General features: G+C 68.1%; 56 protein-coding genes and 2 pseudogenes (1 of these 58 running past the window's edge). 23 read left to right on the top strand and 35 right to left on the bottom strand.

All coding sequences use genetic code 11. The annotated features are described in order from the left end of the window. On the bottom strand, positions 1-655 hold the 5' portion of the coding sequence (locus JWS14_RS13380; protein ID WP_206013470.1) for an RNA-guided endonuclease InsQ/TnpB family protein. 506 nt of this gene lie to the left of the window's left edge; 655 of the gene's 1161 nt are visible here — the first part of the coding sequence; it begins with the start codon at positions 653-655; the stop codon falls past the left edge of the window. 233 nt (positions 656-888) lie between these two features. On the opposite strand from JWS14_RS13380, the gene JWS14_RS13375 reads away from it, so the two are divergent. Both JWS14_RS13375 and JWS14_RS13370 read left to right on the top strand, forming a co-directional pair. Continuing rightward, positions 889-1629, top strand: a complete 741-nt coding sequence (locus JWS14_RS13375; RefSeq protein ID WP_241031333.1) for an alpha/beta hydrolase — start codon at positions 889-891, stop codon at positions 1627-1629. 43 nt (positions 1630-1672) lie between these two features. Next, a complete protein-coding gene (locus tag JWS14_RS13370; protein ID WP_095862716.1) occupies positions 1673-2092 on the top strand; it encodes a carboxymuconolactone decarboxylase family protein in 420 nt (139 codons plus the stop codon). 9 nt (positions 2093-2101) lie between these two features. On the opposite strand, the gene aztD is transcribed toward JWS14_RS13370, so the two are convergent. The 4 genes from aztD to aztB all read right to left on the bottom strand — a co-directional run bounded on the left by aztD (position 2102) and on the right by aztB (position 6412). Next, complete coding sequence (gene aztD, locus JWS14_RS13365; protein ID WP_206013469.1) at positions 2102-3289, bottom strand: zinc metallochaperone AztD; 1188 nt, start codon at positions 3287-3289, stop codon at positions 2102-2104. Positions 3290-3365: 76 nt separating this feature from the next. After that, on the bottom strand, positions 3366-4277 hold the full coding sequence (gene aztC, locus JWS14_RS13360) for a zinc ABC transporter substrate-binding protein AztC (RefSeq protein WP_206016006.1): 912 nt from the start codon (positions 4275-4277) through the stop codon (positions 3366-3368). Positions 4278-4282: 5 nt separating this feature from the next. Then, positions 4283-5545 (bottom strand): ABC transporter, encoded by a 1263-nt coding sequence (locus JWS14_RS13355; RefSeq protein ID WP_206013468.1) that lies wholly within the window; start codon positions 5543-5545, stop codon positions 4283-4285. A 12-nt stretch (positions 5546-5557) separates the two neighbouring features. After that, a complete protein-coding gene (gene aztB, locus JWS14_RS13350; RefSeq protein ID WP_206013467.1) occupies positions 5558-6412 on the bottom strand; it encodes a zinc ABC transporter permease AztB in 855 nt (284 codons plus the stop codon). 18 nt (positions 6413-6430) lie between these two features. Between aztB and aztA the strand changes: the two genes are divergently transcribed. Then, a complete protein-coding gene (gene aztA / locus JWS14_RS13345; RefSeq protein ID WP_206013466.1) occupies positions 6431-7066 on the top strand; it encodes a zinc ABC transporter ATP-binding protein AztA in 636 nt (211 codons plus the stop codon). Here the strand turns inward: aztA and JWS14_RS13340 are convergent. The 3 genes from JWS14_RS13340 to JWS14_RS13330 form a co-directional block, all read right to left on the bottom strand. Beyond that, entirely contained in the window at positions 7047-7439 is a 393-nt protein-coding gene (locus JWS14_RS13340; protein ID WP_095862717.1) for a VOC family protein, read from the bottom strand. The genes aztA and JWS14_RS13340 overlap by 20 nt on opposite strands. 25 nt (positions 7440-7464) lie before the next feature. Beyond that, on the bottom strand, positions 7465-7938 hold the full coding sequence (locus JWS14_RS13335; protein WP_095862280.1) for a VOC family protein: 474 nt from the start codon (positions 7936-7938) through the stop codon (positions 7465-7467). 90 nt (positions 7939-8028) lie between these two features. Then, on the bottom strand, positions 8029-9306 hold the full coding sequence (locus tag JWS14_RS13330) for an MFS transporter (RefSeq protein ID WP_206013465.1): 1278 nt from the start codon (positions 9304-9306) through the stop codon (positions 8029-8031). 230 nt (positions 9307-9536) lie between these two features. On the opposite strand from JWS14_RS13330, the gene JWS14_RS13325 reads away from it, so the two are divergent. The 3 genes from JWS14_RS13325 (at position 9537) to JWS14_RS13315 (ending at position 13627) form a co-directional block, all read left to right on the top strand. After that, positions 9537-11603, top strand: coding sequence for an acyltransferase family protein (locus tag JWS14_RS13325; protein WP_206013464.1), 2067 nt, complete (start codon positions 9537-9539; stop codon positions 11601-11603). Between the two features lie 16 nt (positions 11604-11619). After that, positions 11620-12357 carry an IclR family transcriptional regulator gene (locus JWS14_RS13320; protein WP_095862281.1) on the top strand — a complete coding sequence of 246 codons (738 nt, stop codon included), beginning with the start codon at positions 11620-11622 and terminating at the stop codon, positions 12355-12357. Between the two features lie 91 nt (positions 12358-12448). Next, positions 12449-13627 (top strand): 4-hydroxybenzoate 3-monooxygenase, encoded by a 1179-nt coding sequence (locus JWS14_RS13315; RefSeq protein ID WP_206013463.1) that lies wholly within the window; start codon positions 12449-12451, stop codon positions 13625-13627. A 32-nt stretch (positions 13628-13659) separates the two neighbouring features. On the opposite strand, the pseudogene JWS14_RS13310 reads toward JWS14_RS13315, so the two are convergent. The 7 genes and pseudogenes from JWS14_RS13310 to JWS14_RS13280 all read right to left on the bottom strand — a co-directional run bounded on the left by JWS14_RS13310 (position 13660) and on the right by JWS14_RS13280 (position 18734). Next, a pseudogene (locus JWS14_RS13310) lies at positions 13660-14285 on the bottom strand (TetR/AcrR family transcriptional regulator). 10 nt (positions 14286-14295) lie between these two features. Next, on the bottom strand, positions 14296-15558 hold the full coding sequence (locus JWS14_RS13305; RefSeq protein WP_206013461.1) for an NAD(P)/FAD-dependent oxidoreductase: 1263 nt from the start codon (positions 15556-15558) through the stop codon (positions 14296-14298). Continuing rightward, the gene (locus JWS14_RS13300; protein ID WP_012689462.1) at positions 15555-15740 is read right to left on the bottom strand and encodes a rubredoxin; all 186 of its coding nucleotides are present in this window, start codon (positions 15738-15740) and stop codon (positions 15555-15557) included. The genes JWS14_RS13305 and JWS14_RS13300 overlap by 4 nt, the downstream gene beginning before the upstream one ends. Position 15741: 1 nt before the next feature. Continuing rightward, positions 15742-15909, bottom strand: coding sequence for a rubredoxin (locus JWS14_RS13295; RefSeq protein ID WP_072948026.1), 168 nt, complete (start codon positions 15907-15909; stop codon positions 15742-15744). Continuing rightward, a complete protein-coding gene (locus tag JWS14_RS13290) occupies positions 15909-17141 on the bottom strand; it encodes an alkane 1-monooxygenase (RefSeq protein WP_072948129.1) in 1233 nt (410 codons plus the stop codon). Before JWS14_RS13290 ends, JWS14_RS13295 begins: the two co-directional genes overlap by 1 nt. 268 nt (positions 17142-17409) lie before the next feature. Next, positions 17410-17760 carry a YrdB family protein gene (locus JWS14_RS13285; protein ID WP_206013460.1) on the bottom strand — a complete coding sequence of 117 codons (351 nt, stop codon included), beginning with the start codon at positions 17758-17760 and terminating at the stop codon, positions 17410-17412. Positions 17761-17849: 89 nt separating this feature from the next. Then, entirely contained in the window at positions 17850-18734 is an 885-nt protein-coding gene (locus tag JWS14_RS13280; RefSeq protein WP_206013459.1) for an aminoglycoside phosphotransferase family protein, read from the bottom strand. A 107-nt stretch (positions 18735-18841) separates the two neighbouring features. Here JWS14_RS13280 and JWS14_RS13275 point away from each other — a divergent pair, with 107 nt between their 5' ends. After that, positions 18842-19915 carry an NAD(P)H-dependent amine dehydrogenase family protein gene (locus tag JWS14_RS13275; protein WP_072948030.1) on the top strand — a complete coding sequence of 358 codons (1074 nt, stop codon included), beginning with the start codon at positions 18842-18844 and terminating at the stop codon, positions 19913-19915. Positions 19916-19947: 32 nt separating this feature from the next. Here the strand turns inward: JWS14_RS13275 and JWS14_RS13270 are convergent, their stop codons facing one another. From JWS14_RS13270 to JWS14_RS13240, 7 genes and pseudogenes are all read right to left on the bottom strand, one after another. Then, positions 19948-20646 carry an HAD family hydrolase gene (locus tag JWS14_RS13270; RefSeq protein WP_072948032.1) on the bottom strand — a complete coding sequence of 233 codons (699 nt, stop codon included), beginning with the start codon at positions 20644-20646 and terminating at the stop codon, positions 19948-19950. A 52-nt stretch (positions 20647-20698) separates the two neighbouring features. Further along, positions 20699-21020 (bottom strand): annotated as a pseudogene (locus JWS14_RS13265) (putative quinol monooxygenase). Between the two features lie 41 nt (positions 21021-21061). Then, a complete protein-coding gene (locus JWS14_RS13260) occupies positions 21062-21634 on the bottom strand; it encodes a TetR/AcrR family transcriptional regulator (RefSeq protein ID WP_206013458.1) in 573 nt (190 codons plus the stop codon). A 20-nt stretch (positions 21635-21654) separates the two neighbouring features. Further along, positions 21655-22125: a nuclear transport factor 2 family protein gene (locus JWS14_RS13255; protein ID WP_206013457.1), complete on the bottom strand. Its 471-nt coding sequence runs from the start codon at positions 22123-22125 to the stop codon at positions 21655-21657. A 142-nt stretch (positions 22126-22267) separates the two neighbouring features. Beyond that, the gene (locus JWS14_RS13250; RefSeq protein ID WP_095862288.1) at positions 22268-23872 is read right to left on the bottom strand and encodes a solute symporter family protein; all 1605 of its coding nucleotides are present in this window, start codon (positions 23870-23872) and stop codon (positions 22268-22270) included. After that, positions 23869-24216 carry a DUF485 domain-containing protein gene (locus tag JWS14_RS13245; protein WP_072948045.1) on the bottom strand — a complete coding sequence of 116 codons (348 nt, stop codon included), beginning with the start codon at positions 24214-24216 and terminating at the stop codon, positions 23869-23871. The genes JWS14_RS13250 and JWS14_RS13245 overlap by 4 nt, the downstream gene beginning before the upstream one ends. Then, positions 24213-24692 (bottom strand): nuclear transport factor 2 family protein, encoded by a 480-nt coding sequence (locus JWS14_RS13240; RefSeq protein WP_206013456.1) that lies wholly within the window; start codon positions 24690-24692, stop codon positions 24213-24215. Before JWS14_RS13240 ends, JWS14_RS13245 begins: the two co-directional genes overlap by 4 nt. 203 nt (positions 24693-24895) lie before the next feature. Here JWS14_RS13240 and JWS14_RS13235 point away from each other — a divergent pair, with 203 nt between their 5' ends. The 6 genes from JWS14_RS13235 (at position 24896) to JWS14_RS13210 (ending at position 31403) form a co-directional block, all read left to right on the top strand. After that, the gene (locus JWS14_RS13235) at positions 24896-25501 is read left to right on the top strand and encodes a TetR/AcrR family transcriptional regulator (protein ID WP_072948050.1); all 606 of its coding nucleotides are present in this window, start codon (positions 24896-24898) and stop codon (positions 25499-25501) included. A 132-nt stretch (positions 25502-25633) separates the two neighbouring features. Continuing rightward, the gene (locus JWS14_RS13230; RefSeq protein WP_206013455.1) at positions 25634-26827 is read left to right on the top strand and encodes an acyl-CoA dehydrogenase family protein; all 1194 of its coding nucleotides are present in this window, start codon (positions 25634-25636) and stop codon (positions 26825-26827) included. Next, entirely contained in the window at positions 26824-27627 is an 804-nt protein-coding gene (locus tag JWS14_RS13225) for a hypothetical protein (RefSeq protein ID WP_206013454.1), read from the top strand. Before JWS14_RS13230 ends, JWS14_RS13225 begins: the two co-directional genes overlap by 4 nt. Continuing rightward, on the top strand, positions 27624-28472 hold the full coding sequence (locus JWS14_RS13220; RefSeq protein ID WP_206013453.1) for an alpha/beta fold hydrolase: 849 nt from the start codon (positions 27624-27626) through the stop codon (positions 28470-28472). Before JWS14_RS13225 ends, JWS14_RS13220 begins: the two co-directional genes overlap by 4 nt. Continuing rightward, positions 28469-30175 (top strand): AMP-binding protein, encoded by a 1707-nt coding sequence (locus tag JWS14_RS13215; protein ID WP_206013452.1) that lies wholly within the window; start codon positions 28469-28471, stop codon positions 30173-30175. The genes JWS14_RS13220 and JWS14_RS13215 overlap by 4 nt, the downstream gene beginning before the upstream one ends. Further along, on the top strand, positions 30168-31403 hold the full coding sequence (locus JWS14_RS13210) for an acetyl-CoA C-acetyltransferase (RefSeq protein ID WP_206013451.1): 1236 nt from the start codon (positions 30168-30170) through the stop codon (positions 31401-31403). Before JWS14_RS13215 ends, JWS14_RS13210 begins: the two co-directional genes overlap by 8 nt. A gap of 4 nt (positions 31404-31407) precedes the next feature. Here JWS14_RS13210 and JWS14_RS13205 read toward each other — a convergent pair whose 3' ends face one another. From JWS14_RS13205 to JWS14_RS13190, 4 genes are all read right to left on the bottom strand, one after another. Next, positions 31408-32202 (bottom strand): alpha/beta fold hydrolase, encoded by a 795-nt coding sequence (locus JWS14_RS13205; RefSeq protein WP_206013450.1) that lies wholly within the window; start codon positions 32200-32202, stop codon positions 31408-31410. Between the two features lie 73 nt (positions 32203-32275). After that, the gene (gene catA, locus JWS14_RS13200; protein WP_072948068.1) at positions 32276-33124 is read right to left on the bottom strand and encodes a catechol 1,2-dioxygenase; all 849 of its coding nucleotides are present in this window, start codon (positions 33122-33124) and stop codon (positions 32276-32278) included. Between the two features lie 22 nt (positions 33125-33146). Further along, entirely contained in the window at positions 33147-34763 is a 1617-nt protein-coding gene (locus tag JWS14_RS13195) for a 4-hydroxyphenylacetate 3-hydroxylase family protein (RefSeq protein WP_206013449.1), read from the bottom strand. Positions 34764-34784: 21 nt separating this feature from the next. Further along, positions 34785-35357 carry a flavin reductase family protein gene (locus JWS14_RS13190; RefSeq protein WP_206013448.1) on the bottom strand — a complete coding sequence of 191 codons (573 nt, stop codon included), beginning with the start codon at positions 35355-35357 and terminating at the stop codon, positions 34785-34787. Positions 35358-35598: 241 nt separating this feature from the next. On the opposite strand from JWS14_RS13190, the gene JWS14_RS13185 reads away from it, so the two are divergent. Both JWS14_RS13185 and JWS14_RS13180 read left to right on the top strand, forming a co-directional pair. Continuing rightward, positions 35599-36546, top strand: coding sequence for an AraC family transcriptional regulator (locus tag JWS14_RS13185; protein ID WP_095862298.1), 948 nt, complete (start codon positions 35599-35601; stop codon positions 36544-36546). 32 nt (positions 36547-36578) lie between these two features. Continuing rightward, positions 36579-38120 (top strand): HNH endonuclease signature motif containing protein, encoded by a 1542-nt coding sequence (locus JWS14_RS13180; protein WP_241031332.1) that lies wholly within the window; start codon positions 36579-36581, stop codon positions 38118-38120. On the opposite strand, the gene JWS14_RS13175 is transcribed toward JWS14_RS13180, so the two are convergent. The 4 genes from JWS14_RS13175 to JWS14_RS13160 all read right to left on the bottom strand — a co-directional run bounded on the left by JWS14_RS13175 (position 38017) and on the right by JWS14_RS13160 (position 41457). Next, positions 38017-39228: a cytochrome P450 gene (locus JWS14_RS13175; RefSeq protein WP_206013447.1), complete on the bottom strand. Its 1212-nt coding sequence runs from the start codon at positions 39226-39228 to the stop codon at positions 38017-38019. The genes JWS14_RS13180 and JWS14_RS13175 overlap by 104 nt on opposite strands. A 14-nt stretch (positions 39229-39242) precedes the next feature. Next, complete coding sequence (locus JWS14_RS13170; RefSeq protein ID WP_206013446.1) at positions 39243-40607, bottom strand: NAD(P)/FAD-dependent oxidoreductase; 1365 nt, start codon at positions 40605-40607, stop codon at positions 39243-39245. Then, positions 40597-40815 carry a ferredoxin gene (locus JWS14_RS13165; protein WP_206013445.1) on the bottom strand — a complete coding sequence of 73 codons (219 nt, stop codon included), beginning with the start codon at positions 40813-40815 and terminating at the stop codon, positions 40597-40599. Before JWS14_RS13165 ends, JWS14_RS13170 begins: the two co-directional genes overlap by 11 nt. A 159-nt stretch (positions 40816-40974) precedes the next feature. Further along, on the bottom strand, positions 40975-41457 hold the full coding sequence (locus JWS14_RS13160) for a YybH family protein (protein ID WP_206013444.1): 483 nt from the start codon (positions 41455-41457) through the stop codon (positions 40975-40977). 217 nt (positions 41458-41674) lie between these two features. On the opposite strand from JWS14_RS13160, the gene JWS14_RS13155 reads away from it, so the two are divergent. Beyond that, the gene (locus JWS14_RS13155) at positions 41675-41947 is read left to right on the top strand and encodes an ANTAR domain-containing protein (RefSeq protein ID WP_072948135.1); all 273 of its coding nucleotides are present in this window, start codon (positions 41675-41677) and stop codon (positions 41945-41947) included. Here JWS14_RS13155 and JWS14_RS13150 read toward each other — a convergent pair. Next, positions 41944-42285, bottom strand: a complete 342-nt coding sequence (locus JWS14_RS13150) for a TraR/DksA family transcriptional regulator (protein ID WP_206013443.1) — start codon at positions 42283-42285, stop codon at positions 41944-41946. The genes JWS14_RS13155 and JWS14_RS13150 overlap by 4 nt on opposite strands. Before the next feature lie 84 nt (positions 42286-42369). On the opposite strand from JWS14_RS13150, the gene JWS14_RS13145 reads away from it, so the two are divergent. Next, a complete protein-coding gene (locus JWS14_RS13145) occupies positions 42370-43131 on the top strand; it encodes a class I SAM-dependent methyltransferase (RefSeq protein ID WP_095862303.1) in 762 nt (253 codons plus the stop codon). A 1-nt stretch (position 43132) separates the two neighbouring features. Here JWS14_RS13145 and JWS14_RS13140 read toward each other — a convergent pair whose 3' ends face one another. Together JWS14_RS13140 and JWS14_RS13135 are read right to left on the bottom strand one after the other, a co-directional pair. After that, entirely contained in the window at positions 43133-43663 is a 531-nt protein-coding gene (locus JWS14_RS13140) for a DinB family protein (RefSeq protein ID WP_206013442.1), read from the bottom strand. Positions 43664-43715: 52 nt separating this feature from the next. After that, positions 43716-44735 carry an Lrp/AsnC family transcriptional regulator gene (locus JWS14_RS13135; RefSeq protein ID WP_206013441.1) on the bottom strand — a complete coding sequence of 340 codons (1020 nt, stop codon included), beginning with the start codon at positions 44733-44735 and terminating at the stop codon, positions 43716-43718. A gap of 128 nt (positions 44736-44863) precedes the next feature. Between JWS14_RS13135 and JWS14_RS13130 the strand changes: the two genes are divergently transcribed. The 6 genes from JWS14_RS13130 (at position 44864) to JWS14_RS13105 (ending at position 53241) form a co-directional block, all read left to right on the top strand. Then, on the top strand, positions 44864-46117 hold the full coding sequence (locus tag JWS14_RS13130) for a M20 metallopeptidase family protein (RefSeq protein WP_206013440.1): 1254 nt from the start codon (positions 44864-44866) through the stop codon (positions 46115-46117). Next, complete coding sequence (locus tag JWS14_RS13125) at positions 46114-47442, top strand: MFS transporter (RefSeq protein WP_206013439.1); 1329 nt, start codon at positions 46114-46116, stop codon at positions 47440-47442. Before JWS14_RS13130 ends, JWS14_RS13125 begins: the two co-directional genes overlap by 4 nt. A gap of 84 nt (positions 47443-47526) precedes the next feature. Next, positions 47527-48669 (top strand): alpha/beta hydrolase, encoded by a 1143-nt coding sequence (locus JWS14_RS13120; RefSeq protein WP_206013438.1) that lies wholly within the window; start codon positions 47527-47529, stop codon positions 48667-48669. Positions 48670-48844: 175 nt separating this feature from the next. Then, entirely contained in the window at positions 48845-50482 is a 1638-nt protein-coding gene (locus JWS14_RS13115; protein WP_206016002.1) for a sigma-54-dependent Fis family transcriptional regulator, read from the top strand. A gap of 116 nt (positions 50483-50598) precedes the next feature. Next, complete coding sequence (locus JWS14_RS13110) at positions 50599-52107, top strand: aldehyde dehydrogenase family protein (RefSeq protein WP_072948104.1); 1509 nt, start codon at positions 50599-50601, stop codon at positions 52105-52107. Positions 52108-52131: 24 nt separating this feature from the next. Beyond that, positions 52132-53241, top strand: coding sequence for an NDMA-dependent alcohol dehydrogenase (locus JWS14_RS13105; RefSeq protein WP_206013437.1), 1110 nt, complete (start codon positions 52132-52134; stop codon positions 53239-53241). Between the two features lie 43 nt (positions 53242-53284). On the opposite strand, the gene JWS14_RS13100 is transcribed toward JWS14_RS13105, so the two are convergent. Both JWS14_RS13100 and JWS14_RS13095 read right to left on the bottom strand, forming a co-directional pair. Then, complete coding sequence (locus tag JWS14_RS13100; RefSeq protein WP_095862723.1) at positions 53285-54280, bottom strand: LLM class flavin-dependent oxidoreductase; 996 nt, start codon at positions 54278-54280, stop codon at positions 53285-53287. 98 nt (positions 54281-54378) lie between these two features. Next, positions 54379-55362: an LLM class F420-dependent oxidoreductase gene (locus JWS14_RS13095; RefSeq protein ID WP_072948110.1), complete on the bottom strand. Its 984-nt coding sequence runs from the start codon at positions 55360-55362 to the stop codon at positions 54379-54381. Positions 55363-55533: the final 171 nt, after the last annotated feature.

Here is a 55533-nt window from a genome sequence, read left to right as displayed (position 1 = left end):
GCGCCGTGACCGCCCCACCGGACCAGTCCGCCGACGCCGCAGTGTCATCGGAGGTCACCGCGAGATTTACGATCCCCAGATCGACGCCGAGGAACTCCTGGACCACCACCGGTTCGGGTGTCGGGACGTCGACAGCCGCGTAGAGGAACCACATGTTGTCGCGGAACACGAGATCTGTTTCACCGCAACGGTGCTCCAGCAGTTCGCGCTGCCACGGCGCGCACACGTACCGCACCGCCTTGAGTCGGCCTTCGCTCGTCCAGATACTGATCGTCGAATCCTGCTGTTGCCAGGAGAGGCACCGATCATCGAACGGTTGCGCCGCCAACGCGCGGAACCCGATCGCCGTGGCGGCGATATCCGTGGCGCGCTTGCCGCCACGCGGGCCGTAATTCCCGGCTGCGAGGTTCGCGGCTCGCGTCGCGTAGGCGTCCGCGACCTTCTTGATCGTGCGGACCGCTGGTTGCGCCGACAGCCCCAACGCCTTCAACTGGTGGTAGACGGTCTTCTGCAGGGCGAACGCACGGCGATCCTCGACCGCCTGCGCGACTCGCGACACCACGTCGGCGGCGGTGTTACACAACACCAGAGTCTCGTGCAGGGCACGCGCCTGCGTGTCGGTGGGTGCGAGTTTGATCTTCACCACCCGTTTCACACCCGCACCCCCCTTCACCGCGCGCCGGGTCGAATATTTTGTGGTCCAAAGAGTATCGGCGAGGCGCTCTGATCCGATGCTCACTCACTGTGAGGAGATCATGGCAGAGGGGTGTGACAAGTTCGGTGTGACCGCTGAGCGAGTGCAACGGCGACGCCGATCACGTACATCTGCTGATCCACCACCAACCAGCCAGTCAACGGTGTCTCTGCGATATCTACTCCGGACAGTGGGTGACGGCGGGCGAGACCGTCGTCGATTCGACGCGCCTCACCGAGGCGACCGGCTGGGCGCCGACGCTGACTGCCCGGGAGTCGGCGGCCGTCATGATCCTGCTGCAGGGGAAACCCCTGTTGCGCAGAGAGGATGCCCTGGAACGCCGCATCGCCTGCGAGGCCGCGCTGGAGCCGGCGTCCGAATTCGTCGGAGTCGACGGCCGCGGCCTCGAACACGTCCAGATTCCCGCGGCCACCGGAGCCGTGCACGCCGAGGTCCACGCGGCACGGTCGGGCGGCGCAGCCACCGTGGTGTCGAGCGGCGCAGCCACCGTGGTGCTGCCCGCGCCGCCCGGACTCCACGCGCGGTATCTCACTCCGCTCGCCGTGGAGTTGGCGGAGAACGGCGTGAACGTCGTCGTCGCGGATCTCCCCGGGCACGGGCTGAGCACCGGGAAGCGCGGTCTTGCGACGGCGGCCGGGGTGCACGACGCCCTGGCAGTCGCGCTCGGCTATGCGCGGATCCGGTTCGGCGGCACGCCGCACGTGGTCAGGGTGGGTGACGCGACCGCGCCCGTGTCGCGGCCCGGACGCCGGCGGTCGTGGGTCGCCGGATCGCGGACTCGCGCGACCGTCAACCCCGCCGACGGACTCCTGCCGCGCAGACTGCGGTACGAGGGTGGGCTCGAGCACCTCCCGCACGCGTACTCCGCCCGCGGCGTCACCTCGGTCGTCCACTCCGATCGAGTCGACTCGTAGAGTGACCCCTGAATACGCGGACGCCGTGAACAGGAGTGAACCCATGACCAGTGAAGAAACCGGCAAGCGGAGCCCGGCCGTCGAGGCGGGTCTGACGGTGCGGCGTGAGGTGATGGGTCACGACTTCGTCGAGCGGGCGCTCACCCGGACCGCGGGGACCGACAGTGAGCAGTTGCAGGAATTCGTCACCGAGCACGTCTGGGACGCCGTGTGGAATCGGCCGGGGCTGGACCGTCGCAGCCGCAGCCTCCTCAACCTCGGCATGCTCATCGCGCTGCGGGCGCACGGTGAGCTGAAGGGCCACGTGCGGGGTGCACTGCGCAACGGTCTGACCCGCACCGAGATCGTCGAAGCGGTGATCCACGCGAGCGCCTACTGCGGGGCCCCCGCCGGTCTGTCGGCGATGGCCGTAGTGCAGGAGGCGCTCGACGCGGAACTGGGACCGCTCGAATCCCAGGACTGACGACCCGACTCAGCCTGTCACACCGGTGATCTCGTTCGGGGTCTCCGGCAGATCGGCGTGTCCGGACACGGACCAGGTGTCGAGGTCGATCGTGTGGATCTTCTTGTTCGCGGGATCGGTCACGTAGGCCGTGTGGTCCTGCACGTACAGCGCGGGACGCGGCGACTGCCACTGGTCTGGCTCGGTCCACGGCTCGAGGATGTCGACGGTGCGGCTCACGGCCTTGGTGTTCGGGTCGATCACGTGCAGGGCGCCGTCGGTGCCGAGGACGAGGGCCTCACCGTGCGGGGCGCGCCCGAGCGACCGGAACGTGTAGCTGGTGCCCAGGTCGACGAGGGTGAGCTGTCCCGTGGCGGTGTCGGTGAGGGAGACCCGTTCGGGGCGTTCGAGTTCGGCGTCCGGGTCGGTCTTGTAGTCGCCCAGCATGATCGGGGAGTTCTCGTCGCCGGCCTGGTTGCCGATGCGCCCGTAGGGGTCGGGGCTCGTCACCTTGGTGATGACGCCGTCCCGGTAGATCAGCAGGCCGTTCTGGCATCCCACGACCACCGTCTCGTCGGCGGCAACGGCCTCCCCGTGCACGCCGGGGCAGTCCTCGTTGCGCGCGATCTCCTTGCGGTCGCGGTCGAGTACGACGATGCCGGTGCGCTCGTCCTCGTTGCCCACGGTGGTGAGCAGGCTGCCGTCGGAGAGTTCCACGGCCACACCGTGATGCGCTTCCGGGGTCGTGAACTCGGTGGTGTCCGGGGTGCCCTGGGAGAGTGCGGCCGGGTCGAACACGCGCACCAGTCCGGTGCCGTCGTCGAACAGCACGGTCTTGCCGTCGTGCCGGACCACGTGCCCGGGCGTCTTCGCCTCGAACGCGACGTCGGTGAGTGCGGGTGCGGTGGTGTAGTGGCTGCCGCCGTCGGTCCAGGTTCCGGTGTCGAGGGCGGTGAAGCTGTTGCCGGTGCTGATCAGCACGTGCCGGTCGTCGCCCGCGGGGTTGAGCCGGGTGAAGCCGTCCACCTCGGCCGAGCCGACCACGTCGAGGCTCTGCGCGTCGAGGACGAGCACCCCGCCGTCGTAGCTCAGTGTCAGTCGTGGCGTGGCCGCGTCGGTGGTGGTCGCTTCGGCGGTGCCGGAGTCGGTGGAGCAGGACGTGAGAAGTGCCGCCGAGAGTGCCACGGCGGCAACGGCGGTGGGTCGGGGTCTACGCATAAGGGTCACCCAGGAGAAGTAACCCTTTTTGCAAACGGTTGTCAAAGTCGTAAGTGTGCATGTGGCGATGCATCGACTACGACAACCCCTGCGCGATCGCCAGGGAATTGGAATCCATCATCTCGATGTACGTGCCGGCCCCCGAGCCGGGTTCACCCAGTGATTCCGTGAACAGCGAGACCACGTCAACCGGAACGCGTGCTTCCGACGCCAGCACCTGTGCGAGTCGATCGGGCTGGGAGGAGTCGACGAAGATCGCGGGCACCCTCGCCGCCGTGACGGTCGCGGCCAGGTCCGACAGATCCGACGCGCTGGGCGACGCCAGGGTGGTACCGCTGGGAATCACCGCCCCGATCGTGTCGAAGCCGAAACGCTGTGCCAGATAGCCGAACACGTGATGGTTGGTCACCAGTTTGCGTCGATCGGGCGGGACGGTCGCGAACCTGTCCGTCATTCGGGCGGTGAGTTCCGCGAGTTTCCGGGCGTAGCCGTCCGCGTTCGTGCGGACAGCATCCGCGTCGATGTCCGGCACGTGTTCGATCACCGCGTCGCGGATCAGGGCGACCGCGTCCCGCATGCGGTCCGGATCGGTCCAGACGTGCGGATCCATGGTGCCCGAGGACTTTCCGGAGCGATATTCGATCGGTCGCACGGCCTCACCGATCTGCAGGATCGGGACTCCCTCCGCGCGCGCGGTGTCGACGGTCTTGCCGATTCCTTCCTCGAGGCCGAGCCCGTTCGATACGAGGAGGTCGGCGCGTTCCACCCGCGCGGCGTCCGAGGCGGAGATCTCGAACGAATGGGGATCGGCGCCCCTCGGCATCAGCACCGTGACGTCGGCCCGGTCGCCGACGACGTTCTGCACCAGGTCGCCCAGAATGTTCGTCGTCACGACCACGACGGGACCGTCGGGCGAGCCCGGCGTGCACGCGGTCACCGGCAGCACCGCGAGTGCGGTCAGGAGGGCCAGCGGCAGCAGGCGCCGCATCCTCGTCACAGCCCGACCACGCCGAGGGTGGACGCAGAGACGCCGATGTCGAGGATTCGCGCGACCCGGGCGTTGTCCCGGAAGTCGATCTCGGCCACCGACTTCGACGCGGGATCCGACACGTACGCGCGGGTGCCGCCGACGACGATCACCGGTGGGGTCGAGGATGCCTGGCTCGGGTTGTGAGGGCGTGCCAGGACGCGGGACGACGCGGTCTCCGCGCCGGACTGCGCGTCGTACACGCGGAAGGTGCCGTCGGCGAGGACGGCGAACACCGAGCGTCCGTCGCCCGCCAGCGCGACGTCCAGCGCCCGGTCCGGGGTCCGGACGTGCGTCCACCCGCGGGTGCGCGCATCGAAGACCAGCAGCCCGTCGTTGGTGGCGGCGGGTCCCGCGGAGGCGACGTGAAGCGGCAGGCCGTCGTGTCCGCGGAGCGCGGTGGGACGGGTGGCGGCGCCGATGCCCGCCGGGTACGCAACCTTCTCCGACGTCCAGGTGCCGTCGCCGGCGGTCGCGAGGAACAGTCCGTCCTCGCACGCGCCCAGCACATGCGTGTCGGATACGGCCGCGCCGTTCAGGTTCGGGCAGGCGGTGTCGAAGCGCTGCGGGACCGCACCGTCTGTGGTGTGGAGTTCGAGCGTGCCGGTTCCGGTCGCGGCCGAGTGCGAGACCACGAATCCGTCGGCGATCGGCAGGGCGACCCCGTGGTGCGGGGCGTCGGCCCGCACGACCGTGTCGACGTCGATGCTGTCCTTGCGGAGGGCGGCGAAGTCGATCACGCGGGCGACGCCGTCGCCGTCGAAGAACGTCGCGACCTTGTCATCGCCCTCGATCACGCGCGCCGGCCCGGCGCCGTCGAGGGTGCCGAGTTCGACCGGGTCCTTGGTGTACGAGTGGGTGTGGTCCCCGTGGTCGATGGTCCAGGTGCCGGCGTCCACGACGTGCACGGCGCCGCCGGTGCCGTCGACGGCGAACGCGTAGCGGTCCTTGACCGTCGTCAACTGTGCCGGGTTGTCGTACTCGAACGAATGGAGGGTCTCGGCGGTCGCGAGGTCGAGGACGGTCACGCGGCCGGAGTCGGCGTCCGACACGACGAGCCGGGGTTCCGGCCCCTCCACCTCGGTGGATCCCGCCTCGGCGGCGAGGTCGCTACCCGGCTGGGTCAGGCCGCCGGGGGAGGCCGCCTCCTCCGGTGGGGACGCGCAGGCGCCGACGGTCAGCGCGGCGACCGCGGCAATCGCTGCGCGGGCGAGGGTCGTGTTCGGCATTCGGGGCTCCATCTATCGAACGGGTATCGGAGTGGGTGACACGGCAGGTCGGAGTCGTCGCGATGCCGACCGGATGACGGCGGCGACGAAGAATTGGAGAACGGCGAGCCCGGTGATCGTCGCGCCCGCGGCGGTGTCGGCGTTCCACGACACGATCAGTCCTGTGAGCGTCGCGGACCAGCCGAGCAGTACGGCAATGGCCATCGTGGCGCCGATCGACCTGCCGAACAGCGCCGCGGTGGCCGACGGAGCGACGAGAAGTCCGAACACGAGCAGGGTGCCGACGATGCGGAACGACGCGACCACGGCGAGGACCACGAGCGCGAGCAGGGCGAGGTGCGCCCACCGGGGCCGCAGCCCCAGGGTGTGGGCCTTGCGTTCGTCGAAGACGAGGGCGACGAACGGGCGGTACGCGATCACCGAGACGATCCCGGCTACCGCGGCCGCCGCGGCGAGCCAGATCAGGTCGCCGCGCGTCGCGGACAGGACGTCACCGAAGAGGAAGGCGGTGAGATCGACCGCGAACGATCGTGCGCGCGAGACGATCACGACACCCAGTGCGAGCATGCCGACGAACAGCAGGCCGATCCCGGTGTCCTCGGACAGTCGCGAGTTCTTCGACACCCACGCGACGCCGAGAATCATGACGACCGCGCTGGCGGCCGCGCCGACGAGGAGATTGGCGCCCGCGAGATAGGCAACTGCCACGCCGGGCAGCATGCCGTGCGAGATGGCCTCGCTCATGAAGGCCATGCCCCGCAACACGACCCACGTGCCGACGAGTCCGCAGAGGACGGACACCAGCATGCCCGCGAACAGGGCGCGCTGGACGAAGGACACCGTCAGGGGGTCGAGTAGCCATTCCACTCTGCTAATCTAACGATAATGATTGTCGTAAGCGAAATCGCGGTCCGATACGGTTCGACCCCGGCGTTGAACGGTGTGAGTGTGTGCCTCACACCGGGCACCGTCACGGCCGTGGTGGGACACAACGGTTCGGGGAAGTCGACACTCCTGCAGTGCCTCGCCGGCATCGCGCGTGTCACGTCGGGGCGGATCGACGGCACGGACGGGCTGCGCACGGCGTATGTGCCGCAACGACATGCGGTGAGCGAACAGCTACCGCTGACCGTGCGTGAGGTGGTGGCCATGGGCGCCTGGCAACGGCGCGGAGTGTGGCGGCGGCTCACCCCCGGCGACCGCGACGCCGTCGACGGGGCGCTGAGCAGGCTGGGTCTCGCGGATCTCGGCGCGCGGCCGATCGGCGCGCTCTCGGGCGGGCAGCGTCAACGCGCCCTGCTCGCGCAGGCACTCGTGCAACGCGGCGACCTGCTGCTCCTCGACGAGCCGACCACCGGACTCGACGCGCACGCCCGCGCGGTGATCGGCGACGTCGTCGGCGAAGAGGCCGCGCGGGGTGCGATCGTCGTGACGGCCACGCACGACTCCGGCGACGCGGAACGCGCCGATCAGGTGCTGACCCTGTCGGCGGGGATGCCGCTCACCCCACTTCGACGATGACGAGTTTGTTGCCGTCCGGATCGCGGAAGTAGAACATGGGCGGCACGTAGTCGCCCATCCGCAGGACCTCCGCATCCACGTCGACGCCGCTCGCCGACAGGGTGGCATGGTCGGCGTCGGCGTCCGAGGTGGTGAGCCGGATGCCGGTCTCGACGCCCACCGGGACACCGTCACGGGTGGGCACGAGCGCGATCGACGTGGCCGAACCCGGCGGCGCCACCTCCACCCACCGCTGACCGGGGCTGAACTCCGCATCCATGCGACGCTCGAAACCGAGTGTGCCCACATAAAATTCGAGCGACCGATCCTGATCGGTCACGGGAACCGCCACCGTGTGCACCCCGTTGATGTGGGTCTTGCCGTCTTCGGTCATGCCGTCCACCTCCCGTCGGTAGGCGTCACGCCTGCTCGGCTGCCTTCTCGAGTTCGGCGACGTCGAGTTTGCGCATCTTCAGCATCGCCTGCATGGCACGCTGCACCTTCGCGTCGTCCGGGTCGCGCATGAGTTCGTACAGCCGCTCTGGGACCACCTGCCAGGACACGCCGAAACGGTCCTTGACCCAACCGCATTGGCTCTCCTCGCCGCCGTCGGTGAAGGCGTCCCAGTACCGGTCCACTTCTTCCTGGTCGGCACACAGGATCTCGAAGGAGATGGCCTCGTCGAACGTGAACTGCGGGCCGCCGTTGAGCGCGATGAACGGTTGTCCGTTGATCTCGAAGGACACGGTCAGCACCTGTCCCTCCGGGCCGGGAGTGTTCGGACCGTAGTGGGTGACCTCCGTGATCCGCGAGTTCGGGAACAGGGAGGTGTAGAACTTCGCGGCCTCTTCGCCTCGAGTGTCGAACCAGAGACAGGGGGTGATGGGTTTCATGGCGCATTCCTCTCGCGGGTCCTCGTCGGTTCATCCTCGCCGATATAGACCGCGCCTGCGCCCGAAACTCATCGGACCGCTGTCAGGAGTTCAGTGCACCGTCCGGGTGGACGAGATGGCGATCGCTCCGAGCAGCCCGACCAGGGCGAAGGCATAGAACCCCCACGGGACCGCGTAGCCGGCGCCCAGCAGGACACCGCCGAGGATCGGGCCGCAGATCGCGCCGACCCGGCCGACACCCGCCGACCAGCCGAGGGCGGTCGCGCGGATCTGCGGCGGGTGGTTGGCGCTCGTGAACGCGTAGACGAGAACCTGTGCGCTGAACACGAAGCAACCGGCGAGGAACACCAGGGCGTAGATGCCGAACGACACCTTGACGCTGAGCAGGGCGAGGAACACCGCGGCGCCCGCGAACCAGATGATGGCCGCGGTGCGCGGACCGATCTTGTTGGCGACGCCGCCCGCGATCAGCAGTCCGACCACCGCGCCGGCGTTGAGGATCAGCAGGAACGTCAGTGACGCGCCGAGGTCGTAACCCGCCTCGCGCATGATCGTCGGCAGCCACGTGTTGAGGCCGTAGACGAGCAGAAGTCCCATGAAGGAGGTGACCCAGATGGCGATGCTGTTGCGCAGGAACGGCCGCGAGAACAGGGCGCGCACCGGGTTCGCCGACGGCGCGACGGGAGCGTCGGCGGCGGGGGCCGCTTCCAGTTCAAGGCCGTACTGCTTCGCGATGGCCTCCGCCTCGGCGCGCTTGCCGTGCGACAGCAGGTACGAGGGGGACTCGGGGAGGTGGCGGAGCATCAGCGGGATCAGGACCACCGCGGGAAGGGCGCCGACGACGAACATCGAACGCCAGCCGAACGGTTCGATCAGGACGATCGCCAGCGCCGCCGTCGCGACGGCACCCACGTGGTATCCGGTCATCAGCAGCGTCGACGCGGATCCGCCGCCCTGCTTCTTCGAGAATTCGTTGACGAGGGCGAGCGCGGTCGGCAGCGCGCCGCCGAGGCCGACACCGGCGAGGAAGCGGAACAGTCCGAACAGGAACGGGTTAGGTGCGACCGCGCAGAGGAGAGTGAGGATCGAGAACGCCGCCACCGCGTACAGCAGGGCGCGCCTGCGTCCGATGACGTCGGTGAGCGTGCCGATGACGAGCGCGCCGATGGTCATGCCGACCAGGCCGAACGTCGAGATGAACGTGATCGCGCCCGTCGACAGATTCCAGTCGCTGTACTCGCGGAGCGAGGGGATGACGGCACCGAGGACGACCAGGTCGAACCCGTCGAGTAGCACGGCCACCCAGCAGAGGGGCGCGACCCAGAGGGCGGTGGAGGCGCGGGCGGCGCTTCGTTGGGAAGTGGTCATGATGTCCTCGACATTCGGTGATCTCCGCAGGGCGTTCGCGATGCGAACCCTAGTTCTGTAGGCGCACTCATTGTGTGGCGCGCCATAGTTGCCTGTCAAACATGGCCACTCCACATGTGGGCGGTCCGCCGACCCTGGGCGTGCGCCCAAAATCACCGCCGGTTGGTCAAGGCTTGGTAAACCCCGTGTGGATAATCGACCGGGTACGAGTCGATGAGCCAGGACGGACTGTGAGAACCAACCACCAGGTGGCTACCAGCCGTCCGCGCGCCGCCGCGTCACCGTCGACGGCCGGCGGCTACCGGTACGACCTCGACGGACTGCGCGGCATCGCGATCGCCCTGGTCGTTGTCTATCACGTGTGGTTCGGGCGGGTGTCCGGCGGCGTCGACATCTTCCTGGTGCTCTCCGGCTTCTTCTTCACCGGCATGCTCGTGCGCCGGGTGGGTGCGAACTCCGGTGTGTCCATCGCGGCCGTCCTGCGGCGCACGGCCCGGCGGCTGCTGCCTGCACTGGTGGTGGTGACGGCCGCGACGGCCGTCGTCACCGTCGTGCAGCGGCCCTTCACACAATGGTCCGGGATCGCCGATCAACTCCTCGCGTCGCTGCTGTACGTGCAGAACTGGCAACTGGCCCGGACCGCATCCGACTACGCCGCCGCCGACGCGTCCGTCAGTCCGCTGCAGCACCTGTGGTCGATGTCCGTGCAGGGGCAGTTCTACGTGCTCGCGCTCGCGGTGGTCGCGGGAGTGGCCTGGACGTGCCGGCGCCGGACCGGTCTCGTGCGTCCCCTGCTCGGCGGCATCCTCGGTGCGGGGTTCCTGGTGTCGTTCGGCTACGCCGCGACGCTGTCGCAGGACCGCCAGTCGTGGGCGTACTTCGACACGTTCGCGCGACTGTGGGAGTTGCTCGCGGGCGCACTGCTCGCGCTCGTCGTGCACCGGGTCGACCTGCCCCGCGGGTGGCGGGTGGCACTCGCGGTGTCGGGGTTCGCCGTCGTGCTCGGGTGCGGATTCCTCGTCGACGGCGCCGCCCTGTTCCCCGGCCCGGCGGCCCTGATTCCGGTCGGCGCGGCGGTGGCGCTGATCCTCGCGGGTGCCGGACCGTCCGAGCAGCCGGGGGTCGTGACGATGATGGCGTCGCGGCCGTTCGTCGAACTCGGTGGCCTGGCCTATTCGCTGTACCTGTGGCACTGGCCGATCCTCATCTTCTACCTCACGTGGCGGGAGCGGCCCGCGGTCGGAGCGCTCGGCGGACTCGCGGTGATCCTCGTGTCGCTGGTGCTGGCGTGGCTCACCCAGCGGCTGATCGAAACGCGGTTCCAGACGGGGTCGGCCCGTCCGGGTCGGGCGCTCACCGCGCTGATCGCGATCCTCGGCGTCGCCGTGGTCGGTTCGGCGTCCGGCTGGCACGCGTACCTCGCCCGCAACCCGGAGACCACCGCGCGGGTCGGCGAGCTGGACCCGTGGCTGTACCCGGGCGCGGCGTCGCTGACCGACGGCGCGTTCGCGCCGCGCACCGACATGCGGCCCACCCTGCTCGAGGCGCCGGGAGATCTTCCGCCGCCGACCGTCGACGGCTGTATCTCCGATCTGAGCACCCGCGACGTCGTGACCTGCGTGTACGGCGACGTCACCGCCGATCGGACGATCGCCGTGGTGGGCAGTTCCCACGCCGAGCACTGGATGCCCGCGCTCGACCGCATCGGGCAGCAGCGCGGCATCCGTGTCGAGACGTATCTCAAGATGGGGTGCCCGCTGACCGTCGCGGACGTCCCGCTGCTCGCCGGCGAGCCGTATCCCGACTGCGGCGACTGGTCCCGCGACGTCCTGGACCGGCTGCGTGACCACCGGCCGGACTGGGTGTTCTCGACGTCCTCGCGTCCCAACGAGGAGGGGGCCGGCGACGTCACCCCCACCGACTACGTGGGCCTGTGGGAGCGGCTCGCCGATTTCGGGCTCCCGTTCCTCGGCATTCGCGACACCCCGTGGCTGCACCACGACGGCGTCCCGTATTCGGCGGTCGACTGCCTGGCCGACGGCGGCGACGCCGACAGTTGCGGACTGCCCCGCGACGACGTGCTGGCCCCGGACAACCCGACGGTCGAGGCGGCCCGCGACCTGCCGTCGGTGCATCCGCTCGACCTCACCGACGCCGTCTGTGACGTGGCGATCTGCCGTGCGGTGCAGGGAAACATCCTCGTCTACCACGATTCGCACCACCTCTCGGCGACGTATGTCCGGAGCCTCGCCCCCGAACTGGACCGGCAGGTCGGCATGGCCACCCGCTGGTGGTGACCGGGATACTGACGGCATGTCCGAAGACGACCGCAGCATGCTGGGACGGGCCTTCCTGGTGCTGGGGTCGTTCACGTCGGAACGTCCGCGGCTGTCGCAGTCGGAGCTGAGCCGTCGCACCGGGCTGCCGCTGCCCACCGTGCACCGGCTGTGCCGTCAGCTCGTCGCCAACGGCGCGCTCGAACGCGTCGACGACGGGCACTACGAGATCGGGGTGCGGCTGTGGGAGTTGGGTGCGCTCGCGCCCCGCGCCCACGGGCTGCGGCAGGTGGCGTTGCCGTATCTCGAGGACCTGTACGAGGCGACACGCGAGAACGTGCAGCTCGTGGTCCGGGAAGATCTCGAGGCGCTGTACATCGAGCGGTTGTCGGCGCGCGGGGCCGTGACCGTCGTCGGCAGGGCCGGTGGCCGGCTGCCGCTGCACGCGTCGAGCGGCGGTCTCGTGCTGCTGGCGTTCGGCGGCAAGGACCTGCTCGACGGGGTCCTCGCGGCGGGCCTCGAACGCTTCACCCCGTCGACCATCACCACCGAACATCGGCTGCGCAGCACCCTCGACGACATCCGCCGGACCGGGTGGGTCACGTGCCGTGAACACCTCAACATCGGAACGCTCGCCGTGGCCGCGCCGGTGTCGCGGTCGACGGGGGAGGTGGTGGCCGCGGTGTCCGTCGTGGTTCCGGCGGAGAAGGATCCCGCGCCCCTGATCCCGGCCGTGCGGGCGGCGGCGCGGGGCATTTCCCGTGGCGTCGCGTAGCTCGTCTTTCACTCAGTGAAAGCAGGGGTGTTGCGGGCCGCTTCTTCGAAGGACAGTGACTGGTGTCACGAACTACGCGAGGAGTCTGCTCATGAACACACAGGTCGGGATCGTCGGCGGGGGCCCAGCAGGACTGATGCTCTCCCATCTCCTGCACCTGAAGGGCATCGATTCCGTCGTGCTCGAAAGCCGCACCCGCGAGGATGTGGAGGGCACCATCCGGGCCGGTGTGCTCGAGCAGAACACCGTCGACCTCATGGTCGACACCGGACTCGGCGACCGCGTCAAGCGTGAAGGACTCACCCACCACGGCATCGAACTGCGCTTCGGCGGCCGCGGCCACCGCATCGACTTCGACGAACTGACGGGCGGCCGCGCCGTCACCGTCTACCCGCAGCACGAGGTCCTGAAGGACCTCATCGCCCGGCGTCTCGAAGACGACGGCGACATCCGCTTCGGCGTCTCCGACGTACAGGTGCACGGCCACACCACCGACAACCCGAAGATCACGTACGTCGACGCCGCCGGCAACGAGCAAACCCTGACGTGCGCACTCGTCGCCGGCTGCGACGGCTCGCGGACCACGACCCGCGGCCTCATCCCCGAAACCACCGTGCGCACCGACCACTTCCGGCAGTACCCGTTCGCCTGGTTCGGCATCCTCGCCGAGGCTCCGCCGTCCTCCGAGGAACTGATCTACGCCAACCACCCGCGAGGCTTCGCGCTCATCAGCACCCGCACCCCCGACGTCCAGCGGCACTACCTGCAGGTCGACCCCGATGACTCCGTCGACAACTGGTCCGACGACCGCATCTGGTCCGAACTGCACGCCCGCGTCGACGGCGAAGGCGCAGAGATCAAGGACGGCAAGATCTTCCAGAAGTCGATCCTCCAGTTCCGCAGCTTCGTGTGCGAACCCATGCAGCACGGCAACCTCTTCCTCGCCGGCGACGCCGCCCACACCGTGCCCCCCACCGGCGCGAAGGGCATGAACCTCGCCATCGCAGACGTCTACTTCCTGTCCGAGGCGATGTCCGAGTACTTCGCCACCCGCAGCCGCGCCGGGCTCGAGGGCTACACCGACAGCGTCCTCCCGCGCGTGTGGCGGACCCAGCACTTCTCCTGGTGGATGTCCTCGATGCTGCACCGCCTCCCCGACGACACCGGCTTCGGCCACAAGCGGCAGGTCGCCGAACTCGACATGGTCACCCGCTCCGCCGCCGGTCGCACCCTCATCGCGGAGAACTACGTCGGCACTCCTTTGCGCTGACGCGCCCGTGAGTACTTATTAACGTGGGGCGGTTAATAAGTACTCACGGGTGGCGGAGCCGCAAGAAGGGGGCAAAGAGCCGGGCCGTGTTCGCCGATGCCGTCGCGGTGTCTTCCGGCGGGTTGGCTATGAAACTCAAGGCAAGCCGGACGATGGCGTGCGCGAGGATGTCCGCGTCTTCGGGGGAGGCGTTCACCCACGACCGCTGCAACGTCTCGGCGAGCCGCTCGGCCGCGGGCCGGATGATGATGTCGCTGTCCGTGGTGATCAGGCGCAGCAGATCCTCGGGCGCCTGCCCCTGGTGCAGCGACAACACCAGGGGATCGGCGCCGCTGAGTGCGAAGAACGTCGCATAGCCTTGCCGCAGAGCGGTTGTCACGTCGTCGGGGTTGTCGTACAGCGCGGACTCGATGACGGTGACGAGGCTGTCGGTCAGCCGAAGGGCGTATCCCTCCGCCAGGCCGCGCCGCGAGCGGAACTCCTTGTAGATCGTCTGCCTGCTCATGCCGGCGGCGACCGCGACGTCGGTCATGGTGATCGTCGGCCACGGACGTTCGAGGAGAAGTTCCCGCAGCGCATCGAGGGTCGTCTCCCGCATCAGCGACGTCGCGGCGAGCCGGTACCGGCTCTGTCGTTCGGCGCGGTCGTGTGCGGACATGAGGTCGATGCTAGCGGGCGGGTGTTGCCAAGCCTTCCCGGTCGCCGGCGAGCACGTCCGTCAGGGCGACCGACTCGTCAGCCAACGCGAGGCGGTCGACCGTGCCGCCCCGGGCGATCATCGTGCGCACGGTCCGGAGGTCTTTCGGACGGCCGACGGCGATGGCCCCGACCGGGGTGTCCTCGCGCACCGCGACCGCCGTGAAATCGCGATCCGCGATCGAACCGCGGACCACGTAGTCGTCGTCGACACGGGTTGCGCCTGCGAATTGCACGGTGTGGCCGTACTGCGTGGACCACCCCCAAGGAACGTCCGTGAACGGTGTGGGATTGCCGAGGATGGAGTGCGCGGCGGCAATCCCTTGTGCCTGAGCGCCGTTCCAGTGTTCGGAGCGATACCGCTCGTCGCCGCGCGCCCCGGGAATGTTGGCGGCGTCGCCGGCGGCGAACACGCCGTCGGCCGACGTGCGGAACAGCTCGTCGACGGTGATGCCGTTGTGGACCCGCAGGCCCGCCGCGACGGCCAGCGACACCTCGGGGACGGTGCCGACCGACACGAGGACGGTCCCGGCACTCCAGGTGCGACCATCGGCCGCGGTGGCCAGGGCGGCGCCGTCGTCGCCCACGTCCAGCGAGGCGAGCGTGACGTTCGTGCAGACGTCGACGTCGTTCTCGGAGTGCAGCGAGGCGATTATCGTCGAGACGTCCGGGGGCACGATGCGACTGAGGAGCGACGCGTCCCGTTCGAGAACGGTGACGTCCGCGCCCAGCGACCGCGCCGTCGCGGCGACCTCGCATCCGATGAGACCCCCGCCGATCACGAGGAGCGAACCTGTGCGCCGAATCGACTCCCGAAGCGAATCCGCATCGACCATCGACCGAAGGGTGAAGACGTCCGCACCGGAGACGCCGTCGAGTCGGCGCGCCCGGCCGCCCGTCGCGAGCAGCAGTGCACTGAAGTGCAGTGTCTCGCCGGACGAGAGTGTCAGCACCTTCCGTCGTGCGTCGAGTTCGACTGCCGTTGCACCGGTGACCAATTCGATGTCTTGTTCTTTCCAGAACGAGTCGGGCCTCAGTGCCGTCTTCTCCGCCGCCGTGGCACCCGACAGGAGATCCTTCGACACCGTCGGACGTCGGTACGGCGGCGCGGGTTCGTCGCCGATCAGGACGACGCGCCCGGTGAAACCTTCAGAGCGGAGCGTCTGCGCGGCGCTCGCCCCGGCGATGCCGGACCCGACGATGACGACCGTCGACAGTTCCGTGGAAGGACTCATGCCCGGCTGACCTCGACCATGTCGAAATCGGCCTTGGCGGCCCCGCAGTCGGGGCACGACCAGTCGTCGGGGATGTCGTCCCACCGGGTGCCTGGCTCGATGCCGTCCTCCGGCCAGCCCTCGGCCTCGTCGTACTCGAATCCGCACTGGGCGCAGCGAAAAAGCTTGAAATCGGTACTCATGTCATGCCACCTTCGTTTCGAAATCGATCTTCTCGCGGACCCCGCAATCGGGGCAGCACCAGTCGTCGGGCACATCGGCCCATGGGGTGCCGGCGGGGAATCCTTCACGGGGTGCGCCGGACGCTTCGTCGTAGACGTAGTCGCAGACCGGGCACCGGTAGGCGGCCATCACCGAACCCCGCCGTCGTACTTGGCCAGAACCTTCTCGCGCTTACCGGGTTGGATGTTCACGCGGGTGATGTCGCCGTCGTAGTGGTCGAGCACCCGGTGGTCCATCACCTTGCGCCACAGCGGCGGGAAGTACGCGAGCGTGATCATGCTGGCGTATCCGCTGGGCAGGTTGGGGGCGCCGTCCATGCTCCGCAGCGTCTGGTACCGCCGCGTCGGGTTCGCGTGGTGGTCACTGTGGCGCTGCAGGTGGTACAGGAAGATGTTGGTCACGATGTGGTCGGAGTTCCAGCTGTGCGCGGGTGCGCAGCGCTCGTAGCGGCCGCTGGCCGTCTTCTGACGCATCAGGCCGTAGTGCTCGAGGTAGTTGACCGTTTCGAGGAGCGAGAAACCGTAGACGGCCTGGATGATCAGGAACGGGATGACGACCGGACCGAATATCGCGGTGAGCGCGCCGAACAGCACCACCGACATGAGCCACGCATTGAGAACGTCGTTGTGAATGCTCCACGTGCTCTTGCCGAGTCGTTGCATTCGAGTCTTCTCGAGCTCCCACGACGACTTCAGGCTTCCCCACACGCTGCGGGGCAGGAACGCCCAGAAGCTTTCTCCGAAACGTGAACTCGCCGGGTCCTCGGGTGTCGCGACCCGGACGTGGTGGCCGCGGTTGTGCTCGATGTAGAAATGGCCGTAGAAGGTCTGCGCGAGAGTGATCTTGGCCAGCCAGCGTTCGAGGTCGGTCTTCTTGTGGCCCATCTCGTGGGCGGTGTTGATGCCGATGCCGCCCATGACGGCGACGCTGAACGCGACACCGATCTTCGACCACAGCCCGAGGCCGCCGTCGATGCCGAGCCAGGACAGGCTGTCCGCCGACCAGAGGTAGCACGCGAACACCAGGCTCGCCAGCTGGAACGGGATGAACACGTACGTGCAGTACCGGTAGTATCTGTCGTTCTCGAGCTGTTCCATCACTTCCTCGGGCGGGTTCTGGCCGTCGGGTCCGAAGAACCTGTCGAGGACCGGGAGCACGATGAACAGCAACAGCGCGCCGATCCACCACCACACCGGAGCCGCCGCCGACCATCCGAGTTGGTTGAAGGCCCACACGAGCCCTGCGGCGAGGAACAGCGCGGTCGGGGGTATCAACCCCATCAGCCACAGGTAGCGCTTGCGGTCGCGCCAAGCGTCCGGGGGTGCTTCCTCTGTCGTCCTGCCGATATCCGACGTCGTCACGGTCCGAACCTCCTCGTCCAGTAGCTGTCGCGGTATGAACCAGCTCACTCTCAGTTGGACAGTACACGGACTTCGATCCAGGGTCTAGACAAAACTAGCTATTTGTAAATCCCGACATGGGCAGCGCTCTAACACCGGGGTCACCCCGGCCGATAGAAAGTGCGACACTGTTTCGCCGTGCGGAGGAGGCACTCGATGTTCCGCGACCCGGGACTGCCCGACTGGCTCGAATTCGTTCTCGGCCTGCTCGGGTACCGCTGGTAGTCCTCTACTCCGGCGTGCGCGAGCGCGCCGCGAACGTCGCCGTCGCCACGACGGCGAAGGCCAGCCCCCACCATTGGTGACCGGCGAATGCGACGAGCACGCCGGTCGCCGCGAACAGTACGGTCTGGGCGACCAGTCGCGCTGGGTTGGGTAGTCGTCGGGTCGATTTCGGGGCCATCGCGACACCCCAGATCACGGCCGCTGCCACCGGGAGGAGCACCGCGAGTGCCACCTGCACGACCGTCGAGTTCGCGAGCGACCACCCCGCGACGGCGAGCAGGACCAGCATCGCGATCTCACAGGCGAACGCCACGACGTCGAGAGCGCCCACTCGTTGCGCGCCGGCTTCGCTCATCGATCCAGCTTAGATGCGTGCGGTGGAAGCGAGGCTGGTGCAGATCGGGGCCCGTGAGTAGTTATTAACCACGGGCGGTTAACAAGTACTCACGGGCGAAGCATGACGGCGACGCGGGAGAGCCGGGGCTCGTCGATCGAACCCTCCACGCAGCGTGCGAATATCCACAGGCGTAGCCGCTCGCAGTCGAGGTCGAGCAGGCCGGCCATCCGGTTCGAGAATCCGACGGGGTCGGCGGCGAGGCGGTCGACATGGTCGAGCATGTGCTGCAGCACGTCGTACGTCGGATCCCCGACATGCGGTTTGGGATCGATCATCAGCCACGGCTCACGCGCGGCGGACAGCACGTTGTCGGGGTGAAGGTCCGTGCACAGCAGCCGCGACTGCGTTGCCGTCCGCGGTAGTTCGCGGAACAGTTCCATGCCGGTTCGCGCGAGGCCCGGATCCAGGCGTGGTGCGCGGGCGAGTTTCTCCTCGAACTCGTCGGCCCACACGTCGCACATGCCGGCAAGCGGGCGGAACGGGTTGTCGGCGGCTGGTTCGATCCACAGCCTGCGCAGCAACCCGGCAATCACGACGTCCTGTGCCTCGGGCGGCCGGACGTCGGACAGCGGGGTGCCGGGTTCGCAGGATTCGAGGAGCAAGGCCGTGGTGTGGTCGAGCACGCGGTAGTCGAGCAGTCGGACGGCGCCGCCACCGTTCCATGCCGCGAGTCCGTCCGCCTCGTGCAGTGCCTCGTCGTGTCGCCAGCCGATCTTCAGCACCACGCGTTCGCCGGCGATTGTGCGTGCGGGCGCCGTCCAGGACGTCACGCCGCCGGGTTGGAACGGGCGACCGACGTCCAGTGACCACTCCCGACTCACCGTTTCGACGACGGCAGGGAGGTCGGCCAGCCACGTTCGGCGCGGCGCGTCGGGGGAGTCGAACTCGGCCATCTCTCGCACGAGGTTCGTCGGCAGTTCCAGATCTGGCACACCCGCATTGTGCCTCGCGAACTGTTCTGCAATCGCGCACCGGCGCAAACTAGAACCTGTTACATTCGCGGGAGGGGTACTACTTCTGAAACTCGGAGAGAGAACTCATGAGCTACCGCGTCGTCGAATGGTCCACCGGTACGGTCGGGCGTCACGCCATCGCAGGCATCGACGCCCGCGACGACCTCGAACTGGTCGGCGTGTGGGTGTCCAACCCCGAGAAGGTCGGGAAGGACGCCGGGGAACTGGCGGGCCTCGGAAGAGAACTCGGCGTCAAGGCGACCGAAGACAGGGCGGCACTTCTCGCACTGAAACCGGACTGCATCGTGCACACCGCGATGACGGACGACCGCATCTTCGACGCCATCGAGGACCTGATCGCGTTCCTCGAGGCGGGCATCAACGTCGTGTCTTCGGGACCCGTTCTGTTGCAGTACCCGATCGGGGTGGTGCCGGACGAACTCGTCGACCGCATCCGCCGCGCCGGCGAACAGGGAGGCGCGAGCCTCCACGTGAACGGTATCGACCCCGGGTTCGCGAACGACGTTCTCCCGCTGGCCATGACCAGCCTGTCGCAGCGGATCGACGAGGTGCGGTGCTCCGAGATCGCCGATTACTCCACCTACTACCAGCCGGTGGTGATGAGCGAGATCTTCGGCTTCGGCAAACCCGTCGAGGAGACGCCGATGCTGTTCCAGCCGGGCGTGCTGTCGCTGGCGTGGGGGAGCGTCGTCCGCCAGATCGCCGCGGGACTGGGCCTCACACTCGACGAACCGCTGGTGGAGAAATTCGAACGCATCCCCGCCGACGACGACCTCGACATTCTGTCGTGCCACATCGCGAAGGGAACTGCGGCGGCGGTGCGGTTCGAAGTCGTCGGCACGGTCGACGGGGTGCCGCGCGTGGTCCTCGAGCACGTCACCCGCACCCACCCCGAACAGAAACCCGACTGGCCGAAGCCCACTCGCGGCGACGGGTGCTACCGCATCGACATCACGGGCGAGCCCGTGATGTCCGTCGAGTTCAACCACCACGGCGAGCACGGCGACCACAACGTGTCGGGGATGATCGTCACCGCGATGCGGCTGGTGAATTCGGTGCCCGCAGTGGTCGAGGCGAAGCCCGGGCTGGTGACCGCACTCGACCTGCCCCTCGTCACCGGTCGCGCTTCGCACCCGTGAGTACTTGTTAACCGCCCGTGGTTAACAAGTACTCACAGGCCGAAGGCACTGAGGGCAGTTCGGAGACCGTCCGGGCGCTCGGCGATGGAAACGGGTTCGACGAGTGCGAACGCGCAGCCCACCTTTCGCGCGGCACCGTCGGCTTCCTCGCTGTCGCCGATCATCAGAGTCCGTTCGGGTGCGGAACCGAGTGCGGCGAGGGCGTGCTCGAAGATCTTCGGGTCCGGTTTGATCGCACCCACCTCGAACGACAGCACGAACTCGTCGACGAGATGCTCGACTCCCAGATCTGCGAACGCGGGCCGGATGTCGAATGCGATGTTGCTCAGCACCGCGATCTTGATTCCGCGGTCCTTCAGTGACGCAAGGACTTCCGCGGTATCGGGGTATGCGCTCCAGCATCCCGGGTCGATCAGCCGTTCGTACAGCCCGACCGCCTGGACCTCGTGCGCGACCCCGGACTTGCGCAGAACGTCGAGGTACGCCTGCCGGTGGAACCGAGGGTCGAGGTCCCGGTTGGTCCACGCGTGGTGCTCGGCGGCGTCCATCTCGACGGTCTGACCGACCGGCGCCGTCATGCGCCGCATCAACTCGGCCTGCTGGTGGAGGTCGAACGGTTCACCTTCGTGGTCGGTGAGGTCGGCCATCCAGCTGTCGTCCTCCTCCAGCCGGAACAGCGTGCCGGAGAAGTCGAAGATCACTGCGTCGAGTTCGGTGAGATCGGAAGCCACGTGTTCAGGCTAACGCGCGGTGCACGCGACTTCAGGGTGAAGCCGGACGGGGTCAGTCGACTTCGAGTTCACCCATCAGCGACCACTCGGTGCCGTCGATCGTGGTGTTGATGATCCGCGGCGTCTGTGCGAGGGCGGGCTTCAGTTCGCGCAGCGCGTTCCGGAAATGCTCGCTCTGCACGTGGGCGACGGCGGCGTCGTCGTCGCGGAACGCTTCGACGAGGACGTACAGGTTCGGATCCTCCACCGCGCGACCAGTAGAACCACAGGTTGCCCGGTTCGTTCCGGGTCGCGTCGGTGAACGGCTGCACCAGGTCGAGCCAGCCGTCGGCGTGGTCCGGTTTCACGGTGAAGTTGACGACGATGAAGATCACGGCTGCCTCACTTCTCGAGTTTCCGTATTCCGGGTCGAATCCTACGCGCGCGATTGCGTCGAATCCGCGACCGCGCGGCGAAGCCGGGTGAGGATGCGCGTGAAGCTGTCGGGGTCGTCCAGGGCACGCGCCAGGACCAGCGCGCCCTGGATCCCCGCGACGACCTCCTCGGCAAGTGGCCGCGACTGCCTGCCGTGGCCGGCGTCGGAGAGGGCACCCGCGAGCGAATCGACCCAGTCGGTGAAGTAGGCGCGGACCCGGTCGGCGAAGCGGTCGCGTTCGAGGCCGAGCGCGAACGCGCCGAACAGGCAGATTCGGCGACCCGACCGGAAGTACGTCTCGACCTCGTCGAACATCCGATCGAGACGGGCGGCGGCGGGCTCGGACCCACGCAGCGGCCGGTAGACGGCGGCCTGGAACCAAGCGTCGACCTCGTCGAGGACGGCCTCGGCCATCTCGTCCTTTCCGCGGGGGAAGAAGTTGTACAGGCTGCCTTTGCCGAGTCCGGTGTGTTCGGTGATGACGGCCAGACTCGCGCCGTCGAACCCATGGGATCGGAACACCTCCGCCAGCACGGGGACGACGTCGCCGCGCTCGGCTACTGCTCGTGGCATGACTACTCCTCGTGTGCCGGTCAGAGGCCGAGATCGCTCAGCCCGGGATGATCCGACGGTCGCACGCCGGACATGTCCCAGAAGAACTTGCGGTCGGATTCGTCGATCGGCACGTCGTTGATGCTGGCGTGGCGCCACCGCATCAGCCCGTTGTCGTCGAACTGCCAGTTCTCGTTGCCGTACGCGCGGAACCACTGCCCGTCGGTGTCGTGGAACTCGTACGCGAACCGGACCGCGATCCGATTCCCGTCGTGCGCCCACAGCTCCTTGATCAGACGGTATTCCAGCTCGCGGTCCCATTTCCCGGCGAGGAAGTCGACGATCTCGCGGCGTCCCTGCAGAAAGGTGGACCGATTGCGCCACCAACTGTCCTCGGTGTAAGCCTGCGCGACCTTCTCGGGATCGCGGGAATTCCAGCCGTCCTCGGCGGCGCGAACCTTCGCGATCGCGGTGTCGAGTGTGAACGGTGGGACGGGTGGGCGAATTGACATGGGGTGCGCTCCTTCGAGGAGGTCCTGTACCTTTCGGTACATACTGTACCGATAGGTACAAGCGCTGTCCAGGGTCGTGACGGGCACGCTTCACGGCAGATGCCCCCGCCGGCTTGGCGAGGGCATCGGCCGAGCGTGAAACCTAGTGCTTCTCGGCGAGTTCCGCGCCGATACCGGTTTCGGCACGCACCAGCATTTCGGCGAACTTCTCGTCCCGGTCCGCCGACCGTCCGTGACGGCGTTCGGCGGCGAGCGAGCCGATCACGGCCGTGGCCAGCCCGAGCGGCATTGTGATGATCACCGGCAACTGAATGGTCAGCGGTGCCGGTCCACTACCCAGCCAGAGCGCCTCCGTGAACATCAGGCTGACCACGGTGGAGGTCAATCCCACCGAGATGCCCCACACTGCGCCCGTGCTGTTGAACCGGCGCCAGCCCAGGCTGAGCAGCAGGCTCGGCAGGTGCGCACTGCCCGCGACCATGAAGGCCATTCCCATGAAGTAGGTGATGTTCGTGGTGTCGCCGATTGCCATCGTCAGTCCGATTGCGAGGACGCTGAACGCGACCGCCGCGTACCGGGCGACCTTCGCCTCGCGAGCATCCGCCGTCTCCGTGCCGGCGTCGGAGGACTTCCGGCGGGTGAGGGTGGGCCACACGTCGTGGGCGAACGTTCCCGCCGCCGAGATCACCACGCCCGCGACGACGGCGACGATGCTCGCGAATGCCACGGCCGCCACCATGGCCAGTGCGATGGAACCGCCGATGGTGCCGACGCCGCCGCCGAGTTCCGTGACCAGTGTGGGTGCGGCGAGGTTGCCGCCTGCGCCGACGCGATCCGCCCCGTCGGGACCGAGGAGTGCTGCGGTGCCGAAGCCCATCACGATGACGATCAGGTAGAAGACGCTACACAGCGCGACGGTCCAGCCGAGCGACTTCCGCGCCGTCGCGGCCTCGGGGACGGTGAAGAAGCGAATGAGGATGTGCGCCATGCCGGCCGTGCCGAGCGCGAACGCCAGCGAGTACGAGATCAGATTGATCGCACCGGTCTGCCCGAAGATCAGGCCCGGCGAGAGGATCGCGTCACCGGCGGCGGCGTTCGACGTGGCCGCCCCGAGCATGCCGGGGACGCTGAAACCGAACTTCGCCAGGATTCCCAGGCACACCACGATCGCCAGGATCGACAGGATGGACGATTTGATCACCTGAACCCACGTGGTCGCGAGCATGCCGCCGACGAAGACATAGATGCCCATGAGCGAACCGGCCACCACGACGGACAGGCCGAACGGAATCCCCGAGACTGATTCGAGTAGGACGCCCGCCGCCACGAGTTGGGCGAGCAGCACGAACGTGCCGGTGACGATGGTACTGAGCGCGACCACCACCCGGACCCGTCGTGCACCGGTCCGGAACACCAGAACGTCGGCGAGAGTGAACTTTCCGACGTTGCGCATCTTCTCGGCGAGGAGGAAGAGGACGGGGAGGAACGAGACCACCGACGTGCAGAGAATGACGGCACCGTCGACGCCCTTGTAGAAGATCAATCCCGTGGTCCCGAGGAAACTGCCCGCGGAGATGAACTCACCGGCGATCGCGAAACCGTTCTGCCACCCGGTGATCGAGCGGCCCGCGGCGAAGAATCCGGTGGCGCTGCGGCTTCGGCGCGACGCGGCGAACGTCACCCACAGGGTGAGGGAGATGACGGCGGCACAGATGCCGATGGCGAGGAAATCGGCGTCGCCGGTCATGACGCATGCTCCTGATCACGTTGTGCGATGGCCAGGACGGCGGCATCGGCGGCGGGTTGGATGTAGGTGCGGGAGAGTCGGAAGTACGCGTACACCAGCACCCAGGTGCCGGCGAACTGGGAGAACACCACCCACAGCGACAGCGGAATGCCGAATGCCGTGTTGTGGCCCAGGAACTCGGGGAAGTAGGCGAACCCGACGAGGAAGCCCGCGAACATCGCGATGGCGATCAGGCCGAGTGCGGTGGTGACGGCACGCCGCCGACGCCGCAGTTCGACGAACTCCGGCAGCGCGAGGATCGGCGACCATGCTCTCGACGCGGTAGTGGGCGACTCGGTGGTCATGCGTTCACCGCCGCGCGCCGTGCCGAATCCAGGGCGAACCGGTTCTCGTCCCAGCCCTCGGCCAGCGGCCCGAAGTAGTGGAAACGAACCTGCTTGACGCGATACAACCAGCGACCGTCGACTCTCACCGCTTCGTCCGTGTAGCGGCCGGCGGCAATCGAGGGGGTGCCGTCGGTCACGCACGGCTGCCACAGGAACGAGCGGACGGTGGCGCGGTCGCCGTCGAGATCGACCTCCAGGTTGGTGATGAAGTGCCAGAACGCGGTGAGCCCACCGGGGGCGAGTCCGGCGAAGAACTCCCGCATCTCGCTCTTGCCCTTCGGGTTGGACAGCCCGTCGAATTCGCCGTCGTCGGTGAACAGGTCCATCAGGGCGTCCCAGTTGCCGTCGTCGAGATGGCGGCAGTACTGCGCATCGAGGTATCGGATGGCCTCCAGGTCTTCCAGACGGCCAATTCGTTCTTCGAGGGTGCTCAAGGCGGCATACCTCCACGGTGCGATGTGCGGAATGTGCGAAGCAGTCATTAACGACCGTTCATGTGATGGGGACCATAATCGACGTTGTGTCGCGGGTCAAGGCCGAGCGTCGTTCACGCGATTCCCTCCCACTGAGGGTTGCTGAACTGCGATTTCCGGCCGGATCGTTGCTCGTTCACCGCGATGCCTCTACCCTCCGGGGGATGAACACTCGGTCAAGCAGTGCGGTGATTCCTCACGTCAGGCAGCGGATTCTGGACGCAGCGCTGGAGGAGTTCTACACCGCCGGCTTCCACGCCGCGACCATGCGCACCATCGCCAAACGCGCCGGGTGCAGCGCCGCCAACGTCTACAACCACTTCGACAACAAGGACGAACTTCTCGTCGAGATCCTGCGCGCGGCCAGCGACGAGCAGTTCACCGCCACCCGGAACGCCCTGCGCAAGGCGGGTGCCGCGCCCGCTGAGCAGTGGACGGCCGCGGTGGTCGCGCATTCGCTGTACACCGCACGCAACCAGCGTGCGTGCCTGGTGGCCAACACCGAACTGCGATATCTCGACGAGGTGGATCGCAAACGGGTGGTGGGCTCGCGCGACGCCCAGGAGCATCTGTTCGTCACCATCGCCGAGGCGGGGGTAGCGGGCGGTGACTTCGACGTCCCGCACGTCCACCAGGCAGTGACCGCCGTACTGACCATGTGTGCAGGCATCGCGCTCTGGTACCGGCCGGACGGCCCCCTGTCCGCGCAGGCGGTAGCGGATTCGTACGGCGTCTACGCGCTCAACCTGGTGGGGTACCGCCCCGCCTGAATCGGGCGGGTTCGGCATTGACGGTGCGCTCCCGGGCGTGCTCTACTGGGTGAACAAGCGTTAATGTGATCCGAGTGCGGAACCGCGAGTTCCCCGTTTCACGCGCCCCGTAGTTCGAGTGGAGGAGTATCCATGACGCATCGGCCGTCGCAGCCGCGGACAGATTCACCGCGGTATCTCACCGAGGACCGCCTGGCGATCCGGGACCTGGCTCGCGAGTTCGCGATGACGCAGGTGCTGCCGGTCGCGAACGAGTTGGATCCGGTGCAGGGCACGATCCCGGACACGTTGAAGAAGGCGATGGCCGAGGTCGGGTTCTTCGGGATCATGATCCCGGAGGAGCACGGCGGTCTCGGCCTCGGTGTGTTCGAGTACTGCCTGGTCGCGGAGGAGTTGTCGCGGGCGTGGATGAGCGTGTCCGGGCTGCTGGCCCGCGGCAACGGGATGGGCGGCGGCTTCACCGCGGAGCAGGAGGCGGCGCTGCTGCCGAAGGTGGCCCGCGGTGAGTACCTCGGCGCGTACGCCCTGTCCGAGGCCGAGGCCGGATCCGATGTCGCGAACATCTCCTGCCGCGCGACCCGCGACGGCGACGACTGGGTGATCAGTGGCACGAAGATGTGGTGCACCTACGCCGACGAGGCCGACTACCTGGTGCTGTTCGCGCGCACCGACCCGACCAAGGATCCCGCGAAACCGCACCGCGGGATCAGCGCGTTCCTGATCGACAAGCAGCGCGGAGGCTTCCCCGAAGGGATCAGCGGGACGAAGATCCGCAAGATCGGGTATTTCGGGTGGAGCACGTGGGAGTTGTCGTTCGACGGCTTCCGGGTGCCCGCGTCCGCGATGCTCGGCGAGGAGGGCAAGGGTTTCTACCTGGCGGTCTCCGGTCTCGAGGTCGGGCGGGCGCACACCGCGGCCCGGGCGATCGGTCTGGCTCGGGGTGCGTTGGAGGATTCGATCGCGTACCTGCACACCCGCCGTCAGTTCGGGCACGAGTTGGCCGACTTCCAGCATCTGCGGTTCAAGATCGCGACGATGGCCGCCGACATCGAGGCCGCGCGGCAGTTGATGTATGCGGTGGCCACCGATATCGACACCGGCCGTCGGTGCTCGCTGGAGGCGTCGATGTGCAAGCTGGTGGCCACGGAGATGGCCGAGCGGGTGACCAGTGAGGCCGTGCAGATTCACGGCGGTGCCGGGTACACCACCGACTTCCAGGTGGAGCGGCACTGGCGCGATGCCCGGTTGACGAAGATCTTCGAGGGCACCAGCGAGATCCAGATGCGGATCATCTCCGACGAACTCCTGGGAAGGGCTGCCGAATGAGCACACTCACCACAAGCATCGCCGTCGGCGATCGCGCTGTGAGCGACGCCCGGCGAGTCTCCGAACTCGCACTGGCCTTGCCGGAAGCATCGTTGACGGGAATCGCCGTGGCGGGGCTGCTCGCCCCACGACCGGCGGTCGCAGCCACACGTACCGGGCTGCAATGGAATTCGCAGTCTGCGGTGACGGATGACGACGTCGTCCGCGTCGAATCCGTCGTCACCCGGGTCGAACAGTCGGCGGACGGAGCGGTTCTCGACCGCCACGTGCGGCTCGTCGACGACGGCGGGTCGGTCCGCGAGCAGGGTATCGAGACGTGGCGCCTGCCCGACCCCGCCGGAGTTCGATACGACCCGGCGGTGGACTTCTGCACCCCCGCCTGGGGAGAGGTTCTCCGCGAATCGCTCTCCGCCGATCCTGCCTTCGCGTCCTCGCTGGCGACGTGGGACGGCACGGTGGGCCTGCGCTGCACCGACGCCTCGGGCGGGTCCCGCGAGGTGCACCTGCGGATCTACCGCGGCCGGATCATCGACGTCGCGCGCCGCGTCCCGGGTGGGGCCACGTTCACGCTCGTCATCCCGGCCGTGACGTGGGTCGACCTGGTGGTCGCCGAACACAACGACTTCATGCGCCGCGCGATCAGCGGTGAATTCTCCTCCAGCGGCGACGGGTACGAGTACCTGCGACTCACCAAGCCGCTCGACATCGTCATCGCCCATGCCCGCGCCGCCGCACGTGAGTGGCAAAGCGTGTCGGGGCACACTTTGCCACTCACGTGCGGAAGGGAGGCCCAGTCGTGATCGAGGCCCGGTACCTGGAAATCGACGGCGCGCTCGGCTTCGTCGAAATCGTCACCCCCGACAATCGTCGGGACATCGAAACGCCCACCGTCCTGTGCCTGCACACCGCGGGGCAGAGCGGAGTCCAGTGGCGCCACGCCGCGTCCGCACTGGCAGACCGCGGCTACCGGGTGATCGTCCCCGACCTTCCGGGCCACGGGCGTTCCGAGCCCGCGGTCGACGGCCCGATCACCAGCATCGTGGTGTTCGCGGACTGGCTCGGGAAGGTCCTCGACGCCCTCGCCGTCGAGCGGCCGTTCGTGATGGGATGTTCCATCGGGGGCAAGCTGACACTCGAACTCGCGACCCGCCCGTCGCGGCCGCTGGCCGGGGCGATCGCGATGGAGGCGGAGGCCGGTCCCGGCCGCGTCAGCGTCGGCGGTCTGCGTCGCGAACTCGAGGACGTCGCCGGACCCAGCCGCGCTGACCGCACGTACCTGGGCACCCTGGCGTCCATCGGGCGGTCCGTGCCCGAACCGCAGGCCCGCCTGATCGCCACGATGCACAAGCGCGAGGACCCGGAGATCTCGTCCTCGGACCTCATCGCCTGGGGAACGCACGACGTGCGGGACCGTCTCGCCGACATCACCTGCCCCATCAGGCTCGTCGCCGGAGCGCAGGACCCGTGGATCCAGGCCGGACTCGTCGAGCAGGCCGCAGCGAGAATCGAGGCTGCCCGGCCGGGATCTGCGACGTTCACCCTGCTCGACGACATCGGCCACTACCCGATGGAGGAGATCGACGATTTCGCGTCGGTGGCGGACGGCTGGCTGACGGAACTGCGCACCACGGCGGTGCTCTCGTGACGGCGCACGACACGGCCACGCGCCGTGACACTCTCGCCGCGTTGCTCGACGCACTCGTGACGGCCGACCCGACGGCCCCCGCCACGATCGACGTCGTCGACGGCGAACCGATCGTCTCGGGCCGCGCCGACCTCCGCGACCGCGTCGAGGCTCTGAAATCGGAACTCTCGAGGGTAGGTGTGCGCCGCGGCCAGTGTGTGGCTGTGCTGCTGCCGAACTGGTCCGATGCCATCGTCTGGCAGCTCGCCTCGTCGGCCGTCGGCGCACACGTCATCGGCGTCAACACCCGCTACAACACGCACGAGATCGCGCACATCCTCACCTCCGCGCGACCCGCGGTGGTGGCCGTGGCGGACCACTTCCACGGCCTCGACTTGTTCGGGCGACTCGGCGAGGCGCAGCAGTCCGTCGATCTCCCGGCACCGGCGGTCGCGGTGGTGCGCGGCCCGGCGGCCGGGGGCGAGGCTCCCGATCCGGCGCGGTTCGACCTCGGCGGCGGCGCCTGGACCGCGGGCAGCGCGGACACCGGTGGTGTTCGGGTGCCGGAGACACCCGACATGGCCACCACGACCGCCGCGGGCGAGCGGGCGGATCCCGGCGACCCGCTCGCGGTCGCGTTCACCACGTCCGGCTCCACCGGCGTTCCGAAACTCGCGGCCCATCGGGAATCCGCGGTGGTCCGGCACGCCCGCGCCGACGCCGTCGTCCTCGACGTCGAGCCCGGCGACGTCACGCTCTGCGTGCTGCCGGTGTCGGGAGTGTTCGGATTCAGCACGGCCCTGGCGACTCTCGCCGGCGGCGGCGCGCTGCTGATGGAGCCCGTCTTCGAGGCCGCGGCCACGCTGGGCCGCATGCAGTCGCTGAAGGTGACACACGTGGTCGGCGGCGACGACCTCTTCACCCGTCTCCTCGACACGTGGCACGGGGGTGACCGCGCCGACCTTTCTTCGTTGAAGCGGCTCGGGATCGCCGACTTCCTCGGCCGTTCACACGAGGTGGCCGCATGGGTGCGGGACGAATTCGACGCCGTCACCACGGGCGTCTTCGGGTCCTCCGAGGTGTTCGCCCTGATGCTGCTGTGGGATGTCACCGATCCGGAAGCCGTGCGCTGGAACGGCGGCGGGCGTCCGGTGGAACCCGCCATCGAGATCCGGATCGCCGACCCACTGGACGATTCCGTTCTCCCCGACGGCGAGCAAGGCGAGCTTCAGGTGCGCGGACCGAACGTCGTCGACGCGTACCTCGGCAATCCGGAGGCGGCCGCGCGAGCATTCACGTCGGACGGCTGGTTCCGCAGCGGCGACCTCGCCGTCGCGACCGGAGACGGCGGCTATACATACGTATGCCGGATGGGGGATGTGCTCCGGCTGCGCGGATTCCTGGTGGATCCCGCCGAGATCGAGCACCGGATCGCCGAACACGACGGCGTCCACCTCACGAAGGTCGTCGGAGTCACCGGCACCGGCGGATACACCGAAGCCGTCGCGTTCGTCGTCCCGGCCGAGAACGCCGACGTCGACGCCGCCGAACTCAAGTCGTGGTGCGCAGAGTCGTTGGCGGCGTTCAAGGTTCCGGCCGCCGTGCACATGATCGAGGAAATGCCGACCACCGTGGGCGGTAACGGGGCCAAGATCCGAGCGGTCGAACTGCGCGAATGGGCGCAGCGCTGGACCGATCACGAAAGGGATTTCCGCAGTGCCTGAAAATTCGAACGCCCAGGCGACCGATGTCGTCGTCTGTGAGCCCCTCCGCACCCCCGTCGGCAGATACGGCGGCCAGTTCACGGACGTTCCCGCCGCCGACCTCGGCGCCCGTGTGGTGTCCGAACTGCTCGACCGCACCGGCGTGGATCCGGGCAGCATCGACGACGTGATCTTCGGTCAGTGCTACCCGAACGGCGAGGCACCTGCCATCGGCCGCGTCGTGGCCCTCGATGCGGGCCTGCCGGTGACGGTTCCCGGTCAGCAACTCGACCGCCGCTGCGGATCGGGTCTGCAGGCCGTGCTCGACGCGGCGATGCGGGTACAGACGGGGGTCGCCGAACTGGTGATCGCCGGTGGCGTGGAGTCGATGAGCCGCGCCGAGTACTACACCGAGTCGATGCGCTGGGGAGCCAAGGGCGCCCCGGCAGCGCTCCACGACCGGCTCGCCCGCGGACGTGTCACCGCCGGCGGCCGCAACTACCCGGTGCCCGGCGGCATGCTGGAGACGGCGGAGAACCTGCGCCGCAGGTACGGCATCAGCCGCCGGGAACAGGACGAACTCGCGGTCAGCTCCCACCAGCGGGCGGTCGCCGCCATCGACTCGGGAAAGTTCGCCGAGGAGATCGTGCCGGTGGAAGTCCCGGTCCGCAAGGGTGATCCGCGGCTCGTCGACCGGGACGAGCATCCCCGCGCCGACACGACGCTCGAGTCACTCGCGCGTCTACGGCCAATCATGGGCGCCACCGACCCCGACGCGACCGTCACTGCAGGCAACGCCAGCGGACAGAACGACGGTGCGGCAGCATGTCTCGTCACCACCCGGGCGCAGGCGGAGCGTCTCGGTCTCCGGCCGCTCGCCCGCCTGGTCACCTGGGCGGTGGCGGGTGTGGAGCCGTCCGAGATGGGCATCGGACCGGTGCCGTCCACCGAACGGGCCCTGAAGCGCGCCGGGCTGACGCTCGCCGACATCGACCTCATCGAACTGAACGAGGCCTTTGCAGCGCAGGCGCTGGCCGTCACCCGTGAATGGAATTTCGGTGCGCAGGATTTCGACCGCACCAACGTCAACGGTTCGGGAATCTCGCTCGGGCATCCCGTCGGCGCTACGGGAGTGCGGATCCTCACCACGCTTCTGCGCGAGATGGACCGTCGTGGAGTCCGTTACGGTCTCGAGACGATGTGTATCGGCGGCGGCCAGGGGCTGACCGCGATCTTCGAGAGGATCTGACCCCTCAGCTGTCGAGACCCCGAATCCAGTCGGTGAGCGCCCGCACAACCTGTGCGGGCGCTTCCGGCATCAGCGCATGGCTCGCGTTCGGGACGACGCTCACGGTGACCAATTCGCCGAACCGGTCCCGCAATTCGTTCGCCGTCTCGCGCGGCCGGAACGGGTCGAGAGCGGACTGCAGGTCGAGAATCGGCTGGTGCGCGACCGCCCACCATTCGTCCTTGGGTGTGGCGGCCGACGCTGCGAGCTGCCCCTTCGACACCTCCGGATACCAGCCGCTGAGCCATTCCGTCGGGTCGTTGCCCGGCGCGAAGAATCCGGTCTGCAGGTAGCCGATCCGCTCCGCGTCGGGCAGTGAGGGATCGGCGCACTTCACCGCCAGCGCGGTCAGTGCGGCCGGGTAGTTGCGGGCGCCCGCCGCCGCGACGACGACGCCGCGCACCAGGTCGGGCCGGTCGGCGGCGAGCATTCGTGCGACGTAGTGCCCGTAGGCGTGACCGACGACGACGGCCGCGCCGTTGTCCTGTGTCTCGATCACCGCTCCGACGTCGGCGGCCAGGTCGTGCAGCGTGATGTCCTCCAGCGGACCGGTGCTTCGGCCGATGCCGCGCGGTTGCGGACGGGAGACCCGGAACCCGTTGCGCGCGAGCCCACTCGCGACGTCGTCGTAGTCGTACGACTCGCGGCCGAGCGAGGGCAGCAGGATCACCGAGGGGCCGATGCCCTCGACGACGACCTCGATCACGGCCGACGCGGTGTGCACGAATTCCGTCGTCCGCGCTTCGGATGTGTTCGCCATGTTGATTCCTCCACAAACGTCGAGACCCCGGGCGACGCGATCTCTCGCGTCGCCCGGGGGAATGGGCCGTGGCTCAATCCGCGGCGGGATCGAGCGCGAAGTCGTAGGTGACGACCTTACGCCCGGTGTCGTCGAGCTGCGGATCGAGGAGGAGCTCGGGTTTCGTCGCGCCGGCGACGTCGTCATCGATCCAGTCGCCACCCGCGAAATACAGCTGCGTGATGATCGGCTGCTTGCCCGGGGACGTCACCCGCAGGTGCAGGTGCGCCGGACGCCACGGGTGCCAGCCGGCGGAGTTGATGAATTGCCCGGTGGGGCCGTCGGTCGGGATCTGGTACGGCGCAGGCTCGATGGTGGTGATCTCGTACCGACCCTCCGCGTCGGTGACGATGGTTCCGCGCAGGTTCCATTTGGGCAGGTGGGGAGCGAACTGCGAGTAATAGCCCTCGTCGTCGGCATGCCACAGCTCGATAATGGCGCCGCCGAGCCCCGTGCCGTCCAGGTCGGTGACCTGGCCCCGGAGAACGAGCGCGGTGTGAGCCCGATCCTCGTCGCGCATCGGAAGGGCGCACCGCGCGGGGAGTTCGGGCGCACCGGGCACGTAGTACGGTCCCTCGATGCTCCCCTTGGTGCCCTGGAAGTTCCGGGAGTTCACCTCCTCGATCTCGTGCTCGACGAACACGTCGAGGAGTAGCGGCCATTCGCCACCCTCGCCGACGTCGATAAGCCACTGCTTGAGGACGCGGTACTCCGGGTAGGTGACGGCGTGCTTTCGGATCAGCGCGCCGAACCCGGCGAGCGCCTCGGTGGCGATGGCGGACAGGCGTTCCGGCGAAGTGTCGGCGGTGAATCTGGCGCCCTTGAACTTGTCGGTGGCGGCGTTGCCGGAGCCGACCGCGGTGGGGCTTTCGATGGTGGTCATGGATTCTCCTGGTCTCGAGGGGCTAGCTGCGGCCGAAGTAGGAGACGTCGTCGTTGCCGATGAGGTCGGGCACGGTCCAGCCGTCGAGGTCGTACTCGGCAAGGCATTGCTCGGCCAGACCCTTCATCGAACTGACCGTTCCCCGGTTCTCCGCGAACATCAGCAGTTCCGCCTTCACACCCTCGTGGTTGCCGGCGTAGTTGCGCTCGTACAGCTCGTGGCGGCCACCGAACTCGCTGCCCACCGAATCCCACAGGGCCTTCATGATCTTCACCCGCTCGACGGCGGGCATGCCCTCGGAGCCGCGGACGTACTTGTCCAGGTACGGCCGGACCTCGGGGCTCTTGAAGTCCGCCGACGACGACGGCAGGTAGATCAGGCCCGACGCGACGTCCTGCTCGATGATCTCCTTGATCCGCGGGTACCCCTGCTGCATGAACATCCGGTACGTGAGGCCGTATTCGAGCTTGGGGATGACGGTGTCTCCCACCCACGGCTCGGGGTCGCGGATCATCGATTCGGTGAGTGACCAGAACAGGTTTCGCCAGCCGATCACCTCACCGACGCGGGTCTGCACGCCGCGGAACCCGCCCGCTCCGGTGGCGTCGAGGGCCTTCATCAGAAGACCGGCGATGAAATCGAGCTTCACGGCCAGCCGCGTGCACCCCTGCAGGGTGAAGCGCGGCAGGAACCCCGACTGCGGGAAGAAGGCATTGATCTTGTCCACATCGCCGTACATGAAGACGTTCTCCCACGGCACCAGCACCTTGTCGAAGACGAAGATGGTGTCGTTCTCGTCCATCCGCGACGACAGCGGGTAGTCGAACGGGCTGCCCATCACCGCGGCCTGCTGGGTGTAGGACGTGCGGCAGATCAGCTTCACCCCCGGGGCGTCCATCGGGACGGTGCAGATCAGGGCGAATTGCTTCTTCTTGATCGGCAGCCCGTAGTGCGCGATGAAGTTGTAGTTGGTGATCGCCGAACCGGTGGCCACCACCTTGGCGCCGGAGACGATCAGGCCGGCGTCGGTTTCCTTTTCCACCTTCATGAACACGTCGCCGACCTCGTCCGGGGGAAGCTGCCGGTCCACCGGGGGGTTGATGATCGCGTGGTTCCAGTACAGGACCTTCTCCTGCGATTCCTTGTACCAGCGTTCGGCGTTGGCCTGGAACGGCGAATACAGCTCCTTGTTCGCATGCAGGGTGCCGAGGAACGACGCCTTGTAGTCGGGGCTGCGGCCCATCCAGCCGTACGTCATCCGTGCCCAGGTGGCGATCGCGTCGCGGTCCTTCAGCAGGTCGTCCGACGTCTTGGACGCCCGGAAGAAGGGCATCGTCACCCCACCGTTGCCGGTGTCGGTGGGGGTCGTCAGGGTCTCGACGTGCTCGCCGGTGTGCATCGCGTCGTACAGGCGGGCGGTCATCCGGATCGGGTTGCGGAACGCCGGATGCGTCGTGACATCCTTGACACGCTCGCCGTGCAGGTAGATCTCCCGGTCGTCGCGCAGCGACTCGATGTACTCGTCACCCGTCATCGGGCGCGACGCGAAGTTCGCGGTGCGGTTCGCCTCACAGTCCGCAGCGACATTGACCTTGCTACGGTCGACGGCGTTCTCGGGGGCAGCTTCGGTGGTGGTCATGGTGTTTTCCTTTCGTCAGGATTACGAGGCAGCCTGGGCGAGCTGCAAGTGGAGGGGCGTGAAGGACGCGGCGGCGTCGAACCATCCGCTGTGGGGGTCGTCGAGGCAGCCGTTCCACGCCGTGGTGCCGGACGCGGCGCCGAGATCGTGGAAGGTACTGCGGTAGAACAGCAGTGGGTCCTTGGCCGAGTCGACAGAGGCGTCGACGATCTCCCCGATGAAGATGATGTGATCGCCGCCATCGTAGGAGGCCCAGGGTGCGCAGGTCAGCGTCGCCGCGTTGCCGGACAGTGCGGGAGCGATGCCGGAGTCGTCCCACACCGGTTCCGTCCGTTGTGGTTTGCCTGCGAAATGCATGGCGGTATCGAGCTGATCGGCGGCCAGAATGTTCACCGCGAACGGCGCGTCACCCAGGTAGCTGCACGCCTTCGATTTCCGGGTCAACGTCACCTGGCACAGCCGAGGTTCGATCGAGATCGCAGTGAACGCGGTGACGGTGGCCCCGTGCGGCTCGCCGTCGGAGTTGGCGCACGTGATCACGGTGACGCCACTGGCGAACTGACCGAAAATGTTACGGAGAGTGCGCTGATCCATTTTTCGTGACCGCCTTTCTGCACGATTCGTGCGATCACCCCTGCGTTTGGGGGCACCTGCACAACGTATGACGGGCATCACAGTCCGTCGATCCGCATTGCGAACCGCCGATCCGGAACGCGAAACGGGATTGGCGGAGGTGCGGCGCAGGGCCTTGCAGTGACGTGAGTCACAGGCGATGCTAGGGTCGGGAGTTGCTCGAACGCCGCCGAAGCGCGAGGTGAGAGGTCTGGACGTACGTATGCGAGGACAGCTGGAGGGCCCCGGTTTCACCGACTGGGACGAGGTTCACGAGGTGGTTGCGGACGCGTACTTCCCCCACGAACTGCGTCCGCTGTCGCGTGATAACGCCGCGCGGTCGTCGTTGGAATCGTCCGACGTGGGGGCGTCGCGGCTTGCCCGGATCGGATTCGGGGCAGCCGTGGCCATCGAGTCCGACCATCCCGGCGCGTACGGCATCAACATCCCCCTGACCGGTCACATCGTGTCCGTCACCGGCGGCATGGAAGTGACGTCGACGCCGGGACTGGCGACAATCTGTCCGCCCGACACCCGGACCGTGATCACCAACTGGAGCAGTTCCTGCGAGATCATCGGCTTCAAGGTGGACCGGGGCTACCTGCAGAGGGAGATGGACCGCGTGCTCGCCAGGCCGGGTCAGGTGTTGCCGCGGCAACTCGACCTGCGCGCGGGCGCCGGAGCGGAGTGGCTCAGACTCGTCCGTTCCATCGCCGACCAGGCATTGCACGACAGCGTCCTCCTGCGCAGTGAGATGGTGTCGCAGCAATTGTGTGGTGCCCTGACCACCGCTCTCGTGCTCACCGCGATGCCGGACGACGACACCGGCTCGTCGGGAATCCGCCCCCGCATCGTCAAGCGGGTCATCGACGCGATCCATGAGGATCCGGCACGCCCCTGGACGGCGGGCGAGATGGCCGAACTCGTCGGCGTGAGCGTCCGGCGCATGCAGCAGGGGTTCCGCGAATACGTGGGCATGACGCCGATGGAGTTCCTCGTCGACGTGCGCCTCGAACGTGTGCACGCCGATCTGACCGGAAGCGCTTCCTGTGCAACCGTTTCCGAAGCCGCCACCCGCTGGGGGATCATGCACACCGGCAGATTCGCCGCCGCCTACCGCCGCAAGTACGGTGTGACGCCGTCCGAGTCGCTGCGGGACCGCGGCCTCTGAAACTTGTCGGACCCTCGCGATAGTATTCGCACATGAGTTCGACTGGGGGGTCGGTGGGGAGCCGGGTGGCGGAGCATCTGTCGATGCTCGCTGCCGCGGTGGACGGGTTGCTCGATGCAGGCTTGACCGAGCTGTCGGACGGCGAGGTGGTCGAGGTGATGCGCGGGGTGGAGCAGTCCCTTCGCCGCACGGAGGCGGTCTCCCACCGATTGGTGGTGGAGACCGTGGAGCGCTCCGTCCCGGCGAGTCTGGGGTATACCTCGCCGAAGAAGCTGCTGATCGAGGCGCTCCGGATCTCGGGCGCGGACGCGTCCGCCCGGGTCACCGCCGCCCGTGAGCTGGGGGTGTGGCACACCCTGGCGGGCGATCCGATGCCACCCGTCTTGCCGGAAACCGCTGCGGCACAGAGTGATGGCGACATCGGAGCGGATCATGTGCGGGCGATCGCGAAAGTGATGCGCAAGATTCCCCACGCCGTCGACAACGACGCGGTAGCCGACGCCGAGGCCGTCCTGGCCACCTTGGCGCGAAGCGCAACTCCTGAGGACGTGGAGCAGGCCGGGCACCGGCTGCTGGCGTACCTGAATCCGGACGGGAGTCTCGGCGACGACCGCGACCGGAAACGCCGGCGTGGCATTTCGATCGGTCGGCAGGACACCGAACTGATGTCGAGAATCTCCGGTGAACTCGATCCCGTCGCACGGGCGATGCTCGATCCGATCCTCGCCAAGTGGGCGCGGCCCGGAATGAACAACCCGGACGATCCCGACTCACCGGCCGGCGACGGCGAGAACCCGGCGATCGATCGTGACGTGCTGGCTGCCGCGGCCGCACGCGATACCCGCACCGCGGCGCAGCGCAATCACGACGCGTTCAGCGCGGTGTTCCGGACGCTGCTCGAGTCGGGGGTGCTCGGCCGGCACCAGGGCCTGCCGACGACGGTGATCGTCACCATGACCCTCGAGCAGTTGGAGAAGGCGACCGGCGGGCTGGCCACGACGGCTACCGGCGGCCTGCTCCCGATCGAGGACGCACTGGCCCTGGCAGAGAAAGCGCATCCGGTGCTCGCACTGTTCGATCGTGCGGGTCGTCCGTTGCACCTGGGTCGACGGCGTCGTCTGGCCGGTGCCGACCAGCGGCTCGCGCTGATCGCGGCAGACGGGGGCTGCACCCGGCCGGGGTGTTCGGCGCCGGCGAGTCTGTGTGCGGTGCACCATGTCACGGACTGGCACAAAGGCGGGCGCACCGACATCGAAGGTCTGGCCCTGGTCTGCGACGCATGCCATGCCCAGGTCAACGACGGACTGGCCGGCTGGGCGACGAGGTCCGCGCCCGCGCATTCCACTCACGCGGGCCGGACCGAATGGATCCCACCGCCGCACATCGACCCCACCCGAAGACCGCGCATCAACCACCGGCATCATCCTGGTGAGTTGATCGCGCATGCGCGGGGGAGCCGGTCAGCCCCTGTCACCCACAGTCCACCAACAGGTGCCGGGGACCCCGCAGTACCGGGTTGGGCCGGTAGGGCGGCGGATCCTCGACGAGCCGCGGATTCGGGAGGCGGCGGATGAGTTCGGCGAGCGCCATCTGCCCTTCGAGGCGGGCGAGGGGAGCGCCGAAGCAACTGTGGATGCCGCTGCCCAGACCCACGTGCTGGTTGTCCTCGCGGTCGGGGACGAACCGGTCGGCGTCGATGAAGCGTTCGGGATCGCGATTGGCCGACGCCAAGGCCAGGACGAGCGGCGACCCCTTCGGAACGGTGACGCCGTCGATCTCGATGTCGACGATCGGCGTTCGCTGGCCCAGCAGGTGCACGGGCGGTTCGAAGCGGAGCAATTCCTCCACGGCCTGCGGCATCAAGTCCGGTTCCGCGCGAAGCCGCTCGAGAACATCGGGATTGCGCAGCAGGGTCAGCATGCCGTTGGTGATGAGGTTGACGGTCGTTTCGTGCCCGGCGATGAACAGCAGGATGGAGTTGGTGACCAACTCGACGGTGTTCAACTGGCCGTCGGGCCCCGAATCGTTGGCCAGCCCCGACAGCATGTCGTCGCCGGGATTGCGGCGACGGTCCTCGATGAGACCGGCCATGAACATGGCCATTTCCATCTGGGCCTGCTGCGCCGCCTTCACCTGCTCGTTGTCGGCGCTGCTGCGCCGCGGGTCGATGGCCGCTACCAACGCGTCGGCCCAGGCGTGGAACCGGGGTTCCTCCTCGTGAGGCACGCCAAGCAGTCGGCAGATGACGGTGACGGGGAAGGGGTACGCGAAGTCGTCGACGATGTCGATGCGGCCCTTCCCGTCGAGCCCGTCGACGAGGCTCGTCACGAGTTCTGCGAGTTCGCCACGCATGGAGTCGATCCGGTCGGGGCTGTGCGGCGGACCGAACTGTCGCGTCGTCAATCGGCGCAACCGATCGTGCTCGGGCGGATCGAGTTTGAGGAAGGACTCCGGCCCGTCGCCGGCACGATCCGCCCCGGGAAGCCCCGGCCCCCGGTTGTGCAGGTCGGAGCTGATCCTCGGATCGTGCAGAAGCGCCATCACGTCGTCGTACCGGCCGACGAGGAAGGAACCGTTGTCCTGCGGCGCCACCCGCGTCTCACGAAGTTCCTCGTACAGCGGATACGGATTCGGCCGGTTCGCCTGGTCGGTGATCCGCTCGAACAACTGCGCACGCGACATGGACACTCTCCCTGTTACTTCGGTAGCGAGACGAACTCGACACGACGTTCGGTGGGCAGATGACCGGTCACCGCGACGGTCGGGCCGTGGCTGAGAACCGCCGGGTCCGGCAACTCCGACGGCCGCACCTCGAACGGCTCCGCCCGGTCCATGACGTCGAAGTCCGGTGGGAACTCCGCCGCCGACTCGATCAGCCCCCGATAGAAGTCGAGCCACTTCCCCTGATTGAACGCCACCGCCGCGGTGACGCGACCACGGAAGCCGTACGCCGCCACGAATCGCCGGTCGGTGACCGAACCCTGGGTGATCACCACCTGATCGGAGTAGGTGGGGATGCCGACGGACTTGATGTTGACGCCGAACTGGCTGGACCAGAACGCCGGAATCTCCAGGTGCGGTCGCCGGCGGAGGCCGTCGTGGATCATGTTGTGCGCTGCCACCTCGGCCTGGCCGATCGCGTTGCCCCAGTGCTCCAGTGCCAGCAACTGGTAGTCGTAGAGCGGATGCGGTTGCCGTGCAACGTCACCGGCGACGAACACGTTGTCGGTGACGATGCCGTTGATGTCGAATGCCCGGCAGCCGGCGTCGCACGTGACCCCGCGGGGCCCGGCGGCGAGACCGGATCCGAACAGCCAGTCGGTGTTGCGGATGCTGCCCTGCGCGACGATCGCCACGTCGACGTCGAGTGTGGTCCCGTCCGAGAGGTGCGCGCGGCACAGCCGTCCGTCGCTGTCGCCGTCGAGTCCGGTCACCGTGACCCCGGTGCGCAGGTCGACGCCGTGGTCGCGTTGCATGTCGGCGGCGACCGCCGCCACCACCCCGCCGAGCGCACCGACCAGCGGTGCCGGGCCGCGCTCGGTGACCGTCACGGACAGCCCGCGCTCCCGGCACACCGACGCGATCTCCGAACCTGTGAAGCCGGCGCCGATCACCAGGACGTGGCGCGGTCCGGCAGACAGCCGTTCGCTCAGACGTCGGGAGTCGTCGCAGGTGCGGACGGTGAGGACGCCGTCGAGTGCCGCCTCGGACGAGTTCGACCACGGCCGGGCGCGGACGCCGGTCGCGATCAGTACCTTGTCGAACTCGACGGTGTCGCCGTCGCTCAGCACCACCCGGTTGTTCTCCAGATCGAGGGTGGTGGCCCGCACGCCGAGCAGCCACTTCGCGTCGAGGTCGGAACGGTAGGGGAGCGCCGCGTGTTCGGGCGGCATGATCCCGAGGAGGACGGCCTTCGACAGCGGCGGCCGGTCGTACGGTTCGTAGGGTTCGTCGCCGATCAGGGTCAGCGAACCGTCGAAGCCCTGCCCCCGTAGCGCCTCTGCCGCGCGTACCCCGGCGAGCGAGGCGCCGACGATGACGATCCGCACGTCACTCCCCATCGTGGTGGGTGGGGATGTCCGTGGTGATGGCGTGCACCGGGCAGGCCGCGGCGGCCTGCGACACGTGCTCGCGTTCGCCGTCGGCGGGGCCCGCGTCGTAGAGGAGGGCCTCTTCTCCGTGCAGAGTGAAGACGTCGGGTGCGAGGAACACGCACTGCGCGTAACCCTGGCACCGATTGAGGTCGACGACGAGTTTCACGTCAATCATCCCGATTCTGAACAGTTCTGGTCACACGGGTCCACAGGGACTGCGCGGCGCATGGCCGTCCGATCGCGTCGGGCGGAGACCTCCACCCGGAAACCAGTATTCCGGAATGGCCGGTCTGCTCGGTTTCGATCCGCTGTTCTGGAGCCATTCAGAAATGCGCTATTCGGTCAACGGGAAGGCGTGCGACACGTGGATCTTCCAGCTGCCGTCCGGCTGGCGGCGGAACACGTCGACACCCGATTCGCGGACACTCTCGAGTACAGTGCCCGAAGCGTCGGTGACGGTGAGCGGCCACACCAGGCGCACCGCGGCGAGGTCGCCGTCGACGAGCACTTCGGCGATCTCGGGCGCCGCATAGGTGAACGTCCGGTCGGGGACGGTGAGTACCCGCTGAAACTGCGCGCACGTGGCGTCGTAGTTGCGGTCCTCGGTGCCGGGGTAGATCACGACGACATCGGGGGCGAACAGCGAGCAGACCGCAGCCACGTCCTTGTTCGCGAAGTCGCGCGGCCACTGATGCAGGGCGTCCACGATCGATGCCTCGTCTCGGCCTGGTTCCGGCGACGCGGCGTGTTCGTCGGCGCAACCCGAGGCCGCCGCGAGGACGAGAACGGCGACCACAGGAAAGCGCCGTGCGCCCATCCGGCCTCCGTTCGGTGGCACCGTCCGTCCCCTACCGACGGGTAGAACCAGGGAGTAGTAACGAGAGTTACAAGTATCTTGCCGGAGTTCGTATCCTGCTGTCGAGAAACAACTTTCGGACACGGTCTCGATTCGGCAACGTAGACCACCGGTTCGTGATGTGATGTGGTCACACCAGACCGGCAACGCCCAGTGGCGACACCTCAGAGGCGGAATATTGACGATCGAAGCTCACCGCGACACCCGCGCGACACGGCACCTGTCCGCTTTGGACGCTGCAATTCAGATCCTGACCACCGCGCGCGGAAGCTCGTACAGCGCGGACCAGGCCTTCGACGAACTACTCGACTCCTCCATGCGGCATCAGGTCGATGTCGGCGATCTGGCCGAAGCCCTCGCCGACCTCGCCGACGGGATCCGTCCCGAGGCCGACGACCATCGCCGGGCCCGCGACGTGGCTGCGCGCGAGTGGGGAGCCTTCCTGCCCTAACCGGCGCAGTCGATACACGTCAGGGCGGCGGGGAGCGCGTCGAGCCGAACCTCGGCGATCGGCCGGCCGCACCGGATGCAGAGGCCGTACGTCCCGCTGTCGAGCCGCTGCTGCGCCGCCGCCAGATCCTCGACCTCGCGTCTCGCATCGGCCAGCAGCGCCGACACCTGGGCCCGTTCGAACGCGATGGTCGAGCCCTCGGGATCGTGTTCGTCGTCGTCCGTGGTGAATTCCGACCCCTCCACGATCGCGGTGAAACGGCCGGTCAGCGAGGCTATGCGACGCTCGGCGTCGACGCGTTCCTCGGCGATTCGAACGCGATGCTCCGGTGCGGTCATGTCCCGTTCAACATCGGCCGCTGCCCGGTGCTTCCCCCGGTAATCCGCTCGATCGATCCTGGACTTTCTGTCAGGCTTCCCCGCATGGCACGCACATTCGAGGATCTGGTGGCCGAGGCAGAATCCGTGTCGGTGGACGGCTGGGATTTCTCCTGGCTCGACGGCCGGGCGACCGAACAGCGGCCGTCGTGGGGGTATCAGCGCCTGATGGGTGAACGGCTCGGGCGCGCGAACGCCGCTCTGGACATCCAGACCGGGGGCGGGGAGGTCCTCGCCGGCGCCGCGACGATGCCTCGCGTGATGGTGGCGACGGAATCGTGGCCGCCGAACGTCGCGAAGGCCACGGCGCTACTGCATCCGCTCGGTGCGGTCGTGGTGGCCGACGCGGACGAGCCGCCGCTGCCGTTCGCCGAGGGCGCCTTCGACCTGGTGACCAGCAGGCACCCGGCCACGGTGTGGTGGGACGAGATCGCCCGCGTCCTGCAACCCGGAGGCACGTACTTCTCCCAGCACGTCGGGCACGCGAGCGTCTTCGAACTCGTCGAGTACTTCCTGGGGCCGCAACCCGAGAACGTGCGCCGCGGCCGCCACTACGAGGACGAGTGCGCGGATGCGGAAGCCGCGGGACTCGAGGTCGTCGATCTCCGTTTCGAATCTCTGCGGATCGAGTTCTTCGACATCGGCGCCGTCGTCTACTTCCTGCGCAAGGTGATCTGGATGGTGCCCGGTTTCACCGCCGCGCAGTACCGCGACCGTCTGCGGGAACTCCACGACCGGATCGAGGCGGACGGCCCGTTTGTGGCCCATTCGACCCGGTTCCTCATCGAGGCCCGCAAACGTGGCTGACTCAGCCCATCGTCTTCGACCCGTCGAGAGCCTCCCGGAGGATGTCGGCGTGCCCGGCGTGCTGGGCCGTTTCACCGATGATGTGGAGCAGCACCCGGCGCGCGGACCAGCGCGATCCCGGTTCGAACCACGGCGCCTTCGGCAGCGGATGCGAGATGTCGAGGTCGGGCAGCGCGGCCACGATCTCGTCGGTCCGGTGCGCCACCTTCGCGTAACGGTCGAGGACGCCGGCCAGGGTCTCGTCGGCGCGGAGGGTGAATTCCTTCTCGCGATTGCCGGTGCCGGTGCCGTCCACGGGGCCGCTGCGGACGGCGTCGGTGCCGCGCACGATGAAATCGGCCCACACCCGTTCGGTGTCCGACACGTGTTTGACGAGTCCGCCCAGGCACAGCACGCTCGCCGTCGGGCGCCGGGCCGCCTGCTCGTCGGTGAGGTCGCGGACGGTGTGGCGGAGCAGGTACCGGTGCTTCGCCAGCGACTCCAGCAAGTCGGCACGCTCGCCGGTAGTCGACGTTTTCGCGGTAGAGGTCACGGGGGATCACCTGCTCCAGCCGGTCCGATGATGGCGCATTCGACCGTAGCGGTCAGCCGCCGTGCGCGGTGACATAACCGGTCGCGCGGCCGTGGGTGTCGAGTTCCCACCCCATCCGCTTCCGGGACCGGAGCGTCACCGAGGAGTCGATGATCTCGAGGCTGGGGGCGCGGGTCTCCAGCCACTCCTGCACCCGCAGCAGGTCGGGCAGTGAAGACACCCACATGCTGACGAGGAAGTTCGCGGGTCCGGTCATCGACATGCACAAGCGCAGTTCGGGGCGGGTGTTGACGACCTCCACGACGTCGCGGTGCGCGCGCACGGGCAGGCGGCACCACCACGTGACGGTGATGGGCCACCGCGTCGCGTTCTGGGCGACGTCGCAGCGCAGCACTACCGTGCGGGAGCGCAGCAACCCGGCGAGTTGCCTGCGCACCGAGGACGCGGGCCGGTCGATCACCGCGGCGATCTCGCGCGCGGACGCCCGGCCGTTCCGGGTGAGTTCGCGGACGAGCGCGCGGGCGACCTCGTCCGTCAGGCTCTCCGGCCGGCTCGATCCGGACTGCAGAGGGGTGTTCTCCAGTGCCGCGATCGCGGCGGACTGCGCCGTGTCCAGGGAGTCGAGGCGCCACCGGCTGCCCTCCGCGTGGAGTGCGGTGCACGTGTGCGTCCGGGTCGCATTGACGCTCGGGTGGCGGGGCAACTCCTCGAGCACCAGGTCCGACAACTCGTGCAACGACCCCGTCTGCACGGTCAGGATGAGGTCCCGGCCACGCGCCGCATGCTCGATCGACGACACCCGCGGGTCCCGGGTGAGCGCCTCGACCAGTGTCTTCGTGCCGGCGAGGTCGCACGTCACCTCGATCATCGCGGTGAACGCCCCCGCACCCGTCATCGGTGCGGGATAGGCGGTGATCCAGGCCAGTCCGCGCTCGGTGACCGATTCCCACCGCCGTGCGAGGGTCGCGGACGTCGCGCGGAGGATCGGGGCCAGCTCGGCCCACGTCGCCCGGGGACGGATTTGCAGGGCGTGAATGAGCGAAAGCTCGGATTCGGTCAGCATCTCGCTCATAAAGCTCTTTCTGATTCGGTGAGAATGATCGTTTTCGACGTTATCGGTGGTCCGTCGTTCCGTGGCTCACAGCATATGACCACCGACGCATTCGGTCCCGAACGTGACCACCGATATAAGGGAGAGCAATGGATCTCTTGGACGACGCCCGCGCTCTGCAGGGCGACCTCGCGCAGTTGCGGCGTGTACTGCACCGCGAACCCGAGGTCGGTCTGGACCTGCCGCGCACGCAGGAAACGGTCCTCGCGGCGTTGGACGGACTGCCGCTCGAGATCTCGACGGGAACCCGCACGACGTCCGTGACCGCGGTGCTCCGGGGTGGCCGACGCTCGGCGGGCGCCGCGCCGACGGTGCTGCTGCGCGCCGACATGGACGGACTGCCGGTCACCGAACAGACCGGACTCGACTTCGCGGCGCAGAACGGCGCCATGCACGGATGCGGGCACGACCTGCACACCGCGGCGCTCGTCGGGGCCGCGCAACTGCTCAGCCGGCACCGCGACCGGTTGGCGGGCGACGTCGTCCTGATGTTCCAGCCCGGCGAGGAGGGGTGGGACGGCGCCAAGGTGATGGTCGACGAGGGCGTCCTCGACGCGTCCGGTCGGCGCGCGGACACCGCGTACGGCATGCACGTCTTCTCCTGCCAGAGGCCGCAGGGCCGCTTCTTCTCCAAGGCGGGCACCCTGCTCGCGGCGTCGTACAAACTGACCGTGACGGTGCGCGGGGCGGGTGGCCACGGCTCGTCCCCGTCGACCGCCCGGGATCCGATCACCGCGATGGCCGAGATGATCACGTCGCTGCAGACCATGATCACCCGGACGTTCGACGTGTTCGACCCCGTCGTCGTGACCGTCGCGAACGTGCGGGCCGGATCGCGGCACAACATCATTCCCGACGATGCGCGGTTCGAGGCGACCGTCCGGTGCTATTCGTCCGCCACGTACGAGAAGGTGCCGGGAGCGCTGCGCAGGGTGCTCGAGGGGGTCGCGTCCGCGCAACGCGTCGACGTCGAGGTCGACGTGGCCCCGGAGTTCCCGATGACGATCAACGACGTGGACGAGGTCGCGTTCGGCGCCGAAGTCGTCAGCGACCTCATGGGCGAGGACCGCTACGAGACGGTCACGCATCCGATGGCCGGGTCCGAGGATTTCTCCTACGTCCTGCAGGAGGTGCCCGGCGCGTTCATCGGGCTGGGCGCGTGCATGCCCGGCGCCGACCCCGCTGCGGCTCCCATGAACCATTCGCCGCGGGCGCAATTCGACGACGCGGTGCTCGCGGACGCCGCCACCATCTACGCTGGGCTGGCCGTTCGACGTCTGGAAAAGGCGAAGTCCGGCGATGCCCGGCTCGAGAATGCCGCGGCCGGAGGTGACGCACGATGACCGGGATCGCTACCGAAAGCGGGTCCGTAAACGCAGGCCAGCCCACCGTCCGTCAGCGGTCCGAGCGCTGGGAGAAGGCTCGCGCGATCGTCGGCGTGGGCACGGGCAACGGGATCGAGTACTTCGACTGGACCGTCTACGCCACGTTCGCCGCGTTCTTCGCCCCGCAGTTCTTCCACACCGGGTCCGCCGTCTCCGACCTGCTGGCGTCGTTCGGCGTCTTCGCCGTCGGATTCGTTGCCAGGCCGTTCGGCGGTCTGCTGTTCGGCTGGCTGTCGGACCGCCGGGGACGCAAGCTGTCCATGACGCTCGCCGTCGGCCTCGCCGCGATCGGCAGCCTGGTCATCGGCCTGACCCCGACCCATCAGACGATCGGTGTCGCGGCGGCGGTCGTCCTCGTCGTCGCGCGTCTCGCGCAGGGCGTCGCGCACGGCGGCGAATTACCGTCCGCGCAGACCTACATCGTGGAATTCGCGCCGACGGCGCGGCGCGGACTCTGGTCCAGCCTCATCTACATCTCCAACACCACCGGAGTAGTGGTGGGCACGCTGCTCGGCGCATTGCTCACGACAACATTGAGTTCGGAGCAGATGGCCGACTGGGGTTGGCGAGTGCCGTTCCTGCTGGGCGGCGTGCTCGGCCTGTTCGTGCTGTGGATGCGGTCCCGGATGAGCGAGACCGAGGTCTACGAGGAGTCGGGTGAGGACACCACGAAGCGGTCGATGTGGCAACTGTTCGTGGTGCATCGGCGGCAGGTGTTCCAGATCCTGTTCTTCACGGTCGGCGGCACCGTCGTCTACTACGTGTGGGCGGTGTCGGCGCCGGCGTACGCGATCACGGTCCGGGGTATCGATCCGTCCGGCGCACTGTGGGCGGGGGTCGGCGCGAACCTCGTACTGATTGCGTCGCTGCCCTTCTGGGGTGCGGTGTCGGACCGGATCGGACGCAAACCGGTGCTGTACATCGGCAACCTCGGCATCGCGGCCCTGCTGTTTCCGCTCAACGCCATGATCGGGCACAGTGCGCTCACCCTGTTCTTCGCGATGGCGATCGCCCTGTTCGTGATGGGCGCGCTCCTGTCGGTCATGCCGGCGATGATGGCCGAACTCTTCCCGACCGGGCTGCGCGCCGCCGGTGTCGGGGTGCCGTACTCGATCGGGGTGGCGGCGTTCGGCGGGACGGCGGCGTACGTCCAGACGTTCTTCGCCGACCGTGGGTCGCCGGAACTGTTCGAGTGGTACGCCCTCGCGCTCATCGCGGTCTCGACCGTCGCGCTGGTCACGATCCCGGAAACCAGGGGACGGGATCTGGCCGCCCAGCACTAGCCCACGTGAGCGGCAAAGAGTGCTCCGGCACGCTTTGCCGCTCACGTGTGGGATCTTGAAGCGGTGAAGACACACTCGGTACGTATGGCGCGAGCCGCGGCAACCGTCGCGATCACCTCCCTGACGGTCGCCGGCACCTGCCTCGCCTCCCCGGCCGCGTTCGCCGACGAGGCCGACCGCACGCCGGGGAGCGTCGTGGACGTCGAGCCGCTGCCCGCCGACCTCCGGATCCCCGGTACCGCCGACGCACAGCGAATCACGTACTGGTCGATCGGGTCCGACGGAGGTCCCGCACTCAGCAGCGGTGCCGTGTACGTGCCACCGGGGGACGCGCCCGACGGGGGCTGGCCGGTGGTCGCGTGGGCGCACGGCACGTCCGGACTCGCGGACGACTGCGCGCCCTCGCTCGTCGGTCCTGCGCTCCCCGAGCGTGACTACCCGTACCTCGGACGCTGGCTCGAGCAGGGATACGCCGTCGTCTCCACCGATTACGTCGGTCTCGGCACACCCGGTGTGATGCCCTATCTCGACGGAAAGGTCGAGGCGCACAGCGTCGTCGACTCGGTGAAGGCCGCCCGCACCGTCGACGAGTCCCTGTCGAACAAGTGGGTGGTCGTCGGACAGTCGCAGGGTGGTGGGGCCGCGATCACCACCGCCCGCTACGCCACCGAGTTCGGCGGGGAGACGCTGGACTACCGCGGGGCCGTGGGAACGGGCGTTCCCGCGAACATCGAACTGGCACTGCTGCCGCTCGGGCCGGGGGTGCCACCCACGGCGATCCCTGCCGGCCTCACGTCGTACCTGTTCTACATCCTCGCGGGACTGCGGTCGGCGCACCCCGAGATCGACCTCGACTCGTACCTCACACCCCTCGGCGCGCACTACGTGGACGCTGCGGAACAGCTGTGCGTCAACGAACTTCACGATGCTGCGGAGGGTGTGGTGGTCGGTGACCTGTTCAGCAAGCCGTTGAACACGATTCCGAACTTCCACGGCATGCTCGTGGACTACATGGGCGTCCCGACGAGCGGATACGACCGTCCCCTGTTCATCGGGCAGGGGCTCACCGACATCGACGTGCCCGCGCCGTCGGCGTTCTCGCTGGTCGCCGCGCTCACCGCGAACGGTGAGCCGGTCACGTTCACGACGTATCCCACCGACCACAGCGGCACGCTCGTCGATTCGCAGGCCGACACCATCCCGTTCGTGCGGGGCCTGTTCGGCTGATCGATCGGGGCACTGTCCAGAATCCGGACAGTTGCCCGCCGCGCCCGCGGGCACTATGGCGTGGGTCACACGGTGTGGGTACGTTCGGATGTGAGTCGTGCACCGGTGCACGACCGGATCCGCGCGCGGCAAGGAGTCGAGGTTGGAGTTTGGCGGCACGACCGGGCACGCGGCGATGCGGCCGGAGATCGCATTGTCCTGGAAGCGTTCGGCGCTCAGCGGGCTGGAACCGACGTCGACGCCGAGCGATGATCCCTGCCCCGACCTGGACAAGTCCAGTCGGCTGCTGCAGGCGGCCCGGCCCGTCCTCGACGAGATGGAACAGCAGATCCAGGGCACCGGTTTCTGTGTCCTGCTCGCCGACCGCGACTGCCGCATCGTCGCCCGGCTGTTCGACGGCCGCAAACTCGAGCGCCTGATCGACGGCGCCGGGGCGGTGCTGGGGTCGAGGTTCGGCGAGGACTGCGTCGGGACCACCGCGCTGGGGACGCCGCTGGAGGTCCGGCGCGGAGTCGTGATCCACGGCGAGGAGCACTACCTCGAGCGGTTCAAGGACCTCAGCTGTTACGGACACCCGATCGTGCATCCGGTGACGCGCCGCGTCGAGGGCATCCTCGACATGACGGGCGTCGCGTCGCGGGCCAACCCGCTGTTCGCCCCGTTCCTGGCCCGCGCGGCCGGCGACATCGAGCGACGGCTGCTCGAGGGGTCCCGGGTGTCGCAGCAGCGGCTCGTGGACGCGTTCCAGCGGGTGTCGCCGCAGAATCAGATGGCGGTCACCGCGATCGGCGAGGACATCCTGCTCAGCAACCGGGTCGCGCTCGACCTGCTCCAGGTGTCCGATCACGCGACGCTGCGGGGGCTTGCCGCGGACCTGCGCCCGGAGCAGTCGAAGACGGTGCGGATCCGATTGTCCTCGGGCGAACCGGCGTTGGTCCGGGCCGACCACGTGGCGGGCACCGACGGAGGCGCGGTGTTCGTCGTCCGCCCGGACCGCCGGACGAGCACCCCCATCCGGCGCGGCAAGTCGCCGTCGAGTTCCGTCGTCGAACGCAGCAGGTCGGAGTTGTCGCGGCTGCGCGAGACCCGGGATCCGGTGGTGATCAGCGGCGAACCGGGAACCGGCAGGACCACGGCGGTCCGCGATCTGGCCGGCGACCGGTCGCTCGTATGTATGGACGCTGCCACGATCGCTCTCGACGGCGCCGAGGCCTGGATCGATCGACTGCTCGCCCTGGTGGCGGGACCCTCCGCGGTCCTGGCGATCGAAGAGGTGCAGTTGCTGCCCGAATCGATGCTGCCGCTGGTCGTGAAGATGCTGGCGGCCGACGCGGGTCCCCGGATCGTGATGACCAGTTCGCCGCTCGGTGACCTGCCGCCGGGAGTGGCCGGTCTGGCAGGCCGGTGCCCCGGACAGGTGGTGCTGCCGCCGCTGCGGCAACGCACCCGCGAGTTCGCGGACATCGCGCAGGCGGTCCTCGACTCCGTCGAACCGGGCCTCCGGCTCTCGGCGAGCGCGCTGGACGCTCTGATCGCCCGCGACTGGCCGGGCAACATCGCGGAACTGTCCGTCGTGTTGCAGGCGGCCGCGCGCGGGCGCGCCAGTGCGCACCTCGCTGTCGCGGATCTGCCCGACCAGTATCGGACGCCGCCGCGGGTGTCCCGGCTGGCGGGCCGCGAACGCGCCGAACGCCAGGCCATCGTCGACGCACTGCAGGAAAGTGGCGGCAACAAGGTGCACGCCGCGGCCGCGCTGGGCATCAGCCGCAGCACGCTCTACGTCCGGATGCGGGCCCTCGATATCACCGTCTAGCTGCAGTTTCATCCACCGATCCGCGACCGTCCGGAGGTGTCCGAAGTCAGGACAGTTAGTGATATGGCAATCAGTGCACTATGAGCCACATCACATTCACAACTTCGGAGGTTTTGATGACAGCGACGATCGAACCCAGCCAAGCGGAACTCTTGCCGTCGGTACGGAACTTTCTGTCCGGCACCAAGCGATTCCTCGTCGGCGGGCAGTGGGTGGAATCGGCCAGCGGCGAGACGTTCGAGACCATCGACCCCGCCAACGGGCAGGTGCTGACCACCGTCGCACGCGGTGGCGCCGAGGACGTCGACCGTGCAGTCCGGGCCGCACGCACGGCGTTCGACGAGGGCCCGTGGTCCACCATGAAGCCCAACGAGCGCGAACGCCTCATCTGGCGGGTCGGCGACATCCTCTCCGAGCGCGCCGAGGAATTCGGTCAGCTCGAGGCGCTGGACAACGGCAAGTCGGCGGGCATCGCCGCGGCCGTCGACGTCGCCTGGTCGGCCGACATCTTCCGCTACTTCGCGGGCTGGGCCACCAAGATCGAGGGCAGCACGGTCAACGTGAGCATGCCGTTCGTCCCCGGCGGCCAGTTCCACGCGTACACGCTTCGTGAGCCCGTCGGCGTCTGTGGACTGATCGTTCCCTGGAACTTCCCGCTGCTGATGGCCGCGTTCAAGCTGGCCCCCGCGCTCGCGGCGGGCAACACGGTGATCCTCAAGCCCGCGGAGCAGACCCCGCTCACCGCGATCCTGCTCGGTGAGGTGTTCGAGGAGGCCGGCTTTCCGCCCGGCGTCGTCAACATCGTCACCGGCTTCGGCGACGCCGGGGCCGCGCTGTCGGCTCACGACGACGTCGACAAGATCGCGTTCACCGGCTCCACCGAGGTCGGGAAGAAGATCGTCGACGCCGCCCGCGGCAACCTGAAGAAGGTGTCGCTCGAACTCGGCGGCAAGAGCGCCAACGTCGTGTTCGCGGACGCGGACTTCGACGCCGCCGTCACCGGATCGCTCAACGCCTGGCTGTTCAACCACGGCCAGTGCTGCGTCGCAGGAACCCGGATGTTCGTCGAGGACAGCATCTTCGACGACTTCACCGCCGCGGTCGCCGAGGCCGCGAGCCAGGTCAAGATCGGCCCCGGACTCGACCCCACCACCCAGCTCGGACCGCTCGTGTCGCAGGAACAGTTCGACAAGGTCACTGGCTATCTGGCCGCCGGACTCGCCGACGGCGCCCGCGCCCTCACCGGCGGAAAGCGCTGGGGCGACACCGGCTTCTACGTCGAGCCGACGGTGTTCGTCGACGTGAAGCCCGAATTCAGCATCGTCGAGGAAGAGATCTTCGGCCCGGTCGTCGCCGCGCTGCCCTTCAACGCGGAGGAGGGCGTCGCGAAGGCGGCGAACAGCAGCATCTACGGCCTCGCCGCCGGAATCTGGACCAAGGACCTGTCCAAGGCGCACCTCACGGCCCGCCAGCTCAAGGCCGGTTCGGTGTGGATCAACCAGTACAACGGGTTCGACACCGCCATGCCGTTCGGTGGCTACAAGCAGTCCGGGTGGGGGCGTGAGCTCGGGGCCACCGCCATCGACCTCTACACCCAGACCAAAGCCGTCAACATCGCACTCTGACCGTCACTCAACGAGGAGAAAGACATGAAGACCAAAGCAGCGGTTCTGTTCGAAACGCACAAGCCGTTCGAAATCGTGGAACTCGAGCTGGACGGTCCGGGTCCCGGCGAAGTGCTCATCAAGTACGTCGCGGCAGGCCTGTGCCACTCCGACCTGCACCTCACCGACGGCGATCTGCCGCCGCGTTTCCCCATCGTCGGCGGGCACGAGGGGTCCGGCATCATCGAGGAAGTCGGCCCCGGTGTCACCAAGGTGAAGCCCGGCGACCACGTGGTCTGCAGCTTCATCCCGAACTGCGGCACGTGTCGCTACTGCGCCACCGGCCGCCAGAACCTGTGTGACATGGGCGCCACCATCCTCGAGGGGTCGATGCCCGACGGCTCGTTCCGGTTCCACTCGGACAAGCAGGATTTCGGTGCCATGTGCATGCTCGGCACGTTCGCGGAGCGGGCCACGATCTCGCAGCACTCGGTGGTGAAGGTCGACGACTGGCTCCCGCTGGAGACCGCCGTCCTCGTCGGCTGCGGTGTGCCGTCCGGTTGGGGCACCGCGGTGTACTCCGGCGGCGTGCGCGCCGGTGACACCGTCGTCATCTACGGCATCGGCGGACTCGGCATCAACGCCGTGCAGGGCGCGGTCAGCGCCGGCGCCAAGTACGTCGTGGTGGTGGACCCGGTGGCGATGAAGCGGGAGGCCGCCCTGAAGTTCGGCGCCACCCACGCGTTCGCCGACGCCGCAACCGCGGCGGAGAAGGTCAACGAACTGACCTGGGGCCAGGGCGCCGATCAGGCCCTCATCCTGGTGGGCACCGTCGACGAAGAGGTGGTGCAGAACGCGACCGCCGTCATCGGTAAGGGCGGCACCGTCGTCATCACCGGCCTCGCCGACCCCGCGAAGCTCACGGTGCACATCTCGGGAACCGACCTGACCCTGAACCAGAAGACGATCAAGGGTTCGCTGTTCGGCTCGGCCAATCCGCAGTACGACATCGTCCGCCTGCTGCGGCTGTACGACGCGGGTCAGCTCAAGCTCGACGAGCTGATCACCACCAAGTACACGCTCGAGCAGGTGAACGAGGGCTACCAGGATCTGCGGGACGGAAAGAACCTGCGTGGCGTGATCGTCCACGCGTAGGCGGCTTCGCCGCCCGTGCGCGGCAAACGAGTCCGGAGACTCGTTACCCGCGCACGGGTGCGGAGCGCCACACGTCGGCGAGCAGGTCGTACGTCTTCAGCCAGGACTCGGTGTTCTCGGCGTGGGAGGCGACGATCAGCTCGTCGGCCTGTGCGTGCTCGGCGAACTCGTCGAGGTACGTCTTGACCTCGGTGGGTGTGCCGACCGCCGAGTACCGCACCATCTGCGCGACCTGCTGACCCGCCGGGGACGTCATGATGAGGTCGACCTCCTCGGGGGTGAACTTCTGACCGCGTCCAACCATTTGCACCACCCGTCGCCGCAGCGAGGCCTCGAACTGCCGGTGCGCGTCCTCGGTGGTGTCCGCGGCGATGGCGTTGACGCCGGCGATCACGTACGGCTCGGACAGCTCCTCGGACGGTTCGAACCGTTCCCGGTACAGCGTGACGGCGTCCACGAGCGAGTCGGGGGAGAAGTGGGACGCGTTGGCGTAGGGCAGGCCGAATTTCGCGGCGAGCTGCGCGCCGAACAGCGAGGATCCGAGGATGTACAGGGGAACGTTGGTGCCCTTGCCGGGAATCGCATCGACGCCGGGCACCCGTGACACGCCTTTGAGGTACGCCTGGAGTTCCAGCACGTCCTGCGGGAACCGGTCCGCGGACGCCGCGTCGCGGCGCAGTGCGTACATCGTCTTCTGGTCGCTGCCGGGGGCGCGGCCGAGTCCGAGGTCGATGCGGCCGGGGTGCAGGGTCGCGAGGGTGCCGAACTGCTCGGCGATCGTCAGCGGCGCGTGGTTGGGCAGCATGATGCCACCGGCGCCGAGCCGGATGTTCTGGGTGTGCGCGGCGACGTGCGCGATGAGGACGCTCGTCGCCGAGGAGCCGATCGACGGCATGTTGTGGTGCTCGGCGTACCAGATGCGGCGGTACCCGCGGGTCTCCGCGAGTTGCGCCAGTTTCACGCTCGCGTCGAAACTGTCCCGCGCCGTGTCGCCCTCGCGGATGTAGGCCAGATCCAGAATCGACAGAACAGCACTCACGGGCTTCTTCACCTTTCGTCACCGAGGTGCGAGAGGTTAGCCTCGCGCACTACCTCCGGGTACAACCGCGGAGGCAGTGCGCGTATTCCTGGCCGGTGTCAGGCCTCGACGAGTGGTCGCAACGTGCGGCCGGTGAGTTCCACGATGCCGGGTTCGTGCCCGTTGGCGACGAGATTGAGGACGACGCCGTCGATTCCCGGATCGAGGACCCGGGTCTTCAGCTGCTCGGCCACCTCGTCGGGGGCGCCGCAGAACTGCCGGTCGGTGGCGGCGGCGCGTTCCTCGTCCGACGCCTTCGACAGGTCGACGCCCCGCGCGAGCAGGAACTCGTGCTGGAGTTGGCGGGCGCGGTCGCCGTCCTCGTCGATGATGACGAAGGCCAGATAGCTGGTCTCCAGCGTGGACCGGTCGCGGCCGATCTCCGAACAGCGCGCGTCGAGGGCTTCGAGCTTGCGCGGCAACTCGCTCGCGTTGCAGATGATGTTCAGGTGATCGGCGAACCGGGCGGCGAGACCGAACGTCTTCTTCTCCCCGCCACCACCGAGCATGATCGGCAGGTCGTCGCGGATCCGCGGCTCGTTGATCGCGTTCTCGACGTGGTACCACTTGCCGTCGAACGTCGGGCGCTGACCGTGCAGCATCGGCGCGATGATCTGCAGCGCCTCGTCGAGCCGTTCGAACCGGTCGGTGAACGTGCCGAACTCGTAGCCGTACTGCTGATGCTCGAGTTCGAACCAGCCGGCCCCGATCCCGAGGACGGCGCGTCCGCCGCTGGCGACGTCCAGGGTGGTCACCGCCTTCGCGAGCATGGGTGGGTTGCGGTACGTGTTGCCGGTGACGAGGGCGGACAGCTGAATGTTCTCGGTGGCCGTGGCGAGGGCGCCGAGCGCGGTGTACGCCTCGAGCATCGGTTCGTCGGGCTCACCGAGGCCGGGCAGCTGATAGAAGTGATCCATCACGAATGCGGTGTCGAAGCCCGCGGATTCGGCCTCACGGGCCTGTGCGATCACGGTCGGAAACAGGTCCGCGACCGGGGTGGAGTAACTGAAATTCGGCATCTGGTATCCAAGGCGAATAGTCACCCGATCGACGCTACTCGGATGCCGGCTGGGGCACCTCTTTTATTTCGAGGGTAGGAAGTGATCACCCTGGGGTCCCTGTTACGCCACCTGTGGGTGGTGCACGCTGACGGTGGTGCCGTATCCGTCGCCGATCCGCCATCCGCGACAATTCTGCGCGGTGGGGAGGCGGAG

It is taken from the genome of Rhodococcus koreensis (assembly GCF_017068375.1).
GTDB classification, from domain to species: Bacteria; Actinomycetota; Actinomycetes; order Mycobacteriales; family Mycobacteriaceae; genus Rhodococcus_F; species Rhodococcus_F koreensis.
This window is presented reverse-complemented; position numbering and strand designations above follow the sequence as displayed.

Excerpts from the sequence above, each read along its gene's own strand:
- JWS14_RS13370 (WP_095862716.1), top strand. The coding sequence starts at position 1,673 with ATGACCAGTGAAGAAACCGGCAAGCGGAGCCCGGCCGTCGAGGCGGGT.
- aztD (WP_206013469.1), bottom strand. The coding sequence starts at position 3,289 with ATGCGTAGACCCCGACCCACCGCCGTTGCCGCCGTGGCACTCTCGGCG.
- aztC (WP_206016006.1), bottom strand. The coding sequence starts at position 4,277 with ATGCGGCGCCTGCTGCCGCTGGCCCTCCTGACCGCACTCGCGGTGCTG.
- JWS14_RS13355 (WP_206013468.1), bottom strand. The coding sequence starts at position 5,545 with ATGCCGAACACGACCCTCGCCCGCGCAGCGATTGCCGCGGTCGCCGCG.
- aztA (WP_206013466.1), top strand. The coding sequence starts at position 6,431 with ATGATTGTCGTAAGCGAAATCGCGGTCCGATACGGTTCGACCCCGGCG.
- JWS14_RS13340 (WP_095862717.1), bottom strand. The coding sequence starts at position 7,439 with ATGACCGAAGACGGCAAGACCCACATCAACGGGGTGCACACGGTGGCG.
- JWS14_RS13335 (WP_095862280.1), bottom strand. The coding sequence starts at position 7,938 with ATGAAACCCATCACCCCCTGTCTCTGGTTCGACACTCGAGGCGAAGAG.
- JWS14_RS13330 (WP_206013465.1), bottom strand. The coding sequence starts at position 9,306 with ATGACCACTTCCCAACGAAGCGCCGCCCGCGCCTCCACCGCCCTCTGG.
- JWS14_RS13320 (WP_095862281.1), top strand. The coding sequence starts at position 11,620 with ATGTCCGAAGACGACCGCAGCATGCTGGGACGGGCCTTCCTGGTGCTG.
- JWS14_RS13315 (WP_206013463.1), top strand. The coding sequence starts at position 12,449 with ATGAACACACAGGTCGGGATCGTCGGCGGGGGCCCAGCAGGACTGATG.
- JWS14_RS13305 (WP_206013461.1), bottom strand. The coding sequence starts at position 15,558 with ATGAGTCCTTCCACGGAACTGTCGACGGTCGTCATCGTCGGGTCCGGC.
- JWS14_RS13300 (WP_012689462.1), bottom strand. The coding sequence starts at position 15,740 with ATGAGTACCGATTTCAAGCTTTTTCGCTGCGCCCAGTGCGGATTCGAG.
- JWS14_RS13295 (WP_072948026.1), bottom strand. The coding sequence starts at position 15,909 with ATGGCCGCCTACCGGTGCCCGGTCTGCGACTACGTCTACGACGAAGCG.
- JWS14_RS13285 (WP_206013460.1), bottom strand. The coding sequence starts at position 17,760 with ATGAGCGAAGCCGGCGCGCAACGAGTGGGCGCTCTCGACGTCGTGGCG.
- JWS14_RS13275 (WP_072948030.1), top strand. The coding sequence starts at position 18,842 with ATGAGCTACCGCGTCGTCGAATGGTCCACCGGTACGGTCGGGCGTCAC.
- JWS14_RS13260 (WP_206013458.1), bottom strand. The coding sequence starts at position 21,634 with ATGCCACGAGCAGTAGCCGAGCGCGGCGACGTCGTCCCCGTGCTGGCG.
- JWS14_RS13255 (WP_206013457.1), bottom strand. The coding sequence starts at position 22,125 with ATGTCAATTCGCCCACCCGTCCCACCGTTCACACTCGACACCGCGATC.
- JWS14_RS13250 (WP_095862288.1), bottom strand. The coding sequence starts at position 23,872 with ATGACCGGCGACGCCGATTTCCTCGCCATCGGCATCTGTGCCGCCGTC.
- JWS14_RS13245 (WP_072948045.1), bottom strand. The coding sequence starts at position 24,216 with ATGACCACCGAGTCGCCCACTACCGCGTCGAGAGCATGGTCGCCGATC.
- JWS14_RS13235 (WP_072948050.1), top strand. The coding sequence starts at position 24,896 with ATGAACACTCGGTCAAGCAGTGCGGTGATTCCTCACGTCAGGCAGCGG.
- JWS14_RS13230 (WP_206013455.1), top strand. The coding sequence starts at position 25,634 with ATGACGCATCGGCCGTCGCAGCCGCGGACAGATTCACCGCGGTATCTC.
- JWS14_RS13225 (WP_206013454.1), top strand. The coding sequence starts at position 26,824 with ATGAGCACACTCACCACAAGCATCGCCGTCGGCGATCGCGCTGTGAGC.
- JWS14_RS13205 (WP_206013450.1), bottom strand. The coding sequence starts at position 32,202 with ATGGCGAACACATCCGAAGCGCGGACGACGGAATTCGTGCACACCGCG.
- catA (WP_072948068.1), bottom strand. The coding sequence starts at position 33,124 with ATGACCACCATCGAAAGCCCCACCGCGGTCGGCTCCGGCAACGCCGCC.
- JWS14_RS13195 (WP_206013449.1), bottom strand. The coding sequence starts at position 34,763 with ATGACCACCACCGAAGCTGCCCCCGAGAACGCCGTCGACCGTAGCAAG.
- JWS14_RS13190 (WP_206013448.1), bottom strand. The coding sequence starts at position 35,357 with ATGGATCAGCGCACTCTCCGTAACATTTTCGGTCAGTTCGCCAGTGGC.
- JWS14_RS13185 (WP_095862298.1), top strand. The coding sequence starts at position 35,599 with ATGCGAGGACAGCTGGAGGGCCCCGGTTTCACCGACTGGGACGAGGTT.
- JWS14_RS13180 (WP_241031332.1), top strand. The coding sequence starts at position 36,579 with ATGAGTTCGACTGGGGGGTCGGTGGGGAGCCGGGTGGCGGAGCATCTG.
- JWS14_RS13175 (WP_206013447.1), bottom strand. The coding sequence starts at position 39,228 with ATGTCGCGTGCGCAGTTGTTCGAGCGGATCACCGACCAGGCGAACCGG.
- JWS14_RS13170 (WP_206013446.1), bottom strand. The coding sequence starts at position 40,607 with ATGGGGAGTGACGTGCGGATCGTCATCGTCGGCGCCTCGCTCGCCGGG.
- JWS14_RS13165 (WP_206013445.1), bottom strand. The coding sequence starts at position 40,815 with ATGATTGACGTGAAACTCGTCGTCGACCTCAATCGGTGCCAGGGTTAC.
- JWS14_RS13160 (WP_206013444.1), bottom strand. The coding sequence starts at position 41,457 with ATGGGCGCACGGCGCTTTCCTGTGGTCGCCGTTCTCGTCCTCGCGGCG.
- JWS14_RS13150 (WP_206013443.1), bottom strand. The coding sequence starts at position 42,285 with ATGACCGCACCGGAGCATCGCGTTCGAATCGCCGAGGAACGCGTCGAC.
- JWS14_RS13145 (WP_095862303.1), top strand. The coding sequence starts at position 42,370 with ATGGCACGCACATTCGAGGATCTGGTGGCCGAGGCAGAATCCGTGTCG.
- JWS14_RS13135 (WP_206013441.1), bottom strand. The coding sequence starts at position 44,735 with ATGAGCGAGATGCTGACCGAATCCGAGCTTTCGCTCATTCACGCCCTG.
- JWS14_RS13130 (WP_206013440.1), top strand. The coding sequence starts at position 44,864 with ATGGATCTCTTGGACGACGCCCGCGCTCTGCAGGGCGACCTCGCGCAG.
- JWS14_RS13125 (WP_206013439.1), top strand. The coding sequence starts at position 46,114 with ATGACCGGGATCGCTACCGAAAGCGGGTCCGTAAACGCAGGCCAGCCC.
- JWS14_RS13120 (WP_206013438.1), top strand. The coding sequence starts at position 47,527 with ATGGCGCGAGCCGCGGCAACCGTCGCGATCACCTCCCTGACGGTCGCC.
- JWS14_RS13115 (WP_206016002.1), top strand. The coding sequence starts at position 48,845 with ATGCGGCCGGAGATCGCATTGTCCTGGAAGCGTTCGGCGCTCAGCGGG.
- JWS14_RS13110 (WP_072948104.1), top strand. The coding sequence starts at position 50,599 with ATGACAGCGACGATCGAACCCAGCCAAGCGGAACTCTTGCCGTCGGTA.
- JWS14_RS13105 (WP_206013437.1), top strand. The coding sequence starts at position 52,132 with ATGAAGACCAAAGCAGCGGTTCTGTTCGAAACGCACAAGCCGTTCGAA.